Annotated in this window: 51 protein-coding genes (1 of these 51 running past the window's edge); 9 read left to right on the top strand and 42 right to left on the bottom strand. The window is 35.4% G+C overall.

The features are described 5' to 3' along the window. From KBF89_04855 to KBF89_04785, 15 genes are all read right to left on the bottom strand, one after another. On the bottom strand, positions 1-34 hold the beginning of the coding sequence (locus tag KBF89_04855; GenBank protein MBP9115655.1) for an ABC transporter permease. It extends 851 nt beyond the left edge of the window; only the first 34 of its 885 coding nucleotides appear in the window; the start codon lies at positions 32-34; its stop codon lies off the left edge, out of view. After that, the gene (gene ftsE / locus KBF89_04850; GenBank protein ID MBP9115654.1) at positions 34-735 is read right to left on the bottom strand and encodes a cell division ATP-binding protein FtsE; all 702 of its coding nucleotides are present in this window, start codon (positions 733-735) and stop codon (positions 34-36) included. Before ftsE ends, KBF89_04855 begins: the two co-directional genes overlap by 1 nt. 83 nt (positions 736-818) lie before the next feature. Next, positions 819-1,946, bottom strand: coding sequence for a peptide chain release factor 2 (gene prfB, locus KBF89_04845; GenBank protein ID MBP9115653.1), 1,128 nt, complete (start codon positions 1,944-1,946; stop codon positions 819-821). A gap of 30 nt (positions 1,947-1,976) precedes the next feature. Beyond that, entirely contained in the window at positions 1,977-4,697 is a 2,721-nt protein-coding gene (secA, locus tag KBF89_04840; GenBank protein ID MBP9115652.1) for a preprotein translocase subunit SecA, read from the bottom strand. Positions 4,698-4,756: 59 nt separating this feature from the next. Next, complete coding sequence (gene raiA / locus KBF89_04835; GenBank protein MBP9115651.1) at positions 4,757-5,329, bottom strand: ribosome-associated translation inhibitor RaiA; 573 nt, start codon at positions 5,327-5,329, stop codon at positions 4,757-4,759. 43 nt (positions 5,330-5,372) lie between these two features. Continuing rightward, on the bottom strand, positions 5,373-5,591 hold the full coding sequence (locus KBF89_04830) for a hypothetical protein (GenBank protein ID MBP9115650.1): 219 nt from the start codon (positions 5,589-5,591) through the stop codon (positions 5,373-5,375). Between the two features lie 182 nt (positions 5,592-5,773). Further along, positions 5,774-6,313 carry a ComF family protein gene (locus KBF89_04825; GenBank protein MBP9115649.1) on the bottom strand — a complete coding sequence of 180 codons (540 nt, stop codon included), beginning with the start codon at positions 6,311-6,313 and terminating at the stop codon, positions 5,774-5,776. Positions 6,314-6,350: 37 nt separating this feature from the next. Then, complete coding sequence (locus KBF89_04820; protein ID MBP9115648.1) at positions 6,351-7,790, bottom strand: adenosylhomocysteinase; 1,440 nt, start codon at positions 7,788-7,790, stop codon at positions 6,351-6,353. 77 nt (positions 7,791-7,867) lie between these two features. Beyond that, positions 7,868-8,476: a TrmH family RNA methyltransferase gene (locus tag KBF89_04815; protein ID MBP9115647.1), complete on the bottom strand. Its 609-nt coding sequence runs from the start codon at positions 8,474-8,476 to the stop codon at positions 7,868-7,870. 69 nt (positions 8,477-8,545) lie between these two features. After that, complete coding sequence (locus tag KBF89_04810) at positions 8,546-9,589, bottom strand: bifunctional phosphoglucose/phosphomannose isomerase (GenBank protein MBP9115646.1); 1,044 nt, start codon at positions 9,587-9,589, stop codon at positions 8,546-8,548. A 36-nt stretch (positions 9,590-9,625) separates the two neighbouring features. Next, positions 9,626-9,886, bottom strand: a complete 261-nt coding sequence (locus KBF89_04805) for a hypothetical protein (protein MBP9115645.1) — start codon at positions 9,884-9,886, stop codon at positions 9,626-9,628. Then, on the bottom strand, positions 9,883-11,247 hold the full coding sequence (gene manB / locus KBF89_04800; GenBank protein MBP9115644.1) for a phosphomannomutase/phosphoglucomutase: 1,365 nt from the start codon (positions 11,245-11,247) through the stop codon (positions 9,883-9,885). The genes KBF89_04805 and manB overlap by 4 nt, the downstream gene beginning before the upstream one ends. A gap of 52 nt (positions 11,248-11,299) precedes the next feature. Further along, positions 11,300-14,053 (bottom strand): hypothetical protein, encoded by a 2,754-nt coding sequence (locus KBF89_04795; protein ID MBP9115643.1) that lies wholly within the window; start codon positions 14,051-14,053, stop codon positions 11,300-11,302. A 74-nt stretch (positions 14,054-14,127) separates the two neighbouring features. Further along, a complete protein-coding gene (locus KBF89_04790) occupies positions 14,128-14,301 on the bottom strand; it encodes a hypothetical protein (protein MBP9115642.1) in 174 nt (57 codons plus the stop codon). A 108-nt stretch (positions 14,302-14,409) separates the two neighbouring features. Further along, on the bottom strand, positions 14,410-15,207 hold the full coding sequence (locus tag KBF89_04785; GenBank protein MBP9115641.1) for a CPBP family intramembrane metalloprotease: 798 nt from the start codon (positions 15,205-15,207) through the stop codon (positions 14,410-14,412). A gap of 166 nt (positions 15,208-15,373) precedes the next feature. Between KBF89_04785 and ftsH the strand changes: the two genes are divergently transcribed. Continuing rightward, positions 15,374-17,335, top strand: a complete 1,962-nt coding sequence (gene ftsH, locus KBF89_04780) for an ATP-dependent zinc metalloprotease FtsH (GenBank protein MBP9115640.1) — start codon at positions 15,374-15,376, stop codon at positions 17,333-17,335. Positions 17,336-17,345: 10 nt separating this feature from the next. Here the strand turns inward: ftsH and KBF89_04775 are convergent, their stop codons facing one another. The 3 genes from KBF89_04775 to KBF89_04765 all read right to left on the bottom strand — a co-directional run bounded on the left by KBF89_04775 (position 17,346) and on the right by KBF89_04765 (position 22,337). Further along, entirely contained in the window at positions 17,346-17,801 is a 456-nt protein-coding gene (locus KBF89_04775) for a hypothetical protein (GenBank protein ID MBP9115639.1), read from the bottom strand. Next, positions 17,798-19,303 carry a hypothetical protein gene (locus tag KBF89_04770; GenBank protein ID MBP9115638.1) on the bottom strand — a complete coding sequence of 502 codons (1,506 nt, stop codon included), beginning with the start codon at positions 19,301-19,303 and terminating at the stop codon, positions 17,798-17,800. Before KBF89_04770 ends, KBF89_04775 begins: the two co-directional genes overlap by 4 nt. A 67-nt stretch (positions 19,304-19,370) precedes the next feature. Continuing rightward, entirely contained in the window at positions 19,371-22,337 is a 2,967-nt protein-coding gene (locus tag KBF89_04765) for a glycosyltransferase (GenBank protein ID MBP9115637.1), read from the bottom strand. A 66-nt stretch (positions 22,338-22,403) separates the two neighbouring features. Here KBF89_04765 and KBF89_04760 point away from each other — a divergent pair, with 66 nt between their 5' ends. Then, positions 22,404-22,697, top strand: coding sequence for a hypothetical protein (locus KBF89_04760; GenBank protein MBP9115636.1), 294 nt, complete (start codon positions 22,404-22,406; stop codon positions 22,695-22,697). A 9-nt stretch (positions 22,698-22,706) separates the two neighbouring features. Beyond that, the gene (locus KBF89_04755) at positions 22,707-23,342 is read left to right on the top strand and encodes a coenzyme F420-0:L-glutamate ligase (GenBank protein MBP9115635.1); all 636 of its coding nucleotides are present in this window, start codon (positions 22,707-22,709) and stop codon (positions 23,340-23,342) included. On the opposite strand, the gene KBF89_04750 is transcribed toward KBF89_04755, so the two are convergent. From KBF89_04750 to KBF89_04730, 5 genes are read right to left on the bottom strand one after another with little or no spacing between them, the layout of a single operon-like run. Beyond that, complete coding sequence (locus KBF89_04750; GenBank protein MBP9115634.1) at positions 23,331-24,272, bottom strand: GDP-mannose 4,6-dehydratase; 942 nt, start codon at positions 24,270-24,272, stop codon at positions 23,331-23,333. The two genes, KBF89_04755 and KBF89_04750, sit on opposite strands and share 12 nt — an antisense overlap. Positions 24,273-24,284: 12 nt before the next feature. Further along, entirely contained in the window at positions 24,285-25,367 is a 1,083-nt protein-coding gene (locus KBF89_04745; GenBank protein MBP9115633.1) for an NDP-sugar synthase, read from the bottom strand. Positions 25,368-25,371: 4 nt separating this feature from the next. Then, entirely contained in the window at positions 25,372-26,229 is an 858-nt protein-coding gene (locus tag KBF89_04740; GenBank protein MBP9115632.1) for a glycosyltransferase family 2 protein, read from the bottom strand. A 1-nt stretch (position 26,230) separates the two neighbouring features. Continuing rightward, positions 26,231-27,082 carry a dTDP-4-dehydrorhamnose reductase gene (gene rfbD, locus KBF89_04735; GenBank protein ID MBP9115631.1) on the bottom strand — a complete coding sequence of 284 codons (852 nt, stop codon included), beginning with the start codon at positions 27,080-27,082 and terminating at the stop codon, positions 26,231-26,233. Positions 27,083-27,084: 2 nt separating this feature from the next. Further along, positions 27,085-28,515, bottom strand: a complete 1,431-nt coding sequence (locus KBF89_04730) for an LCP family protein (protein ID MBP9115630.1) — start codon at positions 28,513-28,515, stop codon at positions 27,085-27,087. 76 nt (positions 28,516-28,591) lie between these two features. Here KBF89_04730 and KBF89_04725 point away from each other — a divergent pair, with 76 nt between their 5' ends. After that, on the top strand, positions 28,592-30,421 hold the full coding sequence (locus KBF89_04725) for a chorismate-binding protein (GenBank protein MBP9115629.1): 1,830 nt from the start codon (positions 28,592-28,594) through the stop codon (positions 30,419-30,421). Here the strand turns inward: KBF89_04725 and KBF89_04720 are convergent. Continuing rightward, positions 30,405-31,160, bottom strand: coding sequence for a biotin--[acetyl-CoA-carboxylase] ligase (locus tag KBF89_04720; protein MBP9115628.1), 756 nt, complete (start codon positions 31,158-31,160; stop codon positions 30,405-30,407). The two genes, KBF89_04725 and KBF89_04720, sit on opposite strands and share 17 nt — an antisense overlap. Before the next feature lie 99 nt (positions 31,161-31,259). Between KBF89_04720 and KBF89_04715 the strand changes: the two genes are divergently transcribed. Beyond that, the gene (locus tag KBF89_04715; protein ID MBP9115627.1) at positions 31,260-33,038 is read left to right on the top strand and encodes a carbamoyl phosphate synthase; all 1,779 of its coding nucleotides are present in this window, start codon (positions 31,260-31,262) and stop codon (positions 33,036-33,038) included. Positions 33,039-33,105: 67 nt separating this feature from the next. On the opposite strand, the gene KBF89_04710 is transcribed toward KBF89_04715, so the two are convergent. The 3 genes from KBF89_04710 to murA form a co-directional block, all read right to left on the bottom strand. Continuing rightward, positions 33,106-33,729, bottom strand: coding sequence for a DUF4190 domain-containing protein (locus KBF89_04710; GenBank protein ID MBP9115626.1), 624 nt, complete (start codon positions 33,727-33,729; stop codon positions 33,106-33,108). 198 nt (positions 33,730-33,927) lie between these two features. Next, positions 33,928-34,200 carry a NifU family protein gene (locus KBF89_04705; protein MBP9115625.1) on the bottom strand — a complete coding sequence of 91 codons (273 nt, stop codon included), beginning with the start codon at positions 34,198-34,200 and terminating at the stop codon, positions 33,928-33,930. A 56-nt stretch (positions 34,201-34,256) separates the two neighbouring features. After that, on the bottom strand, positions 34,257-35,519 hold the full coding sequence (murA, locus tag KBF89_04700; GenBank protein MBP9115624.1) for a UDP-N-acetylglucosamine 1-carboxyvinyltransferase: 1,263 nt from the start codon (positions 35,517-35,519) through the stop codon (positions 34,257-34,259). A gap of 149 nt (positions 35,520-35,668) precedes the next feature. Here murA and glpX point away from each other — a divergent pair, with 149 nt between their 5' ends. From glpX to KBF89_04685, 3 genes are all read left to right on the top strand, one after another. Next, on the top strand, positions 35,669-36,667 hold the full coding sequence (glpX, locus tag KBF89_04695) for a class II fructose-bisphosphatase (GenBank protein MBP9115623.1): 999 nt from the start codon (positions 35,669-35,671) through the stop codon (positions 36,665-36,667). 58 nt (positions 36,668-36,725) lie between these two features. Then, complete coding sequence (locus KBF89_04690) at positions 36,726-36,995, top strand: hypothetical protein (GenBank protein MBP9115622.1); 270 nt, start codon at positions 36,726-36,728, stop codon at positions 36,993-36,995. Positions 36,996-37,117: 122 nt separating this feature from the next. After that, positions 37,118-38,302 (top strand): hypothetical protein, encoded by a 1,185-nt coding sequence (locus KBF89_04685; GenBank protein ID MBP9115621.1) that lies wholly within the window; start codon positions 37,118-37,120, stop codon positions 38,300-38,302. Between the two features lie 96 nt (positions 38,303-38,398). On the opposite strand, the gene KBF89_04680 is transcribed toward KBF89_04685, so the two are convergent. From KBF89_04680 to KBF89_04625, 12 genes are all read right to left on the bottom strand, one after another. Beyond that, positions 38,399-38,647: a F0F1 ATP synthase subunit epsilon gene (locus tag KBF89_04680; GenBank protein ID MBP9115620.1), complete on the bottom strand. Its 249-nt coding sequence runs from the start codon at positions 38,645-38,647 to the stop codon at positions 38,399-38,401. A gap of 14 nt (positions 38,648-38,661) precedes the next feature. Next, entirely contained in the window at positions 38,662-40,104 is a 1,443-nt protein-coding gene (gene atpD, locus KBF89_04675) for a F0F1 ATP synthase subunit beta (GenBank protein MBP9115619.1), read from the bottom strand. Positions 40,105-40,182: 78 nt separating this feature from the next. After that, positions 40,183-41,154 carry a F0F1 ATP synthase subunit gamma gene (locus KBF89_04670; GenBank protein ID MBP9115618.1) on the bottom strand — a complete coding sequence of 324 codons (972 nt, stop codon included), beginning with the start codon at positions 41,152-41,154 and terminating at the stop codon, positions 40,183-40,185. A 104-nt stretch (positions 41,155-41,258) separates the two neighbouring features. Next, entirely contained in the window at positions 41,259-42,869 is a 1,611-nt protein-coding gene (gene atpA, locus KBF89_04665) for a F0F1 ATP synthase subunit alpha (GenBank protein ID MBP9115617.1), read from the bottom strand. Then, the gene (gene atpH / locus KBF89_04660) at positions 42,862-43,392 is read right to left on the bottom strand and encodes an ATP synthase F1 subunit delta (GenBank protein ID MBP9115616.1); all 531 of its coding nucleotides are present in this window, start codon (positions 43,390-43,392) and stop codon (positions 42,862-42,864) included. The genes atpA and atpH overlap by 8 nt, the downstream gene beginning before the upstream one ends. An 18-nt stretch (positions 43,393-43,410) precedes the next feature. Beyond that, complete coding sequence (gene atpF, locus KBF89_04655; protein ID MBP9115615.1) at positions 43,411-44,103, bottom strand: F0F1 ATP synthase subunit B; 693 nt, start codon at positions 44,101-44,103, stop codon at positions 43,411-43,413. Between the two features lie 105 nt (positions 44,104-44,208). Further along, positions 44,209-44,445: an ATP synthase F0 subunit C gene (gene atpE, locus KBF89_04650; protein MBP9115614.1), complete on the bottom strand. Its 237-nt coding sequence runs from the start codon at positions 44,443-44,445 to the stop codon at positions 44,209-44,211. A gap of 67 nt (positions 44,446-44,512) precedes the next feature. Beyond that, the gene (atpB, locus tag KBF89_04645; GenBank protein ID MBP9115613.1) at positions 44,513-45,289 is read right to left on the bottom strand and encodes a F0F1 ATP synthase subunit A; all 777 of its coding nucleotides are present in this window, start codon (positions 45,287-45,289) and stop codon (positions 44,513-44,515) included. An 80-nt stretch (positions 45,290-45,369) separates the two neighbouring features. Continuing rightward, positions 45,370-45,843: a hypothetical protein gene (locus tag KBF89_04640; protein ID MBP9115612.1), complete on the bottom strand. Its 474-nt coding sequence runs from the start codon at positions 45,841-45,843 to the stop codon at positions 45,370-45,372. Next, positions 45,836-46,174 (bottom strand): AtpZ/AtpI family protein, encoded by a 339-nt coding sequence (locus KBF89_04635; protein ID MBP9115611.1) that lies wholly within the window; start codon positions 46,172-46,174, stop codon positions 45,836-45,838. Before KBF89_04635 ends, KBF89_04640 begins: the two co-directional genes overlap by 8 nt. Before the next feature lie 104 nt (positions 46,175-46,278). Continuing rightward, the gene (locus KBF89_04630) at positions 46,279-47,499 is read right to left on the bottom strand and encodes a hypothetical protein (GenBank protein ID MBP9115610.1); all 1,221 of its coding nucleotides are present in this window, start codon (positions 47,497-47,499) and stop codon (positions 46,279-46,281) included. A gap of 89 nt (positions 47,500-47,588) precedes the next feature. Next, positions 47,589-48,752: an undecaprenyl/decaprenyl-phosphate alpha-N-acetylglucosaminyl 1-phosphate transferase gene (locus tag KBF89_04625; protein ID MBP9115609.1), complete on the bottom strand. Its 1,164-nt coding sequence runs from the start codon at positions 48,750-48,752 to the stop codon at positions 47,589-47,591. Between the two features lie 44 nt (positions 48,753-48,796). On the opposite strand from KBF89_04625, the gene KBF89_04620 reads away from it, so the two are divergent. Then, complete coding sequence (locus KBF89_04620) at positions 48,797-49,180, top strand: hypothetical protein (protein MBP9115608.1); 384 nt, start codon at positions 48,797-48,799, stop codon at positions 49,178-49,180. Here KBF89_04620 and prmC read toward each other — a convergent pair. The 3 genes from prmC to KBF89_04605 form a co-directional block, all read right to left on the bottom strand. Beyond that, positions 49,177-50,040 (bottom strand): peptide chain release factor N(5)-glutamine methyltransferase, encoded by an 864-nt coding sequence (prmC, locus tag KBF89_04615; GenBank protein MBP9115607.1) that lies wholly within the window; start codon positions 50,038-50,040, stop codon positions 49,177-49,179. The genes KBF89_04620 and prmC overlap by 4 nt on opposite strands. A 20-nt stretch (positions 50,041-50,060) precedes the next feature. Beyond that, entirely contained in the window at positions 50,061-51,137 is a 1,077-nt protein-coding gene (gene prfA / locus KBF89_04610) for a peptide chain release factor 1 (protein ID MBP9115606.1), read from the bottom strand. Between the two features lie 175 nt (positions 51,138-51,312). Beyond that, positions 51,313-57,435 (bottom strand): DUF11 domain-containing protein, encoded by a 6,123-nt coding sequence (locus tag KBF89_04605; protein ID MBP9115605.1) that lies wholly within the window; start codon positions 57,433-57,435, stop codon positions 51,313-51,315. Positions 57,436-57,671 lie beyond the last annotated feature (236 nt).

Raw genomic sequence — 57,671 nt, 5'->3', positions numbered from 1 at the left:
TTTCTCTTAAGAAATAAAACATTCTAGAAAGCATTATTCAGCACCCTCTTCCAGTGCAGATCCATAAACACCACGTGCTTGATCTCTAACTAAATTTCCATGATCAAGCTCAATAACACGTTTTCGCATCTCATTAACTATTCGAACATCATGTGTCGCCATTACTACTGTTGTACCAGTTTTATTAATTCTATCAAGCAAACGCATAATTCCAACAGTAGTTGCTGGATCTAAATTTCCGGTTGGCTCATCGGCTAAAAGGATTAATGGTCGATTAACGAATGCTCGTGCAATCGAAACACGTTGTTGTTCTCCACCAGATAGTTCATCAGGAAAACGATTTTGTTTTTCAGCCAAACCTACAAGTTCAAGTATTTGAGGAACTTGTGCACGAATAATATCTCGCGGCCTACCAATAACCTCTTGTGCGAAAGCAACATTTTCATAAACAGTTCGTTGAGGTAATAATTTAAAGTCTTGAAAAATACATCCTATGTTTCTACGAAGTTGAGGAACTTTCCATTGAGACAATCTTCCAATATCACGGCCTGCGACATGGACACGACCTTGGCTAGCTATTTCTTCTCTTAGTAATAATCGCAAAAAAGATGATTTACCAGAACCAGAAGGACCAACTAAAAAGACAAACTCTCCTTTTTGGATCTCTAAATTTATTTCTCTTAAAGCTACAACATTTTGGCCATAGTATTTAGTTACGTTTTCAAATCGAATCATGCGACATTAGGTTATCAAAATTTTGACCTTAAAATTACATCTTTGGCCATTTAATGTATTATTTGCAAAAATAATGGTTAATATTACGATTGTGTACGTCTGTACTGTAGATACGCTGAAATAAATTGATCTATATCGCCATCTAGGACATTAATAATATTTCCAGTCTCACAGATTGATTTTTCTTGATTATCAATTACTTGTGAACGTTCATCACGTACGAGCTGGTATGGTGCTAGTACGTAACTACGTATTTGGCTTCCCCATCCAACTTCCATTTTAGTTCCTGCTAGTTTAGCTACTTCTTCTAGTCTTTCAATACGTTGTTTTTCAGCTAATTTAGCGCTCAATATTTGCATTGCTCTAGCTTTATTTTGGATCTGGCTTCTCTGGTTTTGACACTGGACAACTATCCCTGATGGTATGTGTGTCAATCGAACTGCAGAATCGGTTTTGTTTACATGTTGTCCACCAGCACCCGAAGAACGATATGTATCAACACGCAATTCTGATTCATCGATCTCTATAACTTGTGACTCTTCTAGTGCCGGCACAATTTCCATTGAAGCGAATGATGTATGTCTTCTTGATTGAGAATCAAATGGAGATATTCTCACCAAACGGTGGACACCTGATTCTCCGCTTAACATGCCATATGCATATTTACCTTTTATTGTAAAGGATATTGAAGAAATACCAACTTCTTCTCCCTGGGATAGATCATCGATACTAAGTTCAAAACCTTTTCGTTCACACCAACGCGAATACATTCGGAACAGCATATCTGCCCAATCACAGGCTTCAGTTCCTCCAGCTCCTGAATTTATTGAACATATTGCATCACGTTCGTCATTTTCACCTATGAATAGCGACCTTAATTCAACTGAATCCAATTGCTTCGCTAGTTCAGTTATGTTTATATCAATTTCAGGTTCCAAAGAGTCATCTTTTGCTTCACGCATCATTTCATGTAAAGTAGCAATATCGCTCAATTTACTTTCTAAGTTTTTGACTAGTTCAATATCATCATTAAAACCAGCTAATTGAGAATTAACTTTTTTCGCATTTTCAGGGTCATCCCACAATTTTGAATCAGACGCAATTATATTTAATTCTTTTACTTCTTCTAATGCAAGATCAATTTTTAAATAAAAATTTGCTTCATTAACACGGCGACGTAAATCAGATATCTGGTTAGTGAAATCTCTCATTATATAAATATATCCAAATATACAGTTGTATTATCTACCATGACAAAGTTTATATTTTTTACCAGACCCACAAAAACAAAGTTCGTTTCTACCTGGGACTTTTTCAACTTTTACAGGTGTTGGTATACTTCTTTCCTGGTTTGCTTGACCTTGATTTATGGATCCACTTTGAGCAGCAGCCAATGCAGGATCAAGACTTAAATTAGCATATGCATCAGATCCTTGAACAGGGTTTTCTGGAGCGCTATATGAAAGCTCTTGCTCTTTTCGGCGACCTTCATCTTTAGAAACTACATTTAACTTCATAACAAATCTCACAAAGTCAGATTTTATACTCTCCATCATGACACCGAACATTTCGAAACCTTCGCGTTGCCATTCTGTAAGTGGGTCACGCTGACCCATAGCACGAAGGTTGATACCTTCACGTAAGTAATCCATCTCATATAAATGTTCGCGCCAATGCTGATCAATAACATCTAGCATAACCTTACGTTCAATATTTCTTAAAGTATCAAAACCTATTTGGCTTTCTTTTTGTTTATATTGCTCTAAAGCATCATTGACAATACTTTCAACTAATTCTTTGATGCTTCTTAATTGAAGTATTGCTTCATGGGAAAGTGTAACTGGATAATATGTCGCACATTCTTTTAACAACCCGTCGATTTCCCATGTTTCGCTATATTCAGATTCACAATAGCTACTGGCGATGCTAGAAACAACCTCTTCAATAATCTCATAAGCTTGATCACTTAAATCTTCACCATCAATTATTTGTTGACGACGACGATAAATGATTTTTCGCTGTTCATTCATTACCTCATCGTATTTCAAAACATCTTTTCGTATTTCAAAGTTACGTGATTCAACTGTTGTTTGAGCGCGCTCTATTGCTTTTGAAACCATTTTTGCTTCAAGTGGCACATCTTCGGGAAATGCTTTATCCATTACCCAGTTCATAGCACCATTATTAAACAAACGCATAAGATCATCTTCAAGCGAAAGATAAAAACGAGAAACACCAGGGTCACCTTGACGTCCAGAACGACCGCGTAACTGGTCATCTATTCGTCGTGATTCATGTCTTTCTGTACCAAGTACATATAAACCACCAAGTTCACGCACTTGATCACCTTCAGACTTACATTGCTGATCATAGGTTTCTTCTAAAGCTACAAGTTCTGATTTAACACCATCATCTTCAAGATCTTTGCCTTCAGCTAACAATTGTTGTAAGGCTAATCCTTCAGGATTACCCCCAAGCAAAATGTCAACACCACGACCAGCCATATTTGTAGCAACAGTAATTGAACCAACTCGTCCAGCTTGTGCAATTATTGGGCCTTCTTGTGTATGCTCTTTAGCATTCAATACACTATGTTTGACACCTATTTTGTCCAACATTCTAGAAAGTCGCTCAGATTTTTCTACAGATACCGTACCGACTAATACTGGTTGACCACGTTTATGACATTCAAGTAAATCATTAACTACAGCATTAAATTTCCCTGCTTCAGTTTTATATATATAATCGGCATGATCAGCTCGTGCTTTAGGTTTATGAGTTGGGACAGAAACAACATTGAGTCCATAAGTGTGCATGAACTCACCGGCTTCGCTGACACCAGTACCAGTCATACCTGAAATCTTCTCGTAAAGTTTGAAATAGTTTTGTAATGTCACTGTTGCTAGTGTCTGATTTTCTTCTTGAATAGAAACATTTTCTTTTGCTTCGACAGCTTGGTGTACACCATCGCTCCATCTGCGACCCTCTAGAATACGGCCGGTAAATTCATCAACAATTTTAATTTCACCATCGGCAACGATATAGTCGACACCTTTTTTATATAATTCTTTTGCTTTAATAGCAGTAGTCATTTGATGTACAAAATTTTGGTTTACATGTTCATATAAATTATCAATACCAAGAGCAGCTTCAACCCGACTGATACCCTCATCAGTTGGTGAGACTAAAAATTTTGCTTCGTCGACTTCATAATCACGATCTATAACTAAGGCTTTAATTATTTTTGCAAACTGCGCATAGAGTTCATTTGATTCATTAGATGGTCCAGAAATTATCAGAGGAGTTCTGGATTCATCAATTAAAATTGAGTCAACTTCGTCGACAATACAGAAAAAGTGTCCTCGTTGGGCTTGGTCATTTTTAGTAATTGCCATATTGTCACGAAGATAATCAAAACCAAATTCATTATTAGTTCCATATGTGATATCACATGCATAAGCATTGCGCTTTTCTTCTGGATCATCAATATCGGGCAAAACCATGCCTACGCTTAATCCCAAAAATTTGTGAACTTGACCCATCCACATACCATCACGTTTAGCTAAGTAATCGTTGACAGTAACAATATGGACACCTTTACCAGCAAGTGCATTTAAGTATGCTGCCAATGTTGAAACTAAAGTTTTACCTTCACCAGTTTTCATTTCGGCAACCCAACCGTAATGAAGTGCAACACCACCCATTATCTGTACATCATAATGACGCTGACCCAAAACACGCTTTGCGGCTTCTCGTACCGTTGCAAATGCTTCGGGTAAAATATCGTCGAGGGTTTCACCTTTAGCTAGTCGTTCACGAAATAATATTGTCTGGTTTGCTAATTCAAGATCACTTTTTGCAATCATTGAATCTTCGAAATACGCTACAGCAGGAACTACAGCCTCGAGTTTTTTTACTTTTTTGCCTTCACCGACACTTAATACTTTTTTTAGAATTGCCACGCATAAAGGTTACACGCTATTAATTAGAAATTGAGTATTTTCTGAAGCAATAATTAAGCCTAGCTAGGTTCAATGATACCCAGATGTCCGTCTTTTCGGCGATATAGTACATTTAGTTTTTCACTATCTATACTTTGGAAGACAAAGAAGTCATGACCTAATAAATCCATTTGCAAACTTGCTTCCCCAACTTCCATAGGTTTAAATTCAAGTTTCTTTACTTTTATGACTTTTGCATCTTCCTCAACTTGATCAGTAGCAAATATTCTCGCTGCAAGATCGTCATCATTCACCAAAGCATTGGTCTTTAGGTCCCTTTTTCGAGGATGATATCTTTTTACTCTTCTGTCTTTTAGTTTTGCTGCTTGTGATTCAACTTTATCAATAACTCTATCTAAAGCATCACCAATCTCCGTTGATTCTGCATGAGCTTTTAATACATTACGCTTGCAGTGAACAGTAACTTCACAAACAAAACGTTGAGTAGCTTTCTTTGCTGGCTGTTCAATGAAATCAACCTCTAACTTATGAGCATCATGTACGAATCGAGTTATTTTCTCTAGTTTCGTAATCGCAATATTTTTTATTTCTTCTGAAACTGACGTATGTTTTTCATGAATAGTGATGTCCACATTTTCTCCTTGTTGTTTTTACAATTATAACTAATGTTAGTACTTATAAAACAACTGTCCACCCTAAAAATGATTCCGCGACATCACTTGAATCTGCTTTTATACTGCTAGTTCTTAACTTTTGTTTACAAGATAGTGCACTATGGTGATACCTAGAATCGTCATCAGCTTGTTCGAATAAGGTACTGATAGCTGTCTCAACAGCTATCATGTAAACTTCTTGTTCAGTAAATTCACTCTGTACTATTTCATTTTTGTTCATGGCTACCCCAGTACATTTTGTTGAGAATATTTTTAATTTTCATCATATTTATTAATCGGTATTTTAGACAAACTACTTAAATAGGATATATTTTCTCTGTTGTGATATAACTATTCTTTCGTTTAATGCGCAAATAGATATATAAAATTAATCAATTTTTAATTTTATATTAAAAATATCCATTAATAATGTTGCAAATGTCGAAAGGCAATAGTCACAGCATCAACTCGATTTGCACCCTTTTCTTTTAGTGCTTGAGCGCACCTATTTAGTGAAGTTCTAGTTGTAGCAATATCATCTATGATTAATATTTTTTTATTATATATATTTTTTTTACACATATATCTAGGCAGTTTTCGCCTCATGTCACCGCTACTATGGACTTGATCAATATCATGTACAGGTATTAATAAATTTTTATACGTCAGCATTAAATTCTTTGAAAATGTTCTTCCCAAATATTCTCCATGGTCAAAACCACGCTTAGTGATGTGATGTTTCGATGTTGGAACATTTGTGATGAAATCGACATTATCTAAGTCAGTCAATTGTATTGCTATTTTTTTTATAAACTTATTATAAATGGAAAATTCTTGTCTATATTTAGCATTCCATAATAGGTATTTAACATCATTGTAATCTAAAAACCATGTATGTGTATCTAAGTAAGAATTTTTTAAATTCAGTGTCGATTTATTAATAGATATATTCAATGAAGACATGCCAATAATTTAATATCAACATGTGACAAATATATTACTAATATCGATAGTGATCAGGTTTAAAAGGACCGGATTTACTAATCCCTAGATATTCCGCTTGCTCATTACTCAATTCAGTTAAGCGAACGCCTAATTTGTCAAGGTGTAACCTAGCAACATGCTCGTCTAGCTCTTTGCTTAAAGTGTGAACACCAATTTCATATTTATCTTCATTTTTATATAAATCTATTTGTGCAAGAACTTGATTTGCAAAACTACACGACATCACAAAACTTGGATGTCCAGTAGCACAGCCCAAATTCAGCAAACGTCCTTGAGCGAGAACAATAACATTGTGGCCATCAGGAAATTCATATTGATCCACTTGTGGTTTAATATTCTTCTCTTTGATATCTTCATTAGCAATTAGACCAGCCATGTCTATTTCATTATCAAAGTGGCCTATATTTCCTACAATGGCATTATTCTTCATTTTAAACATATGGTTTTCATTAATAATTGAAGTATTGCCTGTAGCTGTAATGAAAATATCAGCATCTGTTAAGACATCTTCGAGTAAAACAACTTCATAACCTTCCATTGCTGCTTGTAATGCACATATTGGGTCGATCTCAGTAATTACAACACGAGTACCTTGTCCTCTTAAGGCCTGCGCACAACCTTTTCCTACATCACCATAGCCACAAATTACAGCCAATTTACCAGCCAACATTACATCAGTAGCACGACATATCCCATCAATCAATGAATGACGACAACCATATAAATTATCAAATTTTGATTTAGTCACAGAGTCATTAACATTTATAGCAGGAAACATCAATTCTTTGCTATCATGCATTTGATAAAGTCGATGCACACCCGTAGTGGTTTCTTCGCTAACTCCTTTAATAGTTGAAGCACAACGTGTATAAAAAGTTGGGTCTTGCTCTAATGATTTAGAAATAGTTTGTAATATCAATTTGTATTCGTGGTTATCAGAATCTTTTGGTGCAGGAACAGATCCATCCTTTTCAAACTTTGCACCTTTATGAACTAATAGAGTCGCATCTCCACCATCATCAAGAATCATTGTTGGCCCATCATAGTCGGGACCAAAATTCAACATACTTTGTGTGCATTCCCAATATTGTTCTAAAGTCTCATTCTTCCATGCAAAAACCGGCGCACCTTGTGGTTTCTCCACTGATCCACTACGACCTACAACAATAGCTGCAGCTGCATGGTCTTGTGTAGAAAAAATATTGCAACTCGCCCACCGAACTTGTGCGCCAAGATCGATAAGAGTTTCTATTAACACAGCTGTTTGTATTGTCATATGCAATGAACCTGCAACCCTTGCACCTTTAAGGGGCTGACTTGGACCATATTCTTCACGTAATGCCATTAGTCCTGGCATTTCGATTTCTGCCAACTCTATTTCTTTACGACCAAAATCGGCTAAAGATAAATCTGCAACTTTATAATCATTTTCCATTAATATTTCATTCATATTTCTCATTTCAGATCTTTTTAAACTCAACGCTAATTTAAGCGAATTGCAGGATTAATACCTTATCTTTTTATATTACATTGCGCCCAATGAAACATAGCTATTCCAGCCGCAACAGATGAATTAAGAGACCTTGTTGAACCATACATAGTTATCTCGTAAATAACATCACATAGTTTTACTGCCTCATCAGTTAAACCAACGCCTTCATTTCCCATTAACAACATGGCGTTAGACGGTAGATCAACATCTTCAATGGGAACTGAACCTTCGATACAATCAATACCTATCATTACTAAATCATTCTCATCACAATAATCTCTTAAATCTTGAACAGTTTCATGATGATGCATTGTGATATATCTATATGTTGCCATAGCCCCACGGCGATTGAACCTTTTTTCACCAACAATATGAAAACCCGAAACGTTATAGGCATTCGCTGAACGCGTTATTGTTCCAAGATTAATATCTTTTTCCCAGTTTTCCACTGCTACATGTAATGCTTGGCGATTAGCTTCTAAATCCTCAATTATATATTCGAGTTTCATTGTTTTATATTTATCGACTACATTGCGTGGGTCCCCATCGCGCTTTAAGAAAATATCATAACGTGATGGATCATCAAACTCCGAATATGAATCACCGGTAGCGTCTGGATCTTTTGTCATCTTTCACTTTCTTTAATCCCTATTTTGATGTGTATAAATTAGTTGAAAATACTAAACCTTAACAGGAAATTAAGCTAGAGCATTTTTTAATTGCCAAATAATGTCGACAGGTCCAGGATCAACACCAGCGTCGAAAGCCATATATACTGAAGTAAAAGATGCTACATAGAAGGTATCACAGAGCTGGGCAAATTTATTATCACCTTGTGCTCTAAATTCTAAAACATCCACGAGTGTCTCTCGAATAAGGTCTCTAGTTATTTCAAAACGACGAATAGTTTGCGGGTGTTCATAGTCATTGCGTAATTCAACAAGTGTCAAAAGTTGCCTTGTGACATCTCCATGCTGACCATACCCAACAATTTCATTATGACAAAGTTCTGGATAATAGTGATTATATGCAGGCGATTTAGCAATCTCGTTAACTTCACATTTAAAACGATATGCAGCAACAGCACCTAGTGCATCTCCACCATAAAAAATAGGAATAGTTGAACCGATTTTCTTTGCTAAATCAGTTGCAACATTAGACGAGTTATAGTCTTGACATTCTTGTTTTCGTTTTTCTAATTGAGATACAGCCTGATGGCATTTTTCTATTCCACCATTATAAATACCTAATTTATCTAAAGCAGTAAAGATTGGTGAAGACATAGCCCCTAAAGCAGCACGAGGTTGTAGATTCTGTTGAGTTGGGTAATATACTATTGAAGCAGATTGCTGTGCATATTCCTTTAATTTACCGCCTGAACTTACACAAATTATTTGTGCACCACATTCGCGCGCCTGTAAAAATGCAGATAAAGTTTCTTCTGTATCGCCAGAATAACTAGCAGCTATAACTAAAGTTGATTCATCAACAAATGCTGGTAACTCATAGTGCTTAGATACAATTACTGGAATTGAACATTCATCACTAACAACACTTTGTACAACATCGCCAGAAACACCTGAACCACCAAGCCCTAATACGATTATATTTTTTATTTTTGATGAATCAATTGGTGAAACATCAACTTTATCAGCTGAAGCTAATGCAGTAATAAACTGCTCTGGAAGACCTTTTACCATCCCAAAATAATCAATTGAATCTATAATTTGTTGTTCAGTCATTTTTTCCTTTACCCTAATCTTATTGGCTGTTTTAATTTACTTTCCGGTAGTACGGATAGTGTTCCTTTTCAAAATTTCTATTTCATTATTATTAATATCTATAGATTCTTCTTCTAACAATATAGGTATCGAATCTTTTATTTCGTAATATCTATTAATTCTAATATTAGCCAGAATCGGACTATTTATATCGTCGATATAGGAATATATTAATGGCTGTTTATCAATTGGACATACAATTATATCTAGTAAAGTATCTTCTAATTTATTTGAAGTAAGCAATTTCGGGTCGCTCACTGTTCGCCTCGTATAATCTCTAAAATCTCACGTGTTTTTGTTCGACAAAGTTCGTCACTATGCGCTTCTACATTTAGCCGCACAAGAGGTTCAGTATTGCTCGGACGAATATTTGCCCACCAATTTCCATCGTTAATCGTTAGCCCATCTAAATTATCGATTTCGTTTTTAGAAAAATATTTAGTAACCTTCTCGATACTTTTTGGCACAGATTTTACAACAGAATTTATCTCGCCACTTTGAAAATATGGTTCAAATTCTTTACGCAATTCAGAAAGTTTTTTTTCCGATTCAGCAAGTAATTCAAGGACCATAAGTGCTGCTATCAATCCTGAGTCTGCATAATAATTATCGCGGAAATAGTAATGTCCGCTATGCTCGCCACCAAATATTGCGCCAGTATCAGCCATGACTTGTTTTATAAAACTATGACCCACACGTGTACGATGAGCAATACCGCCGGACTTTTCTATTAGCTCTGGGACAGCTTTTGAACAAATGAGATTATAAACAATTGTTTCTCCTGGAAATTTCTTTAGTAATGACTGTGCAACCATTGCAACAGTCAAATAGCCGCCCATAGTTTGACCCATGTCGTCGACAAGAAATACTCTATCTGCATCACCATCAAAAGCTAAACCAATATCAGAACTGGTTTCGACAACTCTGTTTTGAAGGTCTTTTAAATTCTCTGCTTGCAAAGGGTCGGCTGGATGATTCGGGAAAGAACCATCTAATTCACCATACATTATCTCAATTTTGCAATTAAGTTTGTCGAAAACTTTCGGAACAACGTAGCCACCCATACCATTTGCAGTGTCAGCAATAATTTTTAAGTTTTCTATTGTTTTTGGATTAATAAATGATAAACAATGGTCTCTAAATTCATTAGCTAAATCGATTTCTTTTAGTTCACCAGGGATTTCATGACGTACCAAAATACCTGATTCAACAGCGGCTTTAATTTGAGATAGCCCCGAGTCTTCACCAATTGGAGCTGCCATTTGTCTGCACATTTTTAAGCCGTTATATTGAGCAGGGTTATGCGATGCTGTGACCATGACACCTGGCATATTTAAATGTCCACTAGCAAAATAAAGCATGTCTGTTGAAGCAAGACCAATGTCAAATACTTCTGCCCCAGCCATAATGGCGCCTTCACAAAATGCTTTTGCTAATACAGGAGATGAATTTCTCATATCTCGACCAATAACAATAGATTCCGCATTTAGATATTGAACAAATGCATTTCCAGCAAGTCTTGCAATATCATCATCCCATTCCCCTGGAAATAGACCTCTAACATCATATGCCTTAAATACTTTTTTTACACTGTCTTTTATATCTACTTCAGATTTCATTACAATCAGTCTAATTGGCCTTAAACGAACGATGGCAATTGAAGAAAAATGGTTATTTGAATGCTTTTTTTATAAAAATTAAAGGTTTCTTTGTTTTAATCAAAACTAGTAAAAATACTGCTAGGAAGAATAAGAAAATTGATATCCATTCAATAGCATCTCGCTCTATTTGAATTTTTACATGTTTAGAGGTTGGAACCACAACCATAAAGTTTGGACTTGCACGATATATTTCTTTTGCACCACTAACCTGAAATGTTGGGTAATAAGATACTTTCACTAGAACTGGTTTACCAATTTGATCAACATCAAAACTTATTGAATCATTTTTCAATTGAACTTTTGATACTTTTACTTTACTAACTGTTTTTTGCTCTTTTGCAGATAATACATCCTTTAAAGCATCATCAGCTGTCATTTTTTTAAAGTTTGATGGTCCATGATCTAAGAATACAGGGTATTTGGTATAGGAATTCCACCAATCATATAACCACCTATTACCACTTTGAACCCAGTCGGACTTATCAGATTTATCAGAAACAATTATTGGATCAATAGCTAATGGTTCAACAACCGAAGAACCAACTACCTCATAAATTTTCCAACCATTAGGTACAGAATAAATAGGATCAGGTAATGGTAATTTATTTTGCTTATAATAATCGAGTGTTTGTTGGTCTATGGCATCTGGCATATCTGGGACTTCTGCAACCAGTTTCAAATTTTTGTTTGTTTTAGCTAACTCTTTAGTATCTTCGCTATAAGCCATATAGTATCTCACGCCCATAAGCTTCATATGATCAATACCACGATCAAAATCAGCAATATTGCCATAATACTGATCGATACAATTAGGGTCTACAAGGCTAAGATCTTTATTCTTTTCGCATTTGGGCCAGGCCATTGGATTAGAAGATTGCTTTGAAACTTCAGCAACATTTAGAAAATGATATGCAGTAGTACCACTGGCCTCAAAGTATAAACCTTCCATTGAAGAAATACGGTGGTTTGTATAATACGGTAACAACATTAAAGCCAGAGTTGTCCCATAACCGCTCTGTGTTGTTTCCCAAAGTGCGCGACCTGGTTCTAATTTAGCCATGGTGTCCATTAAAGCTTTGAATTCTTTATAGTCAGGAAGATTTTCGTATCCGTTAAAATTATATTTTGACCAATCAACACCTGCACCGCGCTTATCTTGAATTGCTCGGTGATCTACTCCATCGGGACCAATACTTTTTGAACCAAATCCTACAATGTAGACAAGTGTCATGGCTATTATGAAGATTAAAATTACGATCTGATAAATTCCTGACAATTTGAACATTATTTTAGTTCTAGTTTTACGCCCAAAATAAGATAATAGTTCTGCAGGTACCCTAATTAATTCTCCGATACCTACAGCTGCAACGAAATAAATACATAAATACCAAAATGGTAAGAATCTTAAGTTCCAGGCGTGACCTTCTGGCCATAGAGCAAAAACCGTTGCCATCATGAGTGAGGTCAAAATTAATGGGATTATATGCTTTCTTAATAATGTTGCACTTAAGATAAAGCCAATGGCAACTGGTATAAATACTGCTATAAACATATAACGCGGAGTTATATAAAGTTCAAAAAGTTCGTTAACTTTTGTCGCTGGATCGTTAGTAACTTTCGTATATCTCATATTTGAAGTATAAGAAAACCTAGCCAATAAAGGTAAAAACCAAATACTAGAAAGTAATAATCCTAAAACAAGAGGATACCCATCCTTGATTATTTCTTTAGCACCTTTTCGTCTTTTGTAACCATAAATAAAAACTACAAGCAAAATAAATGATGATAGAAAAACTAGATACACAAGCCAGTCAGTCTTATGATCAAAAAAGTAGCGACCTATTGCTCCAATAGACATGGTAATAATACCTATCCATAACAAGAGCATATATCCAAATACCTTTTTGAAACCCTTTGTAGAAATATAATATGATCCCCAAAATACTATTGCTGCCAGACCAACAAATATCGCCACAACTAAATGGCTCATTATAGTAAGAGCTAAAAGTACCGCAGTAGTAACTCGGTATTTTCCATCTCTTATCATTGTATAAAATGCTGCTAAGAAAAACAATGCAAAACAAAGCGATATCGAAAAGGAGAATTCGCCAGCCATAGTTGAGACTAATGGACCACCCATGATTCTTTGATTACCAACCGCACCTTTGATGTCTAACAATGAATTAACCGATGGACTAGAACTCCTTGGATCGCCTTGAAAAAACAAAAAAATCATCGCAGCAAAAGCCATCAACATAGGTATTGGACGGTAAGCTTTTATGGCACGCCCCAAGACATATGCAGCTAAAGGCAAAATAACAGAACCAGATACAGCAACAATTTTAAATGCAACATTATATGGAAAGATAATATCCAGGATTGCAATCATCACAGCAGGAACAGGAAAATAATATTGCCCAACCGGGAATCCTGCGTAATAGTCCATAGACCAACCGAAGATTCTTCCAGCTGGAAGTAATATGTCGCGCATATAAGCAGGCCACCACACATGGGCACCCATATCTCCACCGGTGGGCGTACTGTCATGTAAAATTAAATTTGGATGTACAGCTACTAATACTGTGACAACGCATCCAAATACACCAAAAGCTGTTATCGATTGAAGCGCAAAAGCAATCGGGTTAGTATCTAATAAATTAGCTTTTCTTTTATAAAAAAGAATAGGTCGACTAAATATTTTATTAAAACTATTTTTGAAATCTTGTTTGTAATTTTGTTTGATATCTTGTTTGGTTTTGGCCACTCACCATTTTACAGAATTATAGCCACGTAAAACGACAAAGCCAATAAAATTCTATAATTAGAATGAATTATATTTTAAGATTCGAGATCTTTCGCAAAAACCAATACTTCGCTTAAGTCAATATCTACATCTTGACTTTCCCATTTTTGTGTCTCACAACGTCCACATCTACGAAATGCAACATCTTTTTCACCTAAATGCATGTTTATTTCTACGTATGTATCGCTTTTACAGTTTGGACAGCGCATAATTTTCTCCTATGGTCAATATGGAACTTATATACGAATAATCGTCATTTATCAGAAAAACCTTTAGCTTTGACGAAGAAATATAAAAAATATGATTAATTATCAAATTTATGTAATTACTAAGAAAATTGCAGCTGTTAAGTTGAACCCTATATGTAACGCTATTGAAGCATCGATCCTGCCTCTATAAACGGTTAATGCACTAGAGAATATACCTATAATCATTAATGAGGAAAATCCGTAGAATGCATTTTTATCCGATAAATGTATCGAAGCGAACAGTATCCCGCATATAAGAATTGAAAGAATAGGCTTATAACGTCTTAATATGCCACGAAGAAATACTCCTCGAAAGCATAGCTCCTCTGTAAAAGGAACTATTAAGGCAACGAATAAAAAATAAAGGAATAAAATAGCCCCTTTTGCAGAAACTAGGCCAACTGCTACATCTTGATTTTTAAGATTATCTTTTAATAATGATATTGGCAAGGACAATATGAGACTTAATAATTGCAATCCTATTCCAACTGGAATAAACCACCACGCACTTTTCGTAAAATGTAATCCAAAATCATCTCTTATATTTTTAGATCCACGGATCTTTGATACAAGAAAGACCCATATGTATAGACCTATACAATTTGCCGCAATAATTGCTATAATAAATCCGGGTTTGGCAATTAAATCGTTTATCTTATTTGATACTTCCGATGAACTTAAATCATTATTTACACCATTTTCCTTTGAAGAATTCAAAGCAACAATTAAACCCGCTATAGCAACAAGTGGAAGCGAGGCAAGCAAATAGGTCAAAATTGCGCCTACTCCAGCTAGTGTGCCAAATCGAGGAATCTTTGATTCGCTTTTATCTGATAACTGAGTATTATCATGACTTATATTTTCCATATATGAAATATTATTCGATCTAAATGGTTTTATATTCAAAGTATGAAAAAAATAGTTAGCGAATAGACACTTATTCTTATTCTATTTTACATAAAAGTCTTTAAACTCGAGCCAAGCGCGCGACTAACGCCTAAAATGACTCTAAGACAAATTCAAAAAGGAACCGATGTCAAACAACCCACCTACACCCCAAAAGCCTACTAAACCTTCTAACGAGAAACAAAAGAGTTCTAAACTACCCAAACCACCAACAAGCAAGAAACCTTCTTTATGGGCTTGGGTGGCCATTGCTACATTTGCAATAATCCTTATCTCAACATCTAGCTCTCTTTTAAATAGCAAAGATATAAAATCTATAAAATATTCTGGTTCAAAGGAAAGCTTTAAAACTCTTGTTAAAAATGGAAAGATAAAATCTGCGATATATGAGCCTGCATCAGGAAATATCGAGGGTGATTTAAAAACTAAAATTGATAAATACACTAAATATAAAACCGACGGTCCACTTCAAGATATTTCTGAAAGAGATCTAAAGCTAATTGAAGATGCAAAAGTTAAATTTAGTTATAAGAAAGTGAGTTCAAATTTCTTAGCTGATTGGATGCCTTTTATTATCATGTCAGCAATCCTAATTGGATTATTCTTATTTGTTTCTAAACGAGCAGGTGGCCAAATGGGCTCGGTTATGAACGTTGGACGTTCTAAAGCAAAAATATATAACAGCGAAAATCCAAAAACAACATTTAAGGATGTTGCTGGATACGGTCCCGTTAAACAAGAAATTAGTGAAGTTGTTGACTTCTTAAAAAATCCGTCAAAGTTCAAAGATATTGGTGCTCGAATACCTAGAGGTGTTCTATTAGTAGGGCCTCCAGGTACAGGTAAAACTCTTATTGCCAGAGCTGTTGCTGGTGAAGCTGGTGTACCGTTTATTTCTGTTACTGGTTCTGATTTTATGGAAATGTTTGTTGGTGTAGGTGCAGCTAGAGTTCGCGATCTTTTTGAAATGGCACGAAAAAGTGCGCCTGCAATAATTTTCGTAGACGAGATTGATTCTATAGGTAGAAAACGAGGCGCAGGTGTTGGTGGTGGACACGATGAGCGTGAACAAACATTGAATCAGATGCTCGCTGAAATGGATGGATTCGAAACTAGCGAAGGCATTGTGATGATGGCTGCTACTAACCGTCCAGACATTCTTGATGCTGCACTTTTGCGTCCAGGACGTTTTGATAGACAAATAGTTGTCCCTCTTCCAACACAAGATGAACGCTTAGAAATACTAAAAGTACATTTTATTGGAAAGAAGATTGCTGACGATGTAAATATTGATACATTATCAAGAGCAACACCTGGAATGAGTGGTGCAGATCTTTCAAACTTAGTTAATGAAGCAGCTTTACATGCTGTTAGACGTGGACAGAATGAAGTTCATTACCAAGATTTCAATTCAGCTATTGATAGAGTTCTAATGGGTCTTCGTAGACCTTCGGTTTTAATGAATGAGCATGAAAAGAAATTGACTGCATATCACGAAGGTGGACATGCAATGCTTGCATATCTTTCAAAAAATGCTGACCCAGTTCATAAAGTAACAATACTTCCTACTGGTATGGCTTTAGGTATGACCCAACAATTACCTCTAGAGGAAAGATATTCATATAACAAAAACTATCTGCTTGACCAATTAATGGTTATGTTAGCTGGACGTGGTGCTGAACTAACTGTATTTGATAATCAATCCACTGGTGCTTCAAATGATTTAGAAAGAGCTACTGATATTGCACAATCCATGGTAAAAGAATGGGGTATGTCTGACAAGATAGGACCTATGGCTTGGGGTAGTTCAAGTTCCATTTTTCTTGGCGATGAAATGATGAGCTCAAAGAAATATTCTGATGATACAGCTAAATTAATTGACGATGAAGCATCATTGATCCTTAAAGAATCTGAAGTCAGAACACATAAGGTATTGAAAGAATTCCGTAAAGGTTTAGATGCTATTGCGGGGGCTCTTGTTGAAAAAGAAGAAATTAGTGGTGAAGAAGTTGGCCAATTAGTCGACGAGGCTATGGGTCGCGAATGCGCTAATTCAATAACTTCAATCGATGTAGATACTACTAATTAATCATATAAGCTTAATGCGAAGTACAACTTCCAGAATCAGTACAACCTAATTCTGAACCACGAGCTTGTGCGACTGCTGCCCATAAATCTGTAGCTGTTACGTTACCCATATATGTTTTTATAACATTTCCATGTTTATCAACTATAAGTAAACTGGGTACAGCTTCTATTTGATATTTTAGATGGAGTTTTTTGCCTTGAGTTGTTTGATATGAAATTTCTTCTACTGCAACTGAATTACTTTCTAATACTTTTGCTTTTTCTAAAACTATCTTACAGCCATCACAGTTCTCTGAAGAAAAAATTATGACGAAAAAGTCTTCGCTATTGGACTTAATATCCGTTATATCAATATAAGTAGGCAACTCATAATTAGTTACCTGAACATTAGTTTCTTTTCTCCTAGAAGCAAACAGAAATACCGCGATTAACAATAAAACTATTACAATATAAACTATCCAAATCATTTTTTAATATACACTCCGTTAGTTATGCCAGAAAGTCCTATTCTCGAACTTGATGCAACTAAATCTTGTGTTGAATCTATGCTTAAGACGACAACACCGGGCTTTAGGTCAACTTCATTGAGGACATATCGAAAAAAACTATTTGGTCCTATTTCAAAAGATAATTGTTTAATATTTGTATCGATAAATGACACATTTACTTTTGTTGTTTTTGTTGATGGATTAAATAATCCAAGAGTATCGCTGTCTCTAGCAACTAATACAATAGATTTAGAAGTTAACGATGTCACTGTACTTGCGCTAAGTGTCTCATTATTTGTAAAACTACCAACATAAGAAACAAATGACGATCTATTTTGCGCTAATACTTCATCATTCGATGCACCATTTTTAGTAATTATTTTTCCTGCGTTTGAAATAATTTCGACAACATGAAAGCCAAACTCCACTCCAGGATCAGCTATTGATATTGTTGATCCAACATTTATAGATTGTTCTTGAGTTGCTATTGTCCTATTGTCAGTACCATAAGCTTTAATATCTAAGGCAGCTGATTTCGATAAATTACTTTGTGCATATATTGTTAAAGGTGAATTACCAAATATGTAGATCGTGTCATTCGTATAGTTAGATAATGATGAAGTGACTATAGTTTGACCATTCGAAGTATTAGCAATTTGCTTATTAACTATTGCTTCACCAGAGATAAAACCACTCCTTGTCTGCACTGTTAAATTTATCATTGGATATCGGCCAAATGTTTTTTGTACATCAATATCAACGCGTCCATGACCAGGAATAACTATAGCCTTTGCATCGTCTAATAGTACTTTGAATGGACTTTGAGTATTATCCACCAGTCGAGCATTTACATCCACTACTACATCTGCACTAAAAGGATTATTTAAAATTAAAGTTGTATTGGTATATTGGGCAGTGGTTAAGTTATCTAATTCCAATATATCCTTAGGATTTTTTACACAAGGCAACACCTCAGGACCATCAGATAAAACAATATTTCTATATACGACTATTGGTGAGCCGAAACTTTCAATAACACCAGAAGCATTAACATTCTCTCCATAAGTTGAAACCAACTCCGATAGAGATGATTTTGATTTTAATTTGAAATCTTTTGAAGAGAGTAAACTGCCATCCAAATTATATAGATGAACAGTTATATTTGCCTCTTTATCGCTTGGATTATAATAAATTATTTGATTATCAACACTTGTACTATTTGATACTAAATAAGGACAACTCCATGAGTCAGAAACAGAATTCAAATTAACAAACTCAGAATTTATAGAATCAATTTTTTTAGATTTTGGACTTATATTTTTAGTCCCGTAAAATGCCCCTGCGACAACCAATGCACAAATAATAATAAAAAATATAGGTGAAGTTAATGAAGGTATAAGGAAATTTCTTTTCTTTTTACTTTTTTCCTGCACTGCAATACTTCCATCAAAATCTTTGTTTCTATGTCTGGTTCTCTTCATTTTTTTATCGTTTCGGATTCTTTAACTTCTGTAGTCAAAATTTGTTCTTTTTCAATTGTTAGATCTATTATTTCTGATTCTTTAATTTTTTTTTGACATTTCCTTCAGGTTCTTCTATTGTATCTTCGCTAATATTTGCCTGCATTTTCTTGACCGAAGAATATGCATTAGAAATCAATTCCTTTCTTCTGGGCCACAAAAATACGAGTAATAACACAAAGCCATTTAGTGAAATAATCAAATAATTAATTAGACCTAGCTTTGAATACTTAATTTTATTTATTTTATCTATGTTTGGATTAATTAATTCATTCGCTATATTTACAGGATTAGATATTTGATCAGATTTAAATTGCGTAGTTAGAGCTAGATTGTTGTATACAACTAAACCATCTCTGTCTTTAATTCTTACCAAATCTATTTGTCTATCGAATGCAGCCAAAAGTTCAGAATCGTTTTTAGAGATCTTAGAATCAGGACTTAATGCTGTTGGCACAACTATCACACCTATACCCATTTTACTAAATAGATAGCCACCATGATTTGTTTCATTTTTTATTATCACGGAATATATTTTTCTAAAGTCATCATCTAATTTCGAGCTAGGACCAATAATTGAATTTGAAGTTTTGATCTCAGTATTACTCGCTATTACAAAGCCTTTGTTTCCAGGCAACATAGAGGGATTAGAACCTATTTTTTTAGTATTTCCAAGATAGACTACACGTGATTGAAATTTATTTTCTATTTGGCTTGACCAACTGGAAGAGCTTAAATTTAACCTTCCATTTACTATTGTTGGCAATTGTAATAATAATGTTCCTATGATAATAAAGAGTGCTATTACATTTATTAGATGATATAAACCGAATGATTTTTCGGTTAACTCTGACGAAAATGAATTTAAACAATACCCAACAGATAAAGAAAAAGTAAATGAGAACAAAAGAACAACATTATAATTATCAAAAATTGGTTCATTTATATTGATACCAACGATTGCTATAGATGACGACAATATTGTAGAAAAAACTACTACTTTTAGTATTGAGTACTTCATTCCTTTCGAAATCAATATAGCTGTTAAGCCTACAAAAAGCATTGCAAGAATTATGTTCTTAGAAAAGCCGGTGCCAAAGAAATAGTTGTTGTTACTAGTAAAGACTTCAGTAAACCCAAATGTTGATCTATCGATTCTATTTATCGAATCATAAACTAGGCCTAGATTAATTACAATGGAAAGAAATAAACCGAAAGTAATGGTTCTTAGTGTTTTTCTTCGGGCATCGCTACGTACCCCTACCAATAGGTAAGCAAAGCTAGTTATTAACAATATTATTATCGCGGCAGGATTAAATGCAATAATAGAAGCAGCGCTTAGACCATATTTACGTGATCGATTTTTTAATATACCGTCTATTAAATATGGAAGTGAAGCAGCTGTCACTAAGACGCCGAGTTTTCCATTTTCAAAGATGCCCATACCAAAAATAACTAAGCCATAAGATATTGAACCAGCAATTATAGATCTTGATGAAAGAGCCAGATTTTTTAGCAAATAATGTAAACCAATCACAGCTATTGGAATTAGGCTCAATACAAATATACGTTGAGCGAAAGCAGCATTAAAACCAAATATTGGTGTCAGGATTAGAGCAACTATTCTTTGTAGCGATGATGAATAATTTGGACTAGAAACAGTTGGAAAACCACCATGTAATAAAGAAGAAATTTGATTACTAAATGATCCCCACTTTACAAAAGACCCAATGGATTCAATCTGACCAAAAATTAAATTTCTAATAGCTAGTAGATAGATGAAAAATGCGCCAGTGTAAAAGGTGCCATAATTTGTTTGAGTGCTTTTATCTACTTTTGAACTTGCTACAACATTTTTATATAGCGTATTTTGTCTTCGTCTTGATATTGAATTAAAAAACCTTCTAATTCTGGAAGAACCCGCTATTTGATGGCCAGATATGACTCTATCGGACACTGTTCGTGTATGTTGTACTTCTTTTCTAGATCTCCTTAGATTTCTAAGATGTTTTATATTCCAAACCCAACCTTTAAATAAAACAACTGATCTATATGGATTAAGTCTCAGTAAAAAGAAAATCCCTTCGATGCTATGAAGAACGAAAGATATCGGAAGTATCCAAAATAAAGATACCTTGGAAGAGTTTTTAAGAACAGCACGCATTCTATGTTGTGCCACTATTGCTTTTGTAGAGTTACGTTGGGAATTTATCGATTCACTAATTTGGTGGTGCAGTACTGTCGCGTCAGGTTGAACTAATACTCGTGCTCCAACTAAATGCGCTCTCCAAGATAAATCTATATCTTCAGCTCCAGGAAAACATAATTCATCAAATCCACCTAGTGCACGAAATAGGTCTGCCCTAACCAACATTGCTGCGCTGGAAACATAAAAGACATCTCTAACACCATCATGTTGACTTTGGTCCACTTCTCCAAATTCAAGACCACTATAGGGCACTCCAAAACGGTCGATCATTCCACCAACTTCTAAAAGACAATCAGGATTTTCTCCGTCAAGTATCTTAGGACCAACCATAGATGCGTTAGATCGAAATGCTTCTTGTACCATAGATGATATTGCACCTTTGTTGATAATAACATCATCATGACAGATCAATACATATGTTGCACCTTCTATAGAATTAACAGCATCATTAATAGCTGATGCAAAATTATAAGTCTCATCAAATTTTCTTAAAAATGCTTTTGGCGCTAATTTTGATACTCTTTCTTTTAATCCATCGTTTATACTCAGATCTAAGATTAACGTGGTTAGGTCTGGGTAGCCTGAATCCATTATTGATTTTATTGATTCATCAAACCACTCACCCGGGTCATTTGTTACTACGACACAAACGACGCTTGGCCAAGCTAGACCCTCTGGTTCTTTTACGTTACTTAAGTTATTTTCTTTTAAATTAATATCTTTGTCGGATTCTTCAGATTTTTCAGATTTTTCAACGAAGTTATTTTTAGACTTGGGGCTTCTCACTCGTTCATTATATCAGAACACATTCTCCGCTTGCACTTGCAAGCAAAATAAGATTAGACTCAAAATATGCCAAATATAAAAAAGAATGTTAGAAATAGTACTTATATTGCACTTGGTGCCTGTGCAATAGGCTTTACTCAAATCACAAAAAAAGGTGAAATGATTTCAACTAAATTAGGTACTGTAAAAAAACAAATTAAACCAAAAGTCGAAACAACAGCTGAGAATATTTCAAATTCATTCAGTAATAATGTTGCTCCATTTGCTAACGACGTTATTTGTAAAGTTATAAAGCGAAGCGAGGATGCAATTAGTTCAACTATAAAAATAGCCAAAGAAGCAAAAAGCCGTATACATTAAAAATATTTAATGCTAGCAATATATCCAATAGCTACTAATCAATCACTAAAACCCGGAATTGATTTAGCTCAAACTGTATCTTTGACTATCCCTGAAGATCTATTCCCACTTACAGAAAAAGATGTATTCATTTTTTCATCTATCTCTATATCTATGGCTCAATGCAATATTGCTGAATATGAAAATCAGCAAGAGAAATCACGCATAATAGAAAATGAATCTATTAGATATTTGCGTATAATTAAAGACAGAAAAATTACTGAAACAATACATGGACTTATATCTGAAAACTCAGGTGTTTTGGAATTTGATGAAAAAAATTTAATACTATTACCTCGCGATATTGATAAAGCAGCGCATTCTTTACGGAATGCTTTAAAACATTTAAACGGATATGACATACCTGTGATTATTAATGGAGATATCTTTAGGCCATTTAGACAAGGTAAAATTAGTATTGCTATGGGAATATCAGGGCTAGATACCAAAACTGCTATTTGTGATGAACTTGCAAGTGCAGCATCGATTGTAATGTCAGATGCAGATTCTTACGGAGTTCTATTAAGAGGCATAGATAAGAAATATAGAGGTAATGGAAAAGCCTCAGATCTAATCACTCCGAACAATGAAAAGTTATTTAGCTAGAGATTTATACCATTGGACAGTTCGGCCAATACCATCATCAAATGAAGTAAAAGGTGTAAAGCCAATATGCACTTCAGCTCGTTTAAAGTCCAATACTGAGTCTATAATTTCGCCATTTGAGAGATCACTATATCGTGGAGGATCTTTGTAACCTACGCTTTTTGCAATTGTGTCAAAAAGACTCTGCACTGATGTTTGTTTACCCGTACCGATGTTCATAGCTAAACCACTACCCTTATCAATACTCCTAACAAATGCATCGACAACATCATCAATAAAAATAAAATCTCTAGTTTGACTACCATCGCCATATATTGTTGGACGTTCTCGCGAAATCATCAAGGATGCGAATTTTGCAATAGCTCCACCTTCATTTGAGAATGACTGTCTTGGGCCATAAACATTTGAGAGAACCAAAGCAACGAACTCTAAATCATACATATTTCTATAGCAGTTTAAATAGTCGATAATAACTTTTTTTGAGACACCATAGTTAGATAGTGGAATCATAGGATGACCTTCACGTATTGGAAGTGTTTGTGGATCACCATATATTGCAGCACTTGCAGCAAAGATAATTTTTTTAACTTTGGCTTTTACACAACCTTCTAAAACATTTAGTGTTCCGATAATGTTGGTATTTGCGTCAAAGATTGGGTTATCTATACTTGTTTTAACGTCGGTTTGTGCTGCTAAATGAATTACAATCTCTGGTTTACGTGATGCTATCAAATCAGTAACAGCACGTGTTTTAATATCCAAACGATGGAAAGAAAATTTCCTTTTACCAACGCGTCTGGCTTCAGAAAGGTTTGTTAAAGAACCACTTGATAAATCGTCTACTACTTCAACATCGTGACCTTCTGCTAAAAGTCTGTCTGTAAGGTTTGAACCAATAAATCCGGCTCCACCGGTAATCATAATGAGCATAAGTGCAATATTCTATTCGTTCGAAGGAACTCTTTTGGCAACGAGACTCTCCCCAGGAGCTAGTTTCTCGTTTGAGCCAATGACACAAAGTTCACTTAATGAAACGCCTTCACTTATCAATGCGTTATTTCCTATAATACTGTCATATATATTAACATCGGAATTTATAACAGCGCCATCATATATAACTGAATTAATTATTTTAACATTTTTGGATACTTCTACATTTTTACCGATAGTTACATTGTCCAAAATAGTATTATCACCAATTTTTGTACCATCTCCAAGCAGGCATTTTGATAATACAACTACATCCTTTCCTAGATCAACAGCGCCATCGCTAAAAATGTTATTAGATACTTCACGATAGGTCTCATTATTAGATGTACTAGAAAGTTTGTTAAGAATATAAGTATGCGCTTGTATATATTTATCTACAGTTCCTATGTCCAGCCAATATTCGTCAGATTCTAAAGCATACAGAGAGCCTTGAAGAATTGCTTTGGGAAATGTTTCTCGTTCTATCGAAACTTGTATACCCTCAGGGATAATGTCAAGGAAGTCTTTCGATAATACATATATACCAGCGTTGATCCAATGACTAGGCGCATTTTGCTTTGATGGTTTCTCAACAAATGCAACAACTTGTCTATCTGCATTTGTTGGAACAACACCAAATGCACTTGGATCTTCAACCTTAGTCAAAGCAATTGTTGCTAAAGAATTTTTTGAGTTATGTAAATCAATAAGTTCTTGCAGATCAATTTCTGTAAGAACGTCACCATTACAAACAATCACAGAATCTTGAATTTCACCAGCTGAGTATTTGATAGCACCACCTGTTCCTAAAGGTGAATCTTCAACGATATATGAAATTTTCATATTTTCTATTGGATTTTTATCAAAATATTCGACAAACTGATCAGGTAAATAGCAAAGTGACAAAACTACATCATAAATACCATACTGTTTAAGCCACAATAATTGCCTAGTAATAAAGGCTATATTTGCAATTGGCAACAATGGCTTTGGTAAATCTAAAGTTAACGGCCTCATTCTTGTACCTTGGCCACCTACGAGAATTATTGCTTTCATTGTCTTAGTCTATATTAATATTACGTTTAATAACGGCAAATGGAAATCTAAATCCAATAAATACTAATGCCAAGGGTTTAATTATAGGTTTATTATGATACTTTTTGACTGTGTAAAGATATAAGCTTTTATGATGAAAAAATAGTAATTTTATTGGAGTTTTACTTGTAGAGATTCCACCTGCATGAACTATCTTTGCTCTTGGCTCGTATATACAATCATATCCTTTTTCCCTAAAAGAATTACAAAGATCTATATCCTCGCAATACATAAAGTATCTCTCATCCCATAATCCAACTTCATCTAATGGTTTTCTTTGCAAAAACAATGCTGCACCACTTAACCAGTCAACTTTGCTTGGCAAATCTTTTTCTATATTAGAATTTCTATATTCATTTGAGAATCTATTATTTTTTTTAAATAAACTAAATATCGCATGACCTATAGCAATTTTGATTGAAGGGTCTTTACGCGCAGATGGATATATTGAGCCATCTGTTTGAAAAATCATAGGCCCAATTACAGCAACTCTATTATTCTCTTTAAGATATTCGACTAATATTTGTGCACAATCTGGGTCTAAGTTTATGTCTGGGTTTAATGTTGCAACGATCTCAGATTCTGTATTTGCAATACCTAAATTTGCAGCTTTTGCATATCCAAGATTTTTTGATGGGTTAATTACATGTACTCTGTCATATTTTTGTAGTTTTGTTAATGTAGTTCTACTAGTTCCGTTATTAACTACAACAATCTTTTTTGGCAATAACGTTTGATTCATCAATGAATCAATGCAAGAAAAAAGATAATCTCCACTATTGTATTCTACGATTACAGCACTATATTCTTTATTAGCAGTCATATTATTTAAACTTTTCTATATGTTCTTCTAGAGCATCTTGCCAATTCCTCATTGAAATACCAGTTACAATATTTAATGTATTTGTTTCCAAAGAAGAATATAGCGGTCGTTTCGCTGGTCTATTTAAAGATTGCGTTGTTATCGAATTTAGCTCAACATCAATTCCCAGCTTTTTTAAAAATATGTTACCCATCTCTAATCGGGTTGTTTCTCCAGTATTTGCGACATTTATTAAACCAAATATTCTATTTAATATTACATAATTAATTACGTATGCAATATCATTTGAATACGTTGGAGTACAAACTGCGTCACCTATTAATGATTTGATTGTATTATTCTTAACTCCATCTAATACCCATGAAAAGAAATCACCTTTTTTATTACCAAATACCCATGCAACTCTTAGTACTGTTGATTTATCGTATATAAGAATTTCATTATCTCCACCTAATTTACTTGTTGCATAAACTGATTGTGGATTTGGAATATCGAATTCAGTGTAAGGAGATTTTTTTTCGCCATCAAAAACATAATCTGTTGATAGGTGTATTAGATGAGCATTAATTTCATTTGCAGCTTGCATTAGGTTTCTAGCCCCCAATGAATTTATATTATAAGCCTTATTTTGCTCAGTTTCACAAAGATCAACATTCGTCATTGCAGCGGCATTAACTATAACGTCTGGTATCAATTCGTAGATTATATTCCTAACACTATTACGTGAAGAAATATCAAATTCACTATGGTTAAATCCGTAGATTTCAAATTTTTCATTAGTACTTAAAAGCTCTTTTACCGCACTACCTACTTGACCGTTAACACCAGCAATTAAGACTTTTATTTTTGCCATGATTATGCTTTACATTCTAATGATGGATCATTACCTACAACATCGTTTGTAGGAGTGGTGTTTTTTACTTTGCTAGTGGGTAGTGTGGATGTGGTCGTTGTTGGAGCTTTAGGATCAATTAAGTTTTTATAGTTTGTGCCTAAATATAGGACAACATCAGCATCTTTGATTTGATTATCTAAAATTAATGTAGCATCAACATATTTTGCAACTAATTCTGCTTTCGCTTTAGATTTAGTATTGTAATGGATCTCATTTCGTTCAATCAGCGAAGCATTTCCCGATCCCGCTGAGACAAAACCAAATGATGTAAATTCTGAGTCGACTTTCTTTGCCAAGCCTGCGGTAGCTGTCGTGTTAAGAACTCGAAGTTTAATATTTTTTGGTTTTGGTAAAATTGTAATTGCTGGAGAAGAAGAAGTTAAATTTCTAAATTCTGCTAATAGTGGTTCAGCACTCTTATAATCAATTATATCGTATGACACACCGTTTTCATATTTTGAATTAGCAGGTAATGTTTCAAAAACTACATGGTTTGTATCGTTCGGATCCACTCCTTTAAAGGTATTCATTAATTTAAAAATAGCATTTTTATCAAAGTTCTGATCAACTTCTAAGTTCTTTGCAACACCATCAACAACATTACGTCCTGCCAAAGGATCTGTAAACGATTCCTTTATAGCAATAGATGCAACACGTTTCATAAAGTCTTGCTGGCGAACAATTCGACCAACAGCAGATGAAGGGTCCTCTACCCATTTTCCTTTTTTCAGTTCTTCAAAATGACGTGATCTCACATATGAGAGTGCGAGTGGTCCATCTAACCCTAAGCATCCACTCTTTCCTGCGGTATCTAGTCCAGATAATTTATCCCTCGATGGATAAGGGAAATATACATTAACAGGACCAACTGCTTTCACGATTTCCTGAAAACTTTGAAAATCCATATTTATATAATGTTGAATTGGTATACCAAAATTAACATCTATTGTCTCAATTAGTTTGTCCACTCCTCCACCGATGTCTTTATTAAAAGCAGCATTTATCTTTTGGGTGCCAATACCTGGTATTTTTACTTTAGAATCGCGTCTAATAGCCATGATAAGTGTCTTTTTCTGTTTCGGATCGACGTGAATTATCATCATGGTATCGGAACGTTGGCCACTTTCTCCAGAGGCATCTGAAAATTTATCTTTATCAGCATCCGAAGTAGCAAATTCTCGAGAGTCTGAACCTATAAGTAAATAGTTTGCAGGCTCGCTAAGTGCTGTATCAGCTGCAACATTTGCTTGTGTCCGTCTTAACGCATCAAATCTTGAATTGATCATTGCGTTCACTGCGACTATACCAATACTAGATAAAACAATACTAATTATTACAGCTAGCAAAAATCTACTCATAAATCTTCGAAACATTGGTATCAACATAAGCATATTAATTAATTCTAACTGGAATACTCATGCCAGATACCATTAGAGCACATTGTGAAACTAGCATTTAAGAATGGATGTGGATTTTCTAAAAGCTTTATCAATAGCCAGTCGTGAAAATATGCAGTTTTGCATAATCAAAAAAAATTCTTCTACGCAATTGTATACGAATATAGAAGCAGAATATAAGCATCTTGAAGAGGTTCCGTCAGGATCTTTCGTAACTGGCTTTCAAAGTTATGACTCAAAATCTGGCCATTGGTATAAATGGAAGGATGTACAATATTTTTCTCTACAAAAAGATATTGATTATATAAACAACTATTTAGATGACTCCACCGATTTAATTTGGCAAACGAATATGAGCGATAAAGAATTTATAACTAAATGTGGCCAGATAATTGGCGATACGGAAAGAGGAAATTACTTTCTAATAAATTTAACTCGCAAATTATATATCGATAAGATAGTTGACCCTATTAAAGTTGCAATACAAAGCATATTCGATCATGAATGTGAATTCAGGTTTTTTCATTACTCTCCTAGTTTCTCTTATCTTTCATTATCACCTGAAAGATTTATATCAATAAAAAATAATCAAATACTTTCTCAACCAATTAAAGGAACAGCACAAACGTACGATGAGCTGAATAATAATGAGAAGGACCACGAGGAGAACACAATGGTCGTAGATTTAGTGCGATCTGATCTAGCTCGAGTCTGCAGGCCCGGAACTATAAAAGTTGTTGATTTCCATAAGATAACAGCGCACCCAGGTTTGGTACAAATGAATTCTTCTATTATCGGAACGCTTGAAGATAATTTCGATATAAAAAAATGCATTTTAGAACTTATGCCAATAGCATCAGTTACTGGTACACCTAAACCAAGAGTTTTAAAAGTTATTGATGATTATGAAAATAATGATAGAGGTTTATATTGTGGAGCTTTAGGCTGGATTGATTTAGAAAAAAATGAATGTGATTTAAGTGTCGCGATTAGAGGAATCGAATTTCAAAACAACAAAACAACAATAGGTGTTGGTTCAGGAATAACATCTCGATCAATTTCTGAAGAAGAATTTAAGGAAACACAATTAAAAGCAAAACGACTTCAACTACTTGTTGAAAAAGCAGAAAAGTGTACGCCTACAAATGTATTTACTTCAATATTTATAAAAGATATTCATTTTGCATTTGGATACCACCACCATATAAATCGTCTAATTAACTCAATTAAATTTTATGAGATTCCAATAGACGAAAGTACAATTAAGGCAGCAATTATTGAATATTTAAAGAAAAGTAATATTATCGCTGGTCAATTAAAGCTAACTATAGATATGAATGGATTAATAAGCATTCAAAGCAATACAGTTAAAGAAAGTTTTGAAAAGTTTCGGGTATTAGGGATTTCTGTCGATTCAATTGAAGATTTAGAAATTAGATCACCTCAGGTAATAAAAACATATCCGAGAAAACAATACTTAGAACTTATGAGACAAGGTCAACTATTGGCGACTGGAACCATTGACGAATCTATAATTGTTGTATCTGGAAAAATCACAGAATCAACTAGATCAAATGTATTTATTCGTAAAGATAACAAAATATTAACTCCCTTGCTTGGTACGAATGTTATTGATGGGATATTTAGACAGATTATATTTGAACAATTCAGCAATACTGAATTGACATTAATAGAAAAAGATATCTTTGTAGAAGAGCTAGAATGTATTGACGAGTTAATTTTGGTGAATGCATTAAGAGGTGTCAGCTCAATTACCAAAATTGATAGTCAACTCTTTCCGAATTTGAACAAATTTATACCTGGGTTGCCAATTTTAGAATTAGAATTAGAAAGAATTTTCCACGATAATTTAATTTCAATATTTAACGAATGTGAATAATATCGCCTTCACTGAGTTCAATCAAACTTTTATCTTCTAATTCAATAATTATTGAACCACTTTGGGAAATTCCTTTCGCAGTGCCCTCGAATTTATCTCGAATAGTTTCTATTCGTACTTTTTTTGTGATTGTCGAGCTAGCATTCCTATATTGATCAAGTATATTTTTTGGTATAAATGTGTCATCATTAAATCCACATACTCTTGTAATTATTTCTTCTAATAAAGACTTGGGCGATTTATTTATCTTAAAATCATCGAGATAAGAGATATTTTCTAAAGTACTTTTATCATCTCTAACAACATTTAACCCAATGCCAATAATTAAATATTCATCAATTATTTGAGTTAAAACTCCACAGATTTTATTATTTTTTTCATTTTCACCATTTTCAATGATTATATCGTTCGGCCATTTGATGCTCGAAGGTACAGAGTATTCTTGAAGAATCATATTAATAGTTGTTATTATTAATGTAGTATCTAACATTGTGCCAAAGAATTTTGGATAAATAATGAAGCTACTAAGCAAAGCTGAGCTGGGCTCACTTTGCCATTGACGATCACGCCTACCTTTACCATCAGTTTGGAATTGTGCTGTTACAACAGCTTTTAACCAGCTATTTGATCTAGAGAATTCATTCTCAAGCGATTTTATATTGTCTAAACAATATTTATTAGTTGAATCAATCACATCAAAATCAAAAATGGGAATATCTGCAAACGTGCGTTTTATCATTTTGGACTCCCCTGCCTTAAGATAGGCTATATAAATTTATCATTAATTTTAGTATTAGAATTAATGATAAATTTTAATTAATAGCTAACCGGGAGAAAAATGATTAAGAAATTACTGATAGCCAACCGTGGTGAAATAGCCGTAAGGGTAATGCGTACGGCAAAAGAGATGGGTATTAGTACTGTTGCAGTATATTCTGATCAAGATCGTAATTCTCTACATGTACGCCTTGCCGATGAAGCATACGCACTTGGTGGGAATACTAGTGCTGAAAGTTATTTAAATACAGATGAAATTCTAAAGGTAATAGAAAAAGCAAATATAGATGCTGTACATCCCGGGTATGGTTTTTATAGCGAAAATTCTGATTTTGCACAAAAACTTATTGACTCAAATGTTATATGGGTCGGACCAGATCCAAGCGCCATTGAATCTATGGGTGACAAAATATCAGCTCGAGAAGTAGCAAAAAAAGCTAATGTTTCCATGGTTCCTGGTACTGACACTCCAATATTGCAAGTGTCAGAAATTACAGAATTTGGTGATAAATACGGTTATCCGATCGCTATCAAAGCAGCTTATGGAGGTGGTGGTAGGGGTATGCGAGTTGTAAATGCGCCCGATGAAGCCAAAGAAGCATTCGAGTCAGCAACACGAGAAGCACAAAACTATTTTGGTAGACCAGAAGCATACATGGAAAAGTATTTGATTAAACCTCGTCACGTTGAAGTACAAATATTTGGTGATAAAAATGGTAATTATGTTTGGCTGTCTACTAGAGATTGCTCTATACAAAGAAGACACCAAAAATTGGTTGAAGAAGCACCAGCTCCCTTTATATCACCTGAAGTTGAAAATGCGATGGGTGAACAAGCCATTGCTGTTGCGCGCGCATGTGGATATTCAAATGCAGGAACCATAGAAATGCTTTATGTTCCTAAGACTGATACCCAAGAGGAGAATTTCTATTTCTTGGAGATGAACACAAGATTACAAGTTGAACATTGCGTTAGTGAAGAAATTACTAGGTTTGATTTTGTTAAAGAGCAACTTAATGTTGCAATGGGAAATGATTTAAGTTTTACACAGGATGATATTCAAGTTAGTGGCCACTCAATTGAGTGTCGTATAAATGCTGAAAATACTCATTCAGGATTCATACCCTCACCAGGCAAAATTGAATCTATTACTATTGCACAGGGTTTAGGAGTTAGATTTGACGGAGGCTACGAAGCTGGAGATGAGATATCGCAATATTACGATAATTTGATTGGAAAATTGATTGTATGGGCTCCAACTCGTGATGAGGCAATAAAAAGACTTTCTCGTGCTATCGATGAAACGAAAATATCAGGTGTATTAAATACACTTTCCGCACAAAAATATATGATTGAAACTGAAACATTTGCTAATGGCAATCATCATACTAAGTGGGTTGAAGATGAATTAGATCCGACAATGTGGTCTAGCCAAAGTGATGATATAAATGCGACAAATGAAGTTGAAGATCACCAACCATTTTCAATGATTACTGAAGTTGACGGAAAACGTATTGATGTCACACTCTATGTTCCTTCGAATATGTCATCTGGGGGTACTAATACTTCTTCAAGTAGAAAAAGAAAAAAACCGAAAAAAATTAGTGGAGGATCACAATCACAAAGCTCCGGAAACGTTATTGCACCTATGCAAGGTACAATCATTTCTGTCTCAGTAGAATTAGGCCAAACAGTAACTAAGGGTGATTCGCTATGCGTCTTAGAAGCAATGAAGATGGAAAACCAAATTAAAGCATCTATAGATGGAACAATAAAAGATATCCTTATTACATCTGGTGATCTCGTAGGTGTTGGTGATTCACTAATAATAATTGAGTAATTTTTATATAAAAAAAAGAGAGGTTATTAGCCTCTCCTTTTTAAATTAGTATTGGATCTATTGTTTATTAAGAATAATCTACATTCTCTACTCTACAAGTTGCAGCTAATGTTGAAGTATCTAGATATATAGTGGTATCAAACGATTCACTATCTCCTGGACTTAAATTATCCACGTATGCCGTTGAAGTATCAGAGTAGTAATCGTCATCAGAATCTTCGCAATATACAATTATTTCATAGCTTGCATCAACATCACTATCGTTATAAATAGTTGCAGAATAAGTTATTTCACCGTCAGATTCAACGAGAACATCTTGGTTTGATATATCATAATCACCAGTGCTTACAGTATCTCCAGATTGATCATCAGAACTTTGGTAGTCAGAATAAAGTTTACCATCATTAAAAATGTCTATTCTATTTACAGAATCAACGAAAACAAATGCTAAAAGAACCCAAGAGATTATTGCAATAATAGACAAAACCACTGAAATCCATCCGAGGATGATACCAGCTTTTGCTTGGCCTTCACCTTCACCACCCATTTCTTTTGCTTTTTTCTTACCTGACATACCAAGTATGATCGCAGGAATACCAGCAAAAAGAGCACAGACAGTTACACCCAAGATACCCGCGATCATCGCAAACATTGCCGTATCATTTTTTTGAACACTTTGGCCAGGAGGCATCGGTGGCATCTGGGGTGGCATTGGCGGTTGTTGGGGTGGCATTGGCGGAGTTGGGATTCCACCCGGTTGATCACCCGGTGGGTTAATTGGCGGCATAGTCATATTATTCCTTACGTTCGATTATATTGATTAGTAATTATAGGCTGTATATAAGATTAAAGTGTGGATAAAATCCGAAAATATGACTTCTGCGATAGATTAAACTTCAGATACTTCTTCATTTGATGATTCACCATCATTAACAACACCTGTTATACCAGGAACTCTATCCATAACAATACGCTCTACCCCAGCTTTTAAAGTCATAGTAGATATAGCGCAAGTGCCGCAAGCACCTAATAAAGCTACATGGAGAATACCATTAGCATCAACTCCAATATATTCAATATCTCCGCCATCACTTTGTAATGCTGGTCTAATAACATCTAATGCAGCGAGAACCCCGGCTTCAAGATTAGCGTCATGTAGCATTTCGGTCATTTTGTTTCCTTTGTGGTATTTATCTAGCGAGATTTATATATTATATATTAATTTGATTCCCATTTTACATCAGCACCGAGTTTTGTAAGACTTTTAGCTAAATCGTGATAACCACGCCACACATGCATAGTATCATGAACCACTGTTTCACCATCTGCAACTAACCCTGCCAAACATAAAGCGGCCCCTGCACGAACATCAGCTGCGCTTACCTGTGCTCCACTCAAACGATCCACTCCACGAATAACACAGTGTCTACCTTCTGTACGAATATCTGCACCCATTCTTACAAGCTCTGTAGTGAAGGCAAATCGATTGTCATAAATATTTTCGGTAATAATACTTGTTCCTTTACTTACGCTCATAAGCGTCACAGCAAAAGGCATATAGTCTGTTGCAAAACCAGGAAAAGGTAATGTTGATACATCAACACAATTCAATGGCGTATCTGCCATTGCCCATATACCATCTTTTGTTGGTGATACTTTCATACCCATATCTCCAAGTTTTAATACAACCATTTCTAGGTCAGAAATAGCAATACCCTCTAAAGCAATTTCGCCACCTACTATTGCACATGCCATTAAAAACGTTCCAGCTTCAATACGATCACCTACTATTGAATGTGATGTTGGCATCAATTCATCTACTCCAGTAATAGTTAGAGTTGAAGTACCAGCGCCTTCAATATTTGCTCCCATTTTTGTTAAAAAGTTACATAAGTCTTTTACTTCTGGCTCGCGAGCAGCATTTTCAATTACAGTTTCGCCTTTGGCCAAAACAGCTGCACAAAGTATATTTTCAGTTGCTCCAACGCTGGGAAATTCTAATACTATTCTCGCGCCAACAAGTTTGTCTACATATGCTTCAATATATCCTTGCTCTAATTCTATAGTCACACCCATTTTTTCTAAGGCACGAAAATGCATATCTAATTTTCGCAACCCAATATTGTCTCCTCCAGGCATTGAAACTTTTGCTTTACCAACTGTTGCCAATAATGGTGAAAGTACATTTATTGATGCGCGCATTTTAGAAACTAACTCATAGGGTGCTTCTGGCGTTAATTCAGCAGAGGAATCTATTGAATAGCATGTATCATTTTCTTTTACGACTTTTGCACCAATTGACTCTAAAAGTTCACACATTATTGATAGATCTGCAACTGAATTCATATTAGATAAAGTAGTTTTCCCACGAGCCATTAAAGAGGCGGCCATTTGTTTGAGTCCTGCATTCTTTGTCATTCCAGATACGCGAACAGTGCCGTTTAAAGGTTTGGTACAAGGGTGAACTATGAGACGATCCATCTATATATTCTAGCTTTATCTTCGGAATATTATCTATTTGCAAATATATGACATTTAATAAAATATTTCCTCTAAGTATGGTTTTATATAATAAACAAAATAATACTACTTGCCTCGTTATCTAAATAATTGCGACTAATCTTGTAGAGATGTCTTTAGATAATCAAAAAGAAGTGCCAACTCGAAATATCGCACTTGAATTAGTTCGTGTGACCGAAGCTGCAGCACTTGCTAGTGGTAGGTGGCTAGGTAGAGGCGATAAAAATGGTGCTGATAAGGCAGCAGTGGATGCTATGCGTATAGTTTTAAACCAATTATCAATTGAAGGTACAATAATTATTGGTGAAGGTGAAAAAGACGAAGCACCAATGCTATTTAATGGAGAGAAGCTAGGGCTAGGTGGCTCAGCGTTCGATATCGCAGTTGATCCAATTGACGGTACCACCCTAACTGCATATGGACGCGATAATGCAATTTCAGTGATTGCTTTGAGCGAAAAAGGAACTATGTTTGACCCAGGCCCATTAATGTATATGAACAAAATAGCAGTGGGACCTAAAGCTATAGGTTCAATAGACTTAGATGCAGATGTTAAAACTAATTTAAAAAATATTGCAAGTGCAAGTAGCTGTCAAGTAAACGATTTAACAGTGGTTATTTTAGATAGGCCAAGACATGAACAATTGATAAAAGATGTTAGAGATGCGGGTGCACGTATTAAATCAATTCAAGACGGAGACGTCGCTGGTGCAATTGCTGCTAGTTGGGAAGGTTCTGGAACAGATGTATTGATGGGTATCGGTGGTACCCCAGAAGCAGTAATTTCTGCAGCAGCATTAAAATGTTTAGGTGGAGAACTAATAGGTAGGCTATATCCACGCAATGAAGCGGAAAAAAATCTGGCACAAGATTTAGGGTATGACCTAGATCAAATATTAACTACAGATGATTTAGTCTCAGGTAAAGATGTATTTTTTGCTGCAACTGGAATATCGAATGGTGATTTTTTAGATGGCGTCCAGTACTTTGGTAATGGGGCAAAAACATATTCACTGTCAATGCGAAGTAAATCAAGGACAATACGTCTAGTTGAAGCACAACATCATTTAGACAAATTACGTGAATTCTCTGCTATAGAATTCGAATAATTACAATTAAACACTTATTTCCACCATTTCTCTCTTAAAACAAGATAGTCTTAATGTTATGCTTCCTGAATTTTTTGATCTATCACACATGCGAATTATCTTTGTAATTTTAGGTGTTATAAGTTTATTGGTTATGTTTATGGTAATTAAACATGTAGAGAAACCAATGCTTCGAGTAACTGTTGTTGGCTTTCTTTTAATTTTTGTTTACGTAAGCTATATATCATTTAACAGGCTTGGAGAATGCCAAAAAAATGGAACTGAATGCTCGATTCTTAACGTAAAAATTCCAAATGTCAATTCAGGTTCTAACGATTTAAACTCTTAAGCGAATATTGCTCTATTTCACGAATAACGCGAAATAGATAACCTAAATAGCACTTTATATGTAGTGACTTTTCTCCGATTATATGTCAATATGAATATAACAACTAATTTTTAAGGTTTTTAATGAGTAAGCGATCAGTGAAGGTAAATGCATTTTTTCCAAAACGTATATTTGCGCCTGATATTTGGGGAGCAGAAACTGAGAGCGGCGAAATACAAGAGTTCGACGAGCATAACATAGTCTCTAAATTTGCAGCAAAAACAATTCCATCTTCAAATAGTTTTTCAACACGTGGACAAAAATATGCATCGAACGAGCAGAATGAATTTGGGTACATTGGGAACTACACAGATGAAGCACCCCAAACACCAATATATAGAGCAGCGTTAAAAACAAATTATGATTTTCCGCAAAAACCACATGAACATAGTTTTGCAACAAGTACTTTTTCCGATGTGGCACCATTATCGGCTTCGCTACCACAAAGTCAATCACATGAAATATTAAATTATCAACATGATATAGATGCTCAACGAACAGATGAAAAAGTATTAGCATTTGAACAATCAGAGTTAGATAATGAATATGTTCTAAGACAACAAGATATAGGTAATGATCCGTTTATTACTCACCAAGCTTTAACTACGACAGATCTAAATCCAAGTATTAACTACGAGCCTAATTTCACTGAAGAACAACCAATAGTTCAACTCGAACCTATATTAGAACAAAGTTATATCGAATATGATGTTCAAGATACAAACCAAGATGTACCAAACGCCTATGAAGATATATTTAATTATCAAAATCAATTTCCAAACAGTACATTTCCTATAGATACCGCTAATCAAATACCAATTTCAGATTATGAACACTTAATGGCTCCAAGCGAAGTATCACAGCAAATGGTAGAAGAAGTGAACAATGATTTTGACTATTCAATGTTTAGAGGCAATGAAGTTCACGACACAAAGAATAATACTCTACAATTCGAGAACAATGATTTTGTAACATCAAAGATTAAAGTAGCGCAAGATGAAGAGCGTGAACAATCAAAGAATTTTACAGAACTTGTATTGAATTATAAGAAAGAAATACTTATAATCATAGCTAGTATTGTGTTTATTTTGTGTACTGCTGTTTTGTATATTGGTTTCACATCATCAAGTGATTCAAAAAGCATTCCTGTTCCTACGAATCTAAAGACTGGAACTTCAAATGAAAAGCCAGTGATCATTGTACCTAGTCAAAATGATGCTGGCAACCAACCTACACTTGATCAAAATGGCAACCCTATAGGACAATAATTATTTTAGTTATTTTATTGCTAGTCTTATAATAGGGTTTCAAGTTTTCTTAACTTTACTTCAATGGGCATTGTCCAACTTGGGACCCATTGTTGATTAGACAGCTTTAGCGTCGTCGGAGATTATACGGACTTCGTGACTATTAACTTCAACAAAACCAGTTGTACTCTCAAAAGCAATTTCAACATCTTCGTTTATAACACGAATTTTGCCAGGTGATAAAAGACCAAGAAATGGTTCATGCCCTTCTAGAAAAGCAAGATCACCATTTGTAGTTCTACAAACCACCATCTCAGCTTCTGAAGAGAACAAGACTTTTTCTGGTGTAACAATTTCGACGTTCATAATAACCTAATCTATTAGCTTTCACTCAAAGTCTTAGCCTTTGCCAATACTGATTCAGCTCCACCAACATTGAAGAATGCTTGTTCTGGACAATGATCTAAATCACCATTAGTAATTGCTTCAAAACTTTCAACTGTTTCTTGAGTTGTACAATAAACACCTTTAAGACCAGTGAAAACTTCACCAACAAAGAATGGTTGAGATAAGAATCTCTGAATTTTACGTGCACGAGATACTGTAATTTTATCTTCTTCGCTCAATTCATCTAAACCAAGAATTGCAATAATATCTTGCAGTTCTTTATATCGTTGTAATATTTCTTGCACTCTCAAAGCAACTTGATAATGACGATCCCCAACAACTTCTGGTGAAAGAATGTTAGAGGTAGATGCTAGTGGGTCTACAGCAGGATAAATACCTAGTGAAGCTATTTGACGGCTCAGTTCGGTTGTAGCATCAAGGTGAGTGAAAGTTGTAAATGGAGCAGGGTCTGTGTAATCATCTGCAGGAACATATACTGCTTGAAGAGATGTAATAGAACGCCCCCTTGTTGAAGTAATACGCTCTTGAAGATTACCCATCTCGTCTGCCAATGTAGGTTGGTAACCAACAGCAGAAGGCATACGCCCGAGAAGAGTAGAAACTTCAGAACCAGCTTGCACGAAACGGAAAATATTATCAACGAATAAAAGAACGTCTTGATTCTTAACATCTCGGAAATATTCCGCCATGGTTAAAGCACTAAGAGCAACACGAAGACGTACACCAGGCGGTTCATCCATTTGGCCATAAACCAGTGCAGCTTTTTCAATAACGCCACTCTCTTGCATTTCTAACCAAAGGTCAGTACCTTCACGAGTACGCTCGCCAACTCCAGCAAAAACTGATACACCACCATGTTGGGTAGCGACACGGTTAATCATCTCAAGAATCAGAACCGTTTTACCAACACCAGCACCACCGAAAAGACCAATCTTTCCACCTTTAACATATGGCTCTAGAAGGTCTATAACTTTAATTCCAGTCTCAAACATTTCAGCTTTTGGTTCAAGATCAGCAAAGTCTGGCGCACTACGGTGAATATCCCATCGCTCGTCAATATCTGTCAATTCTGATTCAGCAATATCAAGTGGCTTTCCAAGAACATTAAATACATGTCCAAGAACACCATTACCTACAGGCACAGAAATACCACGACCTGTATTGGTTACGATAGCACCACGTGTTAAACCATCTGTTGCAGACATACAAATAGCACGAACACGCCCATCACCAATTTGTTGAGCAACTTCTGCTGTCACAACTGTTGATTTATCATCTAGCTCAATAGTTACCTCAATAGCAGTATTGATCTCTGGCAAAAATTCTGGTGGAAATTCAACGTCAATAACCGGTCCTGCGATTGCAACAACACGACCTGTTTTTAGTTCGAGCTTTGTTTCTGTTTTAGAAGCCATATTCTTTTCCTTTATTTTTATAGTTGGTGTTGTTCCACGATGCATTTACGCTACGGGTACGACCCTCACTTGATACACTCATGATTGTGCACCAGTTAAATATTCATTACTTTCAGCAAGTATCATTTCAGGACCAGTTTTGTGTCCTTTTCGAAGTGATTCTGCCCCACTAACAACTTCCATAATTTCTGAAGTTATTGACTCTTGACGAATACGGTTTGCTATTCGAGTTAAATTCGTGATTAGTTCTTCTGCATTATCAGTAGCAGATTTCATCGCTCGTTGGCGCGAAGCTAATTCACTTGCAGAAGCATTCAATAGCGCTGCATATATACGTGCTCGCACATATGTTGGTAATAATGAATCAAGTAGTTTATCTGGGCTAGGTTCAAAAGAGTATTGGGGCGCAACGACACCATCTTTAACCTCAGGTCTTGCATCACCACCTTGTAGTAATTCAGAATCTAAAGGAAGAATTGGTCGCACCAAAACTTCTTGTGATCCAGTAGAAATAAAACGTGTATAAATAATATGAGCTTCATCAATTTCACCAGCAATATAAGCAGCTGTAACTACATCGGCTATGCGAGCAGCATCTTCATAAGTTGGACGCTCAGAGAATCCAGTAAAGCTTTCCTCTATTGCGTATTTACGATAACGAAAATATCCAAGAGTCTTTTTACCCACTGTATACAGTTTGTAACCGCGACCTTGATCTTTTTGTTCTTTTATCTCACCTTCGCCAGACCGCATAATCTGATAGTTATAGCCACCGCAAAGTCCGCGGTCAGCCGCACACACAATATGCGCAACATTTTTTATAACTTCACGAGGTTTAAGTAAAGGACTGATCGAATTCGCACCAGATGCAGCTGCTAAATCTTTAACAGCTTCTGTTAGAGCATTCGCATAAGGTGTAGCAGCTCTAGTTTTATCTTCAGCTTTTCTAATTCTGGACGCAGCTATTAATTCCATAGCACGAGTAATTTTTTTAGTCGATTGAATTGACTTAATTCTGCGCTTTAAGATTCGCTCTTGTCCACCGGCCACTTTATTTACTTTCTCTTATTATTTTGTAGGGTCTGTCTTTACAATCATTTTTATCCACATGTGGATAAATCGTCTAGTAAGGACGGACCTTGCATTTTTAGAATTTATTCTGTTGCTAATACCTTTTCTGATTTTGCTTCACCTAGAGGATCTGCATCAGTTTCTGAACCATCAGCTTCTGGTTCTGGTTTATTTAAATTATTCTTCAATAAGTATTCTTCTTTACATGCTTTTACTGCGTCTTCGAAGGCATTTTGATCTTCGATTTTACCGCTACTTTTAATACCTTTAAGAATTGCTGAATATTTAGTATTAAAAGATTCAAGCAAGTAGCTCTCAAAAGGTTTCACATGAGAAACACTCATATCATCAAAATAACCATTTGTACCAGCAAAGATTACAACTACTTGTTCTTCCATAGGCATAGGCGAGTTCAAGTTTTGTTTTAATAGTTCAACTAAACGATATCCACGCTCTAATTGTTGTTTAGAAACTGCGTCAAGCTCAGAACCAAAAGTTGCGAATGCTTCTAAATCACGAAATTGTGCAAGGTCTAGTTTCAAAGTACCAGCTACAGATTTCATAGCTTTAGTTTGAGCAGCTCCACCAACACGAGAAACTGATATACCAACATCTACAGCAGGTCGGATTCCAGATTTGAAAAGATCATCTTGAAGATAAATCTGACCGTCAGTAATAGAAATAACATTAGTAGGAATAAAAGCAGAAACGTCACCAGCTTTAGTTTCAATAACTGGAAGTGCAGTTAAAGAACCGCCACCTAGTTCATCGCTAAGTTTCGCAGCACGTTCAAGCAAACGAGAATGTAGATAAAAAACATCACCAGGATATGCTTCACGACCTGGTGGACGACGAAGCAACAAAGACATTTGACGATATGCTTCAGCTTGTTTTGAAAGGTCATCAAAAACTACTAAAGCATGTTCAGAGTTTTCCATCCAGTGTTGGCCAATAGCAGCACCAGCATAAGGAGCTAAATATTTAAACACTGCTTGGTCAGATGCAGGAGCACAAACAACAACTGTATAATCCATTGCGCCATGTTCTTCAAGCGTCGCAACTGTTTGAGAAACAGTTGAACCTTTTTGACCAATAGCAACATAAATACATTTAACGCCAGAACCTTTTTGGTTAATGATCGTATCGATAGCAATGGTTGTTTTACCAGTTTTTCTGTCACCAATAATCAGTTGTCTTTGACCTCTACCTACAGGTGTCATAGCATCGATTGATTTGATACCTGTTTGTAATGGTTCACCTACAGGTTGACGAGAAACAATTCCAGGTGCTTGAACTTCCAAACGACGAGTAATAGTTTCACCCAAAGATCCTTTTCCATCAATAGGATCACCTAGTGCGTTAACAACACGACCAATAAGTGAATCACCAACAGGTATTGAAAGAATTTGTCCAGTAGCTTTTACACTTTGACCTTCTTCAATAGATGAAGCTTCACCAAGTACAACACAACCTATAGATTCTTCATCGAGGTTTAAAGCTAAACCTAAAATACCAGATTCGAATTGTAAAATTTCGTTGACAGCGCTTTGTGGCAAACCTGCAACACGCGCAATACCGTCACCAACCTCTAAGACTCGACCAATTCGTGCTTGTGTTATTTTTGGATCAAAGGCAGATACCTTATCAGCGATAGCTTTTGCTATATCTGTACCGTTAATAGTTAATTCAGCCATTGATAGTTTCCTTTAATTTAGCTAGACGAGATTTTACAGATCCGTCAATAATTTCATCTCCAACATTTGCAATTATTCCGCCCATTACAGATTCATCAACAATTACTTTTACATCTAGATCTTTTCCAGTAGTTTTACTTAAAGCTTTTGCTATTTTCGCTATTGTTTCGTCATCTAGTGCAATAGCAGTTCTGATAGTTGCAACTTCTTTTGAGCGAGTTTTTGCTGCTTCTTGAACAAAAGCATCAACGATCTCATCAATTAAGCCAGTATGCTCACTTGCTACCAACATAGAAATAATTCCTTTGGTTGCATTTAGTGCTTTACCTTCTAAAATAGTATCGATAACAGCAATTCTTTGTTCTATAGCAATATTTGCATCATTTAAAGTAAGTCTTAGTTGGTCATTAGATTTCAATATCGTCGCAAATTGAAATAGTTCATCTTCAATATCTGCAAGACGATTCTCTGCACGACCAATTAAAACTAAAGCCTTTGCATATGCCTTAACTTTTTCACTCATTTTAGACCTAACGTTATTTTAGTTTTTAGAAAGTTCTTCTATATAAGAATTAACAAGCGCAATTTGTGTATCGCGATCTAGGTTTTTCTTGACCAATTTTTCGGCCAAGTCAACACTTAGTGAAGCAACTTGATTTTGTATGTCATCCATTGCACGAGAAGCAGTAGATTTTGCATCATTGTTTGCTTTCTCACGTATTGATGCAGCTTCAGATTCAGCTTTTTTAATTAAATCTGCTTTAACAAGCAATGCTTGTTCTTTAGCTTCATCAATTATTTTTGCAGCCTCATTTTTAGCATCTGCCAATTTCGCATCGAATTCTGCTGATTTATTTGCAGCTTCTTGCATTGATGATTCTGCTGACGCTAGATCTCCACGAATTTTTTCTTCACGGCCAGCTATACCTTTTTTAACAGCAGGGAAACCGAATTTCATCAACCCAACTGCAACTAATAAGAATGCTGCTGAGCCCCAAATTAATTCATTAGTCGCAGGAACTATTGGTGAGGGAGCTGAAAAGCAATCTGTTGTTTCTTTCTCGGCTTCCGCATCAGAAATTTCTTTCTTTTGCACTTTTGCAGCTATATCAGCAATACATTTTTCGTGCTCTCCGGCACCTTCACTAGCATATGCCGATGAAGGAACTAATACTACACCTATAAGCACGGATAATGTTATGAGTGCAAAGCGTACCCTATGGGTTCTGCGCATTTTAAGTCTCCTTTTAGTGTTCCCTGTTATAATCAGTTGATTATTGAGGAGGGTCGCACCTGTCCTCGCAAGTTCGGTCGAGGTACAGACCCTAATTGTAAATATTTAGATGAAGTAAAGTGCGAATCCGAAAAGTGCAAGAGCTTCAGCAAAAGCTATACCCAAGAACATAGTGGTTCTTACCTGTCCGGCCATTTCTGGTTGACGAGCCATTGCTTGTACAGCGTTACCTGTCATAATACCAATACCAGCACCTGGTCCTATAGCAGCTATACCGAAACCAATAGATTTCAAGCCAGTTGTTAGGTCACCTTCGACTGCAGCGAGTATGAGATTTTTCAATTTGTTCTCCTTTTATTTTTAGATGTTTCTTTAAGATTCTGATTGTTTTATCAAAATCTTTTAAGACTTAGTGCTCCTCCGAAGAGGATTCGGCAATATATACAGCAGTTAATGTTGTAAATATGTACGCCTGTAAGAAAGCCACGAGGATTTCAAAAATGGTAATAAATGTTAGACCCAAAAATGGAACTATAGCTAGTGGAACTTGATATATACCAGATTTGTGAGCAACTAGTTCAGCAACCATAATTGTAAAAAGTGTAATCAATATATGACCTGCGAACATGTTCGCAAAAAGTCGAATGGCTAATGACATTGGTCTAACTACGAATTTAGAAATAAACTCAATAGGTGCAATAAAGATATAAACAGGCTTCGGCACACCTGGAGGAAAAATGGCTTTAAGGATATATAGTGGTCCTTGTTTATAGAAACCGACCCCTATAAAAATACAATACGAAACCAAGGAAAGTACGAGAGGAATAGCTATTCGCGAAGTTGCTGGGTAAATGATTGGTGGAATTATTGACCAGATATTTACAAAAAACAAAAAGAAAAACATAGTTCCTAAAAATGGAGTCCATTTACGTCCATCTTCACCCATGATTTCTTCTGAAATATTCTTTTGAACAAATTCATAACCAATTTCAGCAACACTTTGTGCAGTTGCTGGTATCAAGGCTTTTTTCCGTCCACCAACTATGAACATGTAAAAACATATAGCTACTGATACGAAAACCATAATGACTGTCTTGTTTATTTCAAAAGGTGTACCATCAAAGAATATTCCTTTCCAATTGAAAAGTTCAGAAATACCATGCGGAAATAGAGCGGCAAATGTCACTTATTTTTCTCCTCTTTGGTGGGATCACAACCAAAACTCTGAGTGCGATTTTTTAATTTAACGATTTATTTGCTAACAATCTATTTCATTTTGGACTTAGATTTCACACCGGGGCTCGATAAAGAAAAACTAATTTGTTTCATTTCAACCATTAACAATACTAAGTGCCCAATAGCAACAGCTAACAAGAACGTAGCAAAGTCAATATAAGTGATTTGTTTGATAATTAGTGCTGCAACGAATACCAGTATCAGCCTAGTAGTAAAGCCAAAAAGAGCCCCTGCTAGAAACGCATTTGGGCCTAATTTTGAACATATCTTTGCTATTAATGCTGCAAAAAATAAATTCATAACTACCAATAATGTAGCTAGTGCTAAACCAGCAACACTATGAAATTTATCAATAAAATAGACCCCTATTGCAACTGGAACAAAAAGTAATAGAGCTTTTTTAGCTATATCTTTAGCTATATCTACTTCTAGCGAATTGAGTTCATCACCTTGGGGGATATAACTTTGTGTTTCTGAATTGTTTACCGAATATTCGCTATTCATCTTGACCATAGCCTTTCGGTACTATTAGTTCTTCTTTTTCTTCAATTATTTCTATAGATTTCTTCTCGGTTTTTCGTGTATATACTTTATCTTTGTCTTGACGTTTCGATATTTCCATATAACGATAATATGCTGATGCAAATGCCCCACATGATCCCAAAAACGTTCCAGAAATCGTTAAGAGATACTTCGTATCAAACTTAGAGTCTAAAAATCTACCTAATAGCACAAAAATAACAACAGTAAGTACAAGTTCTAAAGAATGAATATTATCTTTTGGAGATGCCGTAGTTTTGTTAACAAATTTTGTTAAATCAGGTATAAGTTTCATGAACCAACGAGTTTAATTGACCTTGAGATTTATAGTGTAATTGGAGGTTCTATATTCCATACAATCTCAAATACACAATCAAAATGCTTGAATTAATACATGATTTAAAGTGCTAATAACCCTCCAGCAACAGAACATTTTGTTTGTTTTGCATAAAAAGCTAATGCCGATTGTTCTTGAGAAAATTGCTCAGGAATATTAGACCTTTGCTGTTGTAATGGTTTCTGATTTCCTGCTGCAATAGTTAAAATGCCGACAATTTTGCCATCATGAAAGAATGGTGTTCCGCTTTCTCCATGACATATAGGCCCACCTGTTATTCCAACGCCTGCCACAGTAAATGTGTTGTCACCATGTCCAGTTATATCTGGGTATGATAATGGGCTTGTACTAACTTCTACGCCTTTTTTATTCGTTGCATCTACGGTGGACCATAGGTCACCATTATCATCGAGCATTTCCTTGGCTACTTCAGTTGGTACAACTGAGATTATATCTTTCGGGACTACTTTCATCGGAGTGTCTCCAATGCTTACGAATCTCATATCAACTGGCTTACCAAGCGAAGGTAATGTAAAAGTTATAGGCTGAATAGGTGTGGCACCATCAAAATCGGGATCAGGGTTATTCCGTGCGTTATCGAATTTAAGTGACGATATCCCAGTCGGGGCTAGTTCTGGCGCCACAAATTGCCCACTTTTTATTAATTGTTTTATCTGTTCTTCGACTTCTCCAGTGGGTGTCGATATAAAAAACCCATCATGATCTTTAACAATTCCATCAGATCCTGCCGTAATTGAAGTCGGATTATCTTTAAAATATTTACTAGCTCTTACAAATTGAGAAATATCCATCTCACCGAAATATAGACCTAAATCAATAGTTGTTGTACCTGGCACAGAGTCAGAGAAAGCGAAAGACGAAGTAACACAATCAGATGATTTACCTGTCTCTTTGCAACGCTCTTTTTCTAATTGTTTTAATGCATTGTTCACTTCGTCATTGACGACATGGCCCACTGAACCGATAAGAATTTTATTTGTACCAGGTTCTGTAAAGAAAAATGCGGTGCCCGATGCAATTGATCCATCACTTTTAGTGAAGTGTACAGGTATTGTGGCACTTCGCCATTGTGCTTTTGTAAATGTTGTAGTTTCACTACTTAAAGAACTAGGTGATGTATTTCTAGCATCTAATAGTGGTGCCGAAACTTCATCTGGTGGTGGTACGTCAGCTTTAGAGCTCGTTACGACAGCGGAAGTAGCTAGTACTGCCAGTGCAGCAGCTAGCCTACGATAAGGTATATTTGGCGCATTTCTCCCCACTAGCTTATAATAACATCGTAGATCAGCTATATCAAGATCGTTTTACCGGATTTAAGCACTATTTTCGAATGTTTGAGAAAATATTAATGCTATTTTCTAAATTTCGAAGTTAAACCAGACCTTTTTCTTTGTGAACGTGCCAATTCATCCTCTTTATTAACTTGATTTCGAGCCGGCGAGAAGAATGCAAACAATATAAGTCCTAATGCTGGTATGGCAAAAGGAATTACGCTATTACCAGTACCATTACTATATGTTGGCACCAATACAATCACAGACAGTAGTGCAGTCCACAACCACAGTATTACGACAGTTCTCCTCGGGCCATGCCCTAATCGCATTAAACGATGATGCATATGATCTTTATCGGCTACAGAAAAAGAGCGCTTTTTGATTATCCGTCTAATAATTGAAAAGAAAGTATCTGCTAATGGAACACCTAGAATTACTAAAGGAATAAATAATGGCGCATAAAAGAAATATGTTTGACCAGAGAATTGATCGGCTACCCTACCACCAACGCTAATTGTACAAGCAGCCATCAATAAACCTAATAATAATGCTCCAGAATCACCCATAAATGTTATTGGTTTAAAAAAGTTCCACGGCAAAAAGCCTAAACCTAAACCAACCGTAATTATTGCAATTAGTGGCCCAAGGTTTGAACCTTCCAAAAGTCCAGCTTTAAATAATCGATCCGAATACAAAAATAATGCACTCCCTGCAATTACACATATACCCGCGGCTAATCCATTTAGTCCATCGATAAGATTTATTGCGTTAGCTAATATAACTACTGCAACTATTGTAAATATAGGTGCAATATCTTTTGACAATACAATATAATCAAAACTTGCGAATGGTACACGAAAATATAACATCGTTAAACCAAGTAAGCTCATTATTGAGCCAGCTAGAACTTGACCGGCTACTTTTGCGGGAGGAGAAACTTCTCTGATATCATCAATAAATCCAACAAATGTGATTACCCCTGCTGCCAAAATTAAAGCCAATGGCTCTGTGGATGATTTAAACATATTATCAAATTGATCAAGACTCATAGCTGTTAATAGCCCCGCCATTAGACCAAAAATCATTGCAATTCCACCAATAAGCGGCATTGGCTTAGTGTGCACACTTCTTGCTGTAGGATACGCTATTGCATTGACTTTATATGCAATCCGAGCGAGTATAGGTGTTACACCAAACGTTGTTAAAACTACCACTGAAAGTACAATTGCATATCCACCCATTAATGAGCATTCTAGACTGATAGGAGAGTAAAATAATCATCCATATGACAAAATATGAATTTCCTAAATCTAAACTAACCTTTTTAATTCGAGGAATAACAGGCGCCTGTCCTCGATGTGGATCACATAAAACTCATATAAAATATTTTAATATACGAAAAAATTGTATTAAATGTGACTTACTTTTTGATAAAGAACCTGGCTATTGGACCGGCGCAATGGCTTTGAATGTAGCTTTAACGTCAACAGTAATAGTATTAGGCTTAGTTATTGGACTAGTTGTCACATCACCCAACATTGCTGTTGTTCCTATAATTTTAGCACTATTACCTATAGCTATTTTTATGCCCATATTTGGTTACCCATACTCACATACTTTGTGGATGGCAATCGATCATGGATTTATGGCTGAGCTCGACAAAGACTAACCAGGCATTTTTGCAACACAAATTCGATCACGTTTTGAAAGATCTTCGAATATTTTTAATTCAGAATATTCGCAGCTGTTTATAAAATCTTTTATATTTTTTGTATGACGTGGCGAAATCTCTAATATTAAAAATCCACCTGGTTTTAGCCAATTAACTGATTCGATTATTATTTTTTCATAAACTGCAAATCCCTCATCATGGGCAAATAATGCGATATGTGGTTCATATTGTTTAACACTATCATCTAGAGTATCTTCTTCATCCTTGGCGATATAAGGAGGATTTGAAATAATAAGATCGAATTTTTCTAATAGAGAACGATCTAAATTATTAAAACAATCACTTTTTAAAAATTTAATTATCGAGTTTTCATACATTTTACCTGTATTACTTTTATAATTCTCTTGAGCTAGTTCTAATGCATCACTAGATATATCAATCGCTAAAACTTCTAAATTTCTTACATTACAAGCAAGAGCTACTGCAATTGCACCAGACCCCGTTCCTATATCTATAACCATTTGAGGTTGATATTCCTGGTTTTTCAGTATATCAATAGCTTTTTTTACAAGCTCTTCAGTTTCACTCCTTGGAATTAATACTCTATCATCAACGTTAAATTCTAAACCATAAAAATTAGAATGACCTAAAATATATGCCAGAGGCTTGCCTGTATTTCTTTTCGAAATAATTGAGTTAATATTATTGTCTATATTTATATCGATATCATGATCGTTGATTATCATCTCTGAATAATTTAAACCTGTTACATTTTCTATTATTAGCCTTGCTTCAAAATCTCGAACGTCGTCAGAATTATTAATGATCTTTAGTTTCGATACAATATCTTTTTGCAATTGCGAATAACTAACCACGTTTAACTAGTGACACTTTGTGATAATTGTTCTGAACGTTCAAAAGCGCGGAGTGCGTCGACGACAGAATCTAAATCACCCTCTAATGCTCGGTCTAAGTTGTACTGTGTTAGTCCAATACGGTGATCAGTTATGCGATTATCTTTATAATTATATGTACGAATCTTTTCACCTCGACCACCACTTCCAACTTGACTAGAACGAGCTTCACCTAATTCAGCTGCAGCTTTTTCTTGCTCAAAAGCAAGTAGACGAGCACGTAAAACTTTGAATGCTTGTTCCCTATTCTTTATCTGACTTTTCTGATCTTGACAAGTTACAACTAGTCCTGTTGGCTTATGTGTAAGTCGTACTGCAGAGTCTGTTGTATTTACAGACTGACCACCAGGTCCTGAACTTCTATATACATCTATATCTACATCATTTAAGTCTATCTGAATATCAACTTCGCCGGCTTCTGGAAGTACAGCTACTGTAGCCGCAGAAGTATGCACTCTGCCTTGTGTCTCTGTCTGAGGTACTCGCTGTACTCGATGAGGCCCGCCTTCAAATTTGAATTGGCTCCATGCGTCATCACCTTTAACCAAAAAAGTTAAATTCGTATATCCACCATTTGCGGATTCCATTGCGTCTATAATTTCGATTTTAAAATTGTGTCTTTCGCAAAATTTTGAATACATTTTATAAAGGTCGCTAGCCCAAAGGTTGCCTTCTTCTCCACCTTCACCACCACGAATTTCAATGATTACATTGCGTCCATCATTAGGGTCTTTAGGTAGCAATAATTCTTTTAGTTCTGCTTCAATATCTTCAAGTACAGTTTTTTTACTCTCTATTTCATCATTCAGAAATTCACGCATATCATTATCTTTTTCAGTTTCTAAAAGTTCACGAGCTCCAGATACTTCATTTTTTGCATTCTCGTATCGTGCGTATGCTTCTACTACTGGTCTTAAGTCAGATATGCGTTTAGATATTTTATTAGCTTCATCAATATCGCCACTCGCATATAATGCAGACACAGAATCTTCGAGTGATGTAAGTTCCCCACTCAGTGATGATAGTTGATCAAAATCCATTTTTATAGTTTATATCGATTTATCATTTTGAGTGTAGTCGAGGGATCTAAATATTTGACTATATTTCTCGTTTCACTTAGCCTTCTCGTAATGGATGAAGTATAAAAAATGGAGCCGATTGCTCGGCTCCATTTAATTAATTGTACTGTTAGTAAATAACGACAAAATAGTTTTATTATACAGTTCTCTTCTTTCTGAATGCAAACATTACGAAAGTAGAACCTAGGAGCATTAACCAAAGTACAGTTCGCAATATATAATCTGATGTTGAACCAGTATAAGCAAGCATTCCTGAAGGTGAAATTCTTGTGATATTTTGACCTAGTACTTCTGTGATACTAAGTACGTGATCATCACTATCACAATTATTCACAACTACTGGAGATGCAAAGCAAGCGCTAGCAACGTTTCTAAGAATACCTTGTGGTATTCCTGCCGGCACAACATAAGCAATTGTTTTAGTAACTGAAGCACCTGGAGCTAATTTTTCAATTGCACCAAGATCACCTAAGACATTATCAGTAACAGTTATATCATTGATTTCTATCTTTGAAGTATTAGTTATTACGAAGCTATAGTTCACAGTATCGCCAACACTTGCAGTTGTTTGATCAGCAGATTTAACGATCGAGATGGAAGGACTGATAACAGGGATTGTTATCTCGTCATCATCGCAAACTGTATCTGCTTTTTCAATACAAACTCCACTAGATGATGGGGTACAATCTGAAGCATCAGATATATCACGGCCTGGTATAACTGCACATGCACTAACAATATTTGTTAACTTCTCTGCTTCTAGATCAGCTTCTGTGACAATATATTTATTAGTAGCTTTGATTGTTACTTTTTGACCTGCTTTAAGAAGAGTAATTATTTCGTCAAAATTTACTTTTGAGTCGACTACTCTTACATTCTTTAGATCGATTGTTGAGTTATTAGTAACATCGAAAGAGAATGTTACTTCGTCGCCAACAAGCACTTGTTTCTTATCAGCAGATTTAACAATTGTTAATTTAACTACTGGAACTTCAACTGTTGGCTTTTCACAGTTAGCATCTTGACCAGTTCGTGGTACACAAACAAGAGCTACGTTCTTGAACGTATTTCCTACATAATTCACAGGTACAACGTATGAAGCCGGAATTTCAACTTTCGAATTCGCAGGTATATTAACTTTTACTGGCTTACCATCCGCTGGGAAACCAATAGTAGGGTCGCTAACTTCAACATCGGTTAAAGCAACGTCGCTATCGTTATACACAGTGATTATGTAATTGATAGTTTCACCTGGTTTAACTGCAATCTTATCCGCAGTTTTAGTTGCATGCCATTGGGCAAATAATATAGTGTGATCATCGTCATCAGTCACTGGCTTATCTGTTTCTGGAATGTTCGTCTTAGGATTTAATGGAATCGCTGTGACAATAGCTACATTCTTAAATGATTTTCCACTAAAGTTTGCAGGGAATGTCGCATCGTAATTTATGATAGATGAACTTTCACCTGGCTTTAATATACCAGGTACAGAGATTTTAACTTCTTTACCTAATAATGTACTTAATGCTTGATCAGTTATAACTATGTTAGTTAAGTCTGTTTCACCAATATTTTTTACAACAAATTTATATGTAACTTTGTCACCAGCCATTGCAACTGCTGGTCCACTTTTATCGAGTTGAACCTTAGGTACAAGTACTTTGTCTGTACCTGGCTTACAATCAGTTGTGCCTGTGATACAAGCATTAGCAACATTAACAAAGTTTGTTCCAGTGTAATTTGCTGGTAAAACATATGTTGTAGTAGCTGTTTTAGTTGCACCAGGTGCAATCGGGCCAGCAACGACAATTGTCTTAGCAATTGTATTATCTGTAATTGTAATACTCGGAATAGTAGTTTCACCAGTATTTTTTACAGTGAAGCTATATGTAATAGTGTCGCCTGGACGAGCTACATGGTTATCTGCAACTTTATTAAATGTCCAACTAGTTTGTAATTCTAAGTTTACAACAGCATCGTCTTGAGCTGGTTTTACAGCTTTTGTTGATCCATCGTCAAGCACTGCTTTACCATTAACTATAGCAATGTTTGTAAATTTATTATTTATAAATTTAGCAGCGATAGCCGATGTAACAACAGGTGTCGTATATTCTACAACCTGTGATTTTTCGTCTTTAGTTAAGACTCCATCAGTGCCAAGCTTAGAATTATCAATGTTAATAGTTGGAATACCAGAAAGACCAAATAGTGTCTTTAAGGTTTCATCTGTTATAACTAAGTCTTTAATAGGGACTTCATTAACATTTGTAACAATAAATTGGTATGTGATTGTTTCGCCCACACGAATTGTTGAATTACCTTTAACTGTTTTTTCTAACGTTATCTTAGGTGTCTTAACAAGTACCTCTGGAGAACAATCTGCAACATCTCCTGATTCCGCACACGCAACGTTAACGAATCTACCGCTAGCATCGAATGTTCCAGTTTTAGAAGTAAGTGTGCCGTTGTATTTAAACGTAATAGTATTTCCTCTAACCGATGCGTCAATTACAAATGTTTTTGTTTCGCCAACAGCAAGTGTGGAAATTGTAGTATTAAATCCAACATTGTTATCTTTGACAATAACATTATTTAATTTAGAAGTTCCAATATTTTTCACAGTTATTGTATAGGTATATGTATCACCGTCAACCGCAACTGTCTTAGATGTAGCTTTAGTTACTTCTAAACCGGGATTGAGATTCACTGTAATTTCAGCATCATCTTGTACTGGACCAACTGGTTTTGTAGTATCTGGTGTAGTTGTTCCTGGAACTACAACATCAGCTTTAGCAATAGCAATATTCTTAAATTGTGCACCTGCTAATTGTGCATTTGAGTCATGTGATTCAATATAAGATGAGAGTTTTTGTGTCATCTTAAATGTAGCGTTAACAGTCCAAGTTTCGCTTAGATCCAAGAGGCCATTATTATTAGTATCACCAGAAAAATCTGAAGTGATAAATGAAGTCTTTGGCGGATTTGATTCTCCCGCTGAAGTAAATAATGTAGGGATAGTATTGTCATTAAGTTTGACGTTTCCAAGCGCTGTAGCACCAGTATTTGTTAACTTAAATGTATATATAACATTATCGTTGATACTATATGTTGTCGCATTTGCCGACTTGTCTAATTTTAGACCTGGCTCATAAACAGTTACTTCAGGAGAACAAGGTACCGTACCAGTTGGTGACAGACACGCGATATTTTTAAATTTACCATCAGTGAATTGTTTTGTTGCAATAACTTGATTATCTCTTGTAAACGTCAGTGTATTATTACCATCATAAGTAGCAACAACATTTATTACAACTTTTTGTCCAGCATTAATATTAAATGGACCAAAATTTACTCCGAGGCCACGTTCATAAACTGTTACATTAGTTGCGTCACCAGTACCAGTATTTTTAACAGTAATAGTATAAGTAACAGTATCGCCAGCTTTTGTTACTACCTTCTCAGAAACTTTCTTATTAATAGTCAATGACGGTGTTGCTGTTACTGTAATGGTCGCATCATCTTGACGAGTTAGCGATTGTCCATCAATTACTGTTTTTGCATTTACACTTGCAGTATTAGCAAAAGTGACTGTATTGGACTGAGATGTACCTTTAATTTCTTTATAGAGTTTTTCAGTCATAGTGTAGTTAATATTAACTGTACATGTTTCACCAATTTCAAGTATATCGTTTTGTACTTTGTCACAAAAGACACCTGGATCAGTTATAGAGTACTGAGTTTTAACATTATTATTAACACCATCATTTGCACTTGCAAATAATGCTTTTAAGGTATCGTCCTTGATTACAGTGTTGTTTAATAAAGCTTTTCCTGTATTCTTTATAGAAATTACATACTTTCCATTTTGTGTAACAATTAAGTTAGTTGGAACAGCTGTTTTAGTTATTGATAAATCAGCAACGTCTATAGTTGCGTTATCACAAATATTAACCTCTTTAATACAAGCTGTATTGATCAAAGAGTTGTTTGAGATTGATACAGTCTTGTTAGAAGACAAATCATTGTTTTGTGATTTCAAGAAAGTAATTGACCTATTAGCTAAATCAAATTTACCAACAAGTGTTATTGTTATACTTCCATTATTTGGTTCTATAGATACAGTCTTAGACAAACCAAATAGGCTGTCAGTAATTGTTCCTTCGTAACTAGCATCACCTGTGTTTTTAGCCGTAATTGTATAAGTTACTGTCTGACCGTCATATGATAAAACTGACGGATTAACTTTTTTGTCAATAGTTACGATTGGTTTAATAATTTTTATATTTGCATCATCTTGAACCTGTGCAGGATTAGATGGACTTTGTCCAGGCAAAACAACGCCAGTACCATTAGCAATAGCTATATTTTTAACTGTTTTCGGAGAATCAGTAGGTACTGTTATCTCGCGAGAATTACAGGTAAACGTTTCATTAACTGCTAATACCCTGCCATTTAGAGAGCTAACGCAGTCTGCAAGAGCATCACTTCTTTTTGAAGTTAAAGTAGAGTCTGTTAGGTTTATATTTTTTACTGGAATTTGTCCAATATTTTTAATATCAAAACTATAAATAAGTTTGTCGCCAATTCTTACTTGAACAGGATTTGATACCGGAGCATCTTGACCATTAACTTTTTTAATTATTGATAGCGCAGCTGGTTTTGCTGGTAAAAGTTCAATAATAAATTCGCATCGAGTATTAGAACCAGGTGCTAAATTAGATGTTGAAATTTTATCTTTCGCAGATTCAGAATCATTTAGTGGCGTGCTCGAACCTAGAGCTACACATTTGTCACCTGAGATAACTCGGTAATTATTAGGAATGTTATTTGCAATACTCAAATCAGCACTAAATTTAGTAGTTGGCTTTCCGGATTTAACAACGTATCCATCTCCACTTGAAATAGTAGTTACGTTACCTTGAAATATATTTGTAGCATTAAGATTTACTGTTCCAGCATAAGGACTTAAAGAACCGTTAGATCCTTTGACCATTATTCTCACACCTACTGTTGAAACAGGTATTACTGGATTTTTTTCGTATACGAATTCACAGTATGTTGTACCACCTGGTTTTTGGTTTTGGATTAATATTTGGCCGTTAACTCCAACAGAGTCTCCCGCTTCAGCAAGTATTGGTGCTTTGCCATCCCATTTATCACGTTCGCATCGCTCAGATATAGGATGATAGCCAGCAGGAATACCAGCACGTGCACGCATGTCCCAATCAGTAGCAGTATTGAAAGTTTTTGTTGCCCATGGGTTTAAAGGATCACCAGTAGTAGTTACTGTTCCAGCAGCTGGACCAGTAATAGTTATTGGAATAGAACGATTAACAAAAGTACCAGGAGCAGTTTTCTCAAAAGCACTAAATGCTAAACGGGTAGGAGTTTTACAAACATCCGCAGCAGCTAGCTTTAATAAATTACCTAGATCATTAAGACTCCTAGATGTATAAACTTTTCCTCCACCAGCAAGACGAACAAGATGTGAATAATTATCTCCAGAAAAATCACCAATAGCAACAGGAATCACACGAACACCAGCAGCGCGAGCAAAATCAGCAGCATTATAAGCAGCAGCAAGATCATCTGGATCTGTACCATCAGCATTAGGAATGCCAGCAGCAGTGTAAGTGCCGCCAGCAGCTACAGCAGCTCTTGTCTCTGCGTTATTAGTAGTTGGTTCACCATCAGTAAACATAATAATTGCATCAGGAAAAGGATCTTGACGAGAAGAAAGTATATTTGTTATAGCACCTTCCCAGTTAGTAAGACCTTCAGAGTTAGCAGCTAGACCATCATCATAAAGATCACCAGAAGAATAGTTGGTAGCACCAGTTTTAAACTTCACACCACTAACTATCTGATTCTGCCAGTTAGAAGCAGTCTGATCTTTAAGATTAAACCAGCCACCAGTATTAACACGTCTAGATGCAGAAGCAAAAGTATAATAATCAGTATAAGAATCAGGACCAATAATAGAATTATTTAATAATGTTACGCCTCTTTTAATTGTGTCAACATTTGCTTGAGATCCACCAAACTCGCTAACGCCAATTGAGGAAGAACGATCCAGGCTAACAGCAATTCTCGCTCCACAATCACCACTAGCAAAAGCCTTAGCACTACTAGTTTTAGTATTAACCCCAGCATATGAAGGCAACATTCCAATCGCTAATACCAACAATAAAAAGAGCGCAAAGTTAGCTTTCCAAATCTTTCGCATTGATGAAAACCTATAAGTTAGTGTTCGGATCATGGTTCCTCCGTGATAAAATTGCAACTTGGTTCGTTGCATATCACACCATTGTACTTTATGTGTTATTTTTACGCAAATCTCATTACAGCCTTATATTAGTACCTTATAATGCGCAAAAATAAACCTCCCTGTTAAAGGGAGGTTTATCAATAAATACTAGCTTCTAATTACAAAAACTATATTGTCCTACGCTTGCGAGTTAAGAAATAAATCGCAACACCAGCACCCAACATCAA

Source organism: Acidimicrobiia bacterium (assembly GCA_018057765.1).
In the GTDB taxonomy this organism is placed as follows: Bacteria; Actinomycetota; Acidimicrobiia; order IMCC26256; family JAGPDB01; genus JAGPDB01.
The sequence above is the reverse complement of the archived record's forward strand: the minus strand, read 5'-3'. Positions and strand labels throughout refer to the sequence as shown.

What these genes read in the sequence shown, in the direction of transcription:
- KBF89_04715 (MBP9115627.1), top strand. Translation starts at nt 31,260, where the DNA reads ATGATTAAGAAATTACTGATAGCCAACCGTGGTGAAATAGCCGTAAGG.
- KBF89_04760 (MBP9115636.1), top strand. Translation starts at nt 22,404, where the DNA reads ATGCCAAATATAAAAAAGAATGTTAGAAATAGTACTTATATTGCACTT.
- KBF89_04820 (MBP9115648.1), bottom strand. Translation starts at nt 7,790, where the DNA reads ATGGAAAATGATTATAAAGTTGCAGATTTATCTTTAGCCGATTTTGGT.
- KBF89_04620 (MBP9115608.1), top strand. Translation starts at nt 48,797, where the DNA reads ATGACAAAATATGAATTTCCTAAATCTAAACTAACCTTTTTAATTCGA.
- murA (MBP9115624.1), bottom strand. Translation starts at nt 35,519, where the DNA reads ATGGATCGTCTCATAGTTCACCCTTGTACCAAACCTTTAAACGGCACT.
- ftsE (MBP9115654.1), bottom strand. Translation starts at nt 735, where the DNA reads ATGATTCGATTTGAAAACGTAACTAAATACTATGGCCAAAATGTTGTA.
- KBF89_04775 (MBP9115639.1), bottom strand. Translation starts at nt 17,801, where the DNA reads ATGATTTGGATAGTTTATATTGTAATAGTTTTATTGTTAATCGCGGTA.
- KBF89_04605 (MBP9115605.1), bottom strand. Translation starts at nt 57,435, where the DNA reads ATGATCCGAACACTAACTTATAGGTTTTCATCAATGCGAAAGATTTGG.
- KBF89_04710 (MBP9115626.1), bottom strand. Translation starts at nt 33,729, where the DNA reads ATGCCTCCTGGCCAAAGTGTTCAAAAAAATGATACGGCAATGTTTGCG.
- KBF89_04750 (MBP9115634.1), bottom strand. Translation starts at nt 24,272, where the DNA reads ATGCTCATTATGATTACCGGTGGAGCCGGATTTATTGGTTCAAACCTT.
- prfA (MBP9115606.1), bottom strand. Translation starts at nt 51,137, where the DNA reads ATGGATTTTGATCAACTATCATCACTGAGTGGGGAACTTACATCACTC.
- KBF89_04810 (MBP9115646.1), bottom strand. Translation starts at nt 9,589, where the DNA reads ATGACTGAACAACAAATTATAGATTCAATTGATTATTTTGGGATGGTA.
- KBF89_04815 (MBP9115647.1), bottom strand. Translation starts at nt 8,476, where the DNA reads ATGACAAAAGATCCAGACGCTACCGGTGATTCATATTCGGAGTTTGAT.
- KBF89_04740 (MBP9115632.1), bottom strand. Translation starts at nt 26,229, where the DNA reads ATGACTGCTAATAAAGAATATAGTGCTGTAATCGTAGAATACAATAGT.
- KBF89_04770 (MBP9115638.1), bottom strand. Translation starts at nt 19,303, where the DNA reads ATGAAGAGAACCAGACATAGAAACAAAGATTTTGATGGAAGTATTGCA.
- KBF89_04720 (MBP9115628.1), bottom strand. Translation starts at nt 31,160, where the DNA reads ATGATAAAACGCACGTTTGCAGATATTCCCATTTTTGATTTTGATGTG.
- KBF89_04685 (MBP9115621.1), top strand. Translation starts at nt 37,118, where the DNA reads ATGAGTAAGCGATCAGTGAAGGTAAATGCATTTTTTCCAAAACGTATA.
- KBF89_04755 (MBP9115635.1), top strand. Translation starts at nt 22,707, where the DNA reads ATGCTAGCAATATATCCAATAGCTACTAATCAATCACTAAAACCCGGA.
- atpD (MBP9115619.1), bottom strand. Translation starts at nt 40,104, where the DNA reads ATGGCTTCTAAAACAGAAACAAAGCTCGAACTAAAAACAGGTCGTGTT.
- KBF89_04635 (MBP9115611.1), bottom strand. Translation starts at nt 46,174, where the DNA reads ATGAAACTTATACCTGATTTAACAAAATTTGTTAACAAAACTACGGCA.
- KBF89_04785 (MBP9115641.1), bottom strand. Translation starts at nt 15,207, where the DNA reads ATGGAAAATATAAGTCATGATAATACTCAGTTATCAGATAAAAGCGAA.
- atpF (MBP9115615.1), bottom strand. Translation starts at nt 44,103, where the DNA reads ATGCGCAGAACCCATAGGGTACGCTTTGCACTCATAACATTATCCGTG.
- atpA (MBP9115617.1), bottom strand. Translation starts at nt 42,869, where the DNA reads ATGGCTGAATTAACTATTAACGGTACAGATATAGCAAAAGCTATCGCT.
- KBF89_04705 (MBP9115625.1), bottom strand. Translation starts at nt 34,200, where the DNA reads ATGCTACATGACGCTAATCTTGAAGCCGGGGTTCTCGCTGCATTAGAT.
- KBF89_04690 (MBP9115622.1), top strand. Translation starts at nt 36,726, where the DNA reads ATGCTTCCTGAATTTTTTGATCTATCACACATGCGAATTATCTTTGTA.
- KBF89_04680 (MBP9115620.1), bottom strand. Translation starts at nt 38,647, where the DNA reads ATGAACGTCGAAATTGTTACACCAGAAAAAGTCTTGTTCTCTTCAGAA.
- glpX (MBP9115623.1), top strand. Translation starts at nt 35,669, where the DNA reads ATGTCTTTAGATAATCAAAAAGAAGTGCCAACTCGAAATATCGCACTT.
- ftsH (MBP9115640.1), top strand. Translation starts at nt 15,374, where the DNA reads ATGTCAAACAACCCACCTACACCCCAAAAGCCTACTAAACCTTCTAAC.
- atpH (MBP9115616.1), bottom strand. Translation starts at nt 43,392, where the DNA reads ATGAGTGAAAAAGTTAAGGCATATGCAAAGGCTTTAGTTTTAATTGGT.
- KBF89_04745 (MBP9115633.1), bottom strand. Translation starts at nt 25,367, where the DNA reads ATGAAAGCAATAATTCTCGTAGGTGGCCAAGGTACAAGAATGAGGCCG.
- KBF89_04640 (MBP9115612.1), bottom strand. Translation starts at nt 45,843, where the DNA reads ATGAATAGCGAATATTCGGTAAACAATTCAGAAACACAAAGTTATATC.
- manB (MBP9115644.1), bottom strand. Translation starts at nt 11,247, where the DNA reads ATGAAATCTGAAGTAGATATAAAAGACAGTGTAAAAAAAGTATTTAAG.
- rfbD (MBP9115631.1), bottom strand. Translation starts at nt 27,082, where the DNA reads ATGGCAAAAATAAAAGTCTTAATTGCTGGTGTTAACGGTCAAGTAGGT.
- KBF89_04625 (MBP9115609.1), bottom strand. Translation starts at nt 48,752, where the DNA reads ATGGGTGGATATGCAATTGTACTTTCAGTGGTAGTTTTAACAACGTTT.
- KBF89_04790 (MBP9115642.1), bottom strand. Translation starts at nt 14,301, where the DNA reads ATGCGCTGTCCAAACTGTAAAAGCGATACATACGTAGAAATAAACATG.
- KBF89_04730 (MBP9115630.1), bottom strand. Translation starts at nt 28,515, where the DNA reads ATGCTTATGTTGATACCAATGTTTCGAAGATTTATGAGTAGATTTTTG.
- KBF89_04825 (MBP9115649.1), bottom strand. Translation starts at nt 6,313, where the DNA reads ATGTCTTCATTGAATATATCTATTAATAAATCGACACTGAATTTAAAA.
- KBF89_04830 (MBP9115650.1), bottom strand. Translation starts at nt 5,591, where the DNA reads ATGAACAAAAATGAAATAGTACAGAGTGAATTTACTGAACAAGAAGTT.
- prfB (MBP9115653.1), bottom strand. Translation starts at nt 1,946, where the DNA reads ATGAGAGATTTCACTAACCAGATATCTGATTTACGTCGCCGTGTTAAT.